Annotated in this window: 44 protein-coding genes and 1 other RNA gene (1 of these 45 cut by a window edge); 29 read left to right on the top strand and 16 right to left on the bottom strand. The window is 67.9% G+C overall.

From position 1 onward, the window contains the following. The first annotated feature begins 73 nt into the window (after window positions 1-73). A complete protein-coding gene (locus tag FN976_RS08395) occupies window positions 74-1,207 on the top strand; it encodes a glycerophosphodiester phosphodiesterase (protein ID WP_145892554.1) in 1,134 nt (377 codons plus the stop codon). A gap of 3 nt (window positions 1,208-1,210) precedes the next feature. On the opposite strand, the gene trhA is transcribed toward FN976_RS08395, so the two are convergent. Then, a complete protein-coding gene (gene trhA / locus FN976_RS08390) occupies window positions 1,211-1,888 on the bottom strand; it encodes a PAQR family membrane homeostasis protein TrhA (protein ID WP_255440234.1) in 678 nt (225 codons plus the stop codon). Between the two features lie 51 nt (window positions 1,889-1,939). Between trhA and FN976_RS08385 the strand changes: the two genes are divergently transcribed. The 12 genes from FN976_RS08385 (at window position 1,940) to FN976_RS08330 (ending at window position 10,843) form a co-directional block, all read left to right on the top strand. Then, window positions 1,940-2,761: a GNAT family N-acetyltransferase gene (locus tag FN976_RS08385; RefSeq protein ID WP_145892552.1), complete on the top strand. Its 822-nt coding sequence runs from the start codon at window positions 1,940-1,942 to the stop codon at window positions 2,759-2,761. Between the two features lie 2 nt (window positions 2,762-2,763). Further along, window positions 2,764-3,630, top strand: coding sequence for a UDP-2,3-diacylglucosamine diphosphatase (locus FN976_RS08380; protein ID WP_145892551.1), 867 nt, complete (start codon window positions 2,764-2,766; stop codon window positions 3,628-3,630). Next, a complete protein-coding gene (locus FN976_RS08375) occupies window positions 3,627-4,721 on the top strand; it encodes a glycosyltransferase family 4 protein (RefSeq protein ID WP_145892550.1) in 1,095 nt (364 codons plus the stop codon). The genes FN976_RS08380 and FN976_RS08375 overlap by 4 nt, the downstream gene beginning before the upstream one ends. A gap of 36 nt (window positions 4,722-4,757) precedes the next feature. After that, window positions 4,758-6,851: a polyphosphate kinase 1 gene (gene ppk1, locus FN976_RS08370; RefSeq protein WP_145892549.1), complete on the top strand. Its 2,094-nt coding sequence runs from the start codon at window positions 4,758-4,760 to the stop codon at window positions 6,849-6,851. Further along, window positions 6,842-7,303 (top strand): SixA phosphatase family protein, encoded by a 462-nt coding sequence (locus FN976_RS08365; RefSeq protein WP_145892548.1) that lies wholly within the window; start codon window positions 6,842-6,844, stop codon window positions 7,301-7,303. The genes ppk1 and FN976_RS08365 overlap by 10 nt, the downstream gene beginning before the upstream one ends. Window positions 7,304-7,373: 70 nt before the next feature. Continuing rightward, window positions 7,374-7,703, top strand: a complete 330-nt coding sequence (locus FN976_RS08360; RefSeq protein ID WP_145892547.1) for an ArsR/SmtB family transcription factor — start codon at window positions 7,374-7,376, stop codon at window positions 7,701-7,703. 26 nt (window positions 7,704-7,729) lie between these two features. Beyond that, window positions 7,730-8,206, top strand: coding sequence for an ArsI/CadI family heavy metal resistance metalloenzyme (locus FN976_RS08355; RefSeq protein ID WP_145892546.1), 477 nt, complete (start codon window positions 7,730-7,732; stop codon window positions 8,204-8,206). A gap of 16 nt (window positions 8,207-8,222) precedes the next feature. After that, window positions 8,223-8,717 (top strand): arsenate reductase ArsC, encoded by a 495-nt coding sequence (locus FN976_RS08350; RefSeq protein ID WP_145892545.1) that lies wholly within the window; start codon window positions 8,223-8,225, stop codon window positions 8,715-8,717. 2 nt (window positions 8,718-8,719) lie between these two features. Further along, the gene (locus FN976_RS08345; protein ID WP_145892544.1) at window positions 8,720-9,406 is read left to right on the top strand and encodes an aquaporin; all 687 of its coding nucleotides are present in this window, start codon (window positions 8,720-8,722) and stop codon (window positions 9,404-9,406) included. A gap of 10 nt (window positions 9,407-9,416) precedes the next feature. Beyond that, window positions 9,417-9,887 (top strand): GNAT family N-acetyltransferase, encoded by a 471-nt coding sequence (locus FN976_RS08340; RefSeq protein ID WP_145892543.1) that lies wholly within the window; start codon window positions 9,417-9,419, stop codon window positions 9,885-9,887. 57 nt (window positions 9,888-9,944) lie between these two features. Then, complete coding sequence (locus FN976_RS08335; RefSeq protein WP_145892542.1) at window positions 9,945-10,388, top strand: hypothetical protein; 444 nt, start codon at window positions 9,945-9,947, stop codon at window positions 10,386-10,388. 50 nt (window positions 10,389-10,438) lie between these two features. Further along, window positions 10,439-10,843, top strand: a complete 405-nt coding sequence (locus tag FN976_RS08330) for a diacylglycerol kinase (protein WP_145892541.1) — start codon at window positions 10,439-10,441, stop codon at window positions 10,841-10,843. A gap of 7 nt (window positions 10,844-10,850) precedes the next feature. Here FN976_RS08330 and FN976_RS08325 read toward each other — a convergent pair whose 3' ends face one another. The 4 genes from FN976_RS08325 to FN976_RS08310 form a co-directional block, all read right to left on the bottom strand. Continuing rightward, on the bottom strand, window positions 10,851-11,267 hold the full coding sequence (locus FN976_RS08325) for a hypothetical protein (RefSeq protein ID WP_145892540.1): 417 nt from the start codon (window positions 11,265-11,267) through the stop codon (window positions 10,851-10,853). Between the two features lie 63 nt (window positions 11,268-11,330). Continuing rightward, a complete protein-coding gene (gene ppx, locus FN976_RS08320) occupies window positions 11,331-12,815 on the bottom strand; it encodes an exopolyphosphatase (protein WP_145892539.1) in 1,485 nt (494 codons plus the stop codon). 36 nt (window positions 12,816-12,851) lie between these two features. Further along, window positions 12,852-13,988: an ABC transporter substrate-binding protein gene (locus tag FN976_RS08315; protein WP_145892538.1), complete on the bottom strand. Its 1,137-nt coding sequence runs from the start codon at window positions 13,986-13,988 to the stop codon at window positions 12,852-12,854. Further along, window positions 13,985-14,467: a fasciclin domain-containing protein gene (locus FN976_RS08310; protein ID WP_145892537.1), complete on the bottom strand. Its 483-nt coding sequence runs from the start codon at window positions 14,465-14,467 to the stop codon at window positions 13,985-13,987. Before FN976_RS08310 ends, FN976_RS08315 begins: the two co-directional genes overlap by 4 nt. A 152-nt stretch (window positions 14,468-14,619) precedes the next feature. Between FN976_RS08310 and pstS the strand changes: the two genes are divergently transcribed. The 7 genes from pstS to phoR all read left to right on the top strand — a co-directional run bounded on the left by pstS (window position 14,620) and on the right by phoR (window position 21,288). Then, a complete protein-coding gene (gene pstS, locus FN976_RS08305; RefSeq protein WP_145892536.1) occupies window positions 14,620-15,651 on the top strand; it encodes a phosphate ABC transporter substrate-binding protein PstS in 1,032 nt (343 codons plus the stop codon). A gap of 25 nt (window positions 15,652-15,676) precedes the next feature. Further along, window positions 15,677-16,714 (top strand): phosphate ABC transporter permease PstC, encoded by a 1,038-nt coding sequence (gene pstC, locus FN976_RS08300; protein ID WP_432417856.1) that lies wholly within the window; start codon window positions 15,677-15,679, stop codon window positions 16,712-16,714. Further along, complete coding sequence (pstA, locus tag FN976_RS08295; RefSeq protein ID WP_145892534.1) at window positions 16,711-17,595, top strand: phosphate ABC transporter permease PstA; 885 nt, start codon at window positions 16,711-16,713, stop codon at window positions 17,593-17,595. The genes pstC and pstA overlap by 4 nt, the downstream gene beginning before the upstream one ends. 97 nt (window positions 17,596-17,692) lie before the next feature. Next, window positions 17,693-18,469, top strand: a complete 777-nt coding sequence (pstB, locus tag FN976_RS08290; RefSeq protein WP_145892533.1) for a phosphate ABC transporter ATP-binding protein PstB — start codon at window positions 17,693-17,695, stop codon at window positions 18,467-18,469. 11 nt (window positions 18,470-18,480) lie between these two features. After that, window positions 18,481-19,185, top strand: coding sequence for a phosphate signaling complex protein PhoU (gene phoU / locus FN976_RS08285; RefSeq protein WP_145892532.1), 705 nt, complete (start codon window positions 18,481-18,483; stop codon window positions 19,183-19,185). Further along, a complete protein-coding gene (gene phoB, locus FN976_RS08280) occupies window positions 19,182-19,895 on the top strand; it encodes a phosphate regulon transcriptional regulator PhoB (RefSeq protein ID WP_145892531.1) in 714 nt (237 codons plus the stop codon). Before phoU ends, phoB begins: the two co-directional genes overlap by 4 nt. Before the next feature lie 28 nt (window positions 19,896-19,923). After that, window positions 19,924-21,288: a phosphate regulon sensor histidine kinase PhoR gene (gene phoR, locus FN976_RS08275; protein WP_145892530.1), complete on the top strand. Its 1,365-nt coding sequence runs from the start codon at window positions 19,924-19,926 to the stop codon at window positions 21,286-21,288. Here phoR and FN976_RS08270 read toward each other — a convergent pair. From FN976_RS08270 to FN976_RS08230, 9 genes are all read right to left on the bottom strand, one after another. Beyond that, a complete protein-coding gene (locus FN976_RS08270; RefSeq protein ID WP_145892529.1) occupies window positions 21,236-22,582 on the bottom strand; it encodes an MATE family efflux transporter in 1,347 nt (448 codons plus the stop codon). The genes phoR and FN976_RS08270 overlap by 53 nt on opposite strands. After that, complete coding sequence (locus FN976_RS08265) at window positions 22,582-24,264, bottom strand: hypothetical protein (RefSeq protein ID WP_145892528.1); 1,683 nt, start codon at window positions 24,262-24,264, stop codon at window positions 22,582-22,584. Before FN976_RS08265 ends, FN976_RS08270 begins: the two co-directional genes overlap by 1 nt. An 82-nt stretch (window positions 24,265-24,346) precedes the next feature. After that, complete coding sequence (locus FN976_RS08260; protein WP_145892527.1) at window positions 24,347-24,604, bottom strand: type B 50S ribosomal protein L31; 258 nt, start codon at window positions 24,602-24,604, stop codon at window positions 24,347-24,349. Between the two features lie 139 nt (window positions 24,605-24,743). Beyond that, entirely contained in the window at window positions 24,744-27,119 is a 2,376-nt protein-coding gene (locus FN976_RS08255; protein ID WP_145892526.1) for a PAS domain-containing hybrid sensor histidine kinase/response regulator, read from the bottom strand. 101 nt (window positions 27,120-27,220) lie between these two features. Beyond that, on the bottom strand, window positions 27,221-28,486 hold the full coding sequence (rho, locus tag FN976_RS08250; protein ID WP_145892525.1) for a transcription termination factor Rho: 1,266 nt from the start codon (window positions 28,484-28,486) through the stop codon (window positions 27,221-27,223). Between the two features lie 171 nt (window positions 28,487-28,657). Then, window positions 28,658-28,990 carry a thioredoxin TrxA gene (gene trxA, locus FN976_RS08245; protein ID WP_145892524.1) on the bottom strand — a complete coding sequence of 111 codons (333 nt, stop codon included), beginning with the start codon at window positions 28,988-28,990 and terminating at the stop codon, window positions 28,658-28,660. 290 nt (window positions 28,991-29,280) lie between these two features. Beyond that, window positions 29,281-29,910, bottom strand: coding sequence for a hypothetical protein (locus FN976_RS08240; RefSeq protein WP_145892523.1), 630 nt, complete (start codon window positions 29,908-29,910; stop codon window positions 29,281-29,283). A gap of 176 nt (window positions 29,911-30,086) precedes the next feature. After that, window positions 30,087-30,183: signal recognition particle sRNA small type (gene ffs / locus FN976_RS08235), an RNA gene on the bottom strand. Between the two features lie 45 nt (window positions 30,184-30,228). Further along, the gene (locus FN976_RS08230; RefSeq protein ID WP_145892522.1) at window positions 30,229-31,347 is read right to left on the bottom strand and encodes an AIR synthase related protein; all 1,119 of its coding nucleotides are present in this window, start codon (window positions 31,345-31,347) and stop codon (window positions 30,229-30,231) included. A 58-nt stretch (window positions 31,348-31,405) separates the two neighbouring features. Here FN976_RS08230 and dnaX point away from each other — a divergent pair, with 58 nt between their 5' ends. The 8 genes from dnaX to FN976_RS08190 all read left to right on the top strand — a co-directional run bounded on the left by dnaX (window position 31,406) and on the right by FN976_RS08190 (window position 37,610). Beyond that, window positions 31,406-33,169 carry a DNA polymerase III subunit gamma/tau gene (gene dnaX, locus FN976_RS08225; RefSeq protein WP_145892521.1) on the top strand — a complete coding sequence of 588 codons (1,764 nt, stop codon included), beginning with the start codon at window positions 31,406-31,408 and terminating at the stop codon, window positions 33,167-33,169. A gap of 11 nt (window positions 33,170-33,180) precedes the next feature. Continuing rightward, a complete protein-coding gene (locus FN976_RS08220) occupies window positions 33,181-33,513 on the top strand; it encodes a YbaB/EbfC family nucleoid-associated protein (RefSeq protein WP_145892520.1) in 333 nt (110 codons plus the stop codon). A gap of 7 nt (window positions 33,514-33,520) precedes the next feature. Beyond that, the gene (recR, locus tag FN976_RS08215; RefSeq protein WP_145892519.1) at window positions 33,521-34,114 is read left to right on the top strand and encodes a recombination mediator RecR; all 594 of its coding nucleotides are present in this window, start codon (window positions 33,521-33,523) and stop codon (window positions 34,112-34,114) included. 2 nt (window positions 34,115-34,116) lie between these two features. Beyond that, a complete protein-coding gene (locus FN976_RS08210) occupies window positions 34,117-34,530 on the top strand; it encodes an MAPEG family protein (RefSeq protein ID WP_186510791.1) in 414 nt (137 codons plus the stop codon). A 9-nt stretch (window positions 34,531-34,539) separates the two neighbouring features. After that, complete coding sequence (locus FN976_RS08205) at window positions 34,540-34,836, top strand: hypothetical protein (RefSeq protein ID WP_145892518.1); 297 nt, start codon at window positions 34,540-34,542, stop codon at window positions 34,834-34,836. A 67-nt stretch (window positions 34,837-34,903) separates the two neighbouring features. Continuing rightward, on the top strand, window positions 34,904-35,941 hold the full coding sequence (locus tag FN976_RS08200) for an ABC transporter substrate-binding protein (RefSeq protein ID WP_145892517.1): 1,038 nt from the start codon (window positions 34,904-34,906) through the stop codon (window positions 35,939-35,941). Beyond that, window positions 35,938-36,768 carry an ABC transporter ATP-binding protein gene (locus tag FN976_RS08195; RefSeq protein WP_145892516.1) on the top strand — a complete coding sequence of 277 codons (831 nt, stop codon included), beginning with the start codon at window positions 35,938-35,940 and terminating at the stop codon, window positions 36,766-36,768. Before FN976_RS08200 ends, FN976_RS08195 begins: the two co-directional genes overlap by 4 nt. Further along, on the top strand, window positions 36,765-37,610 hold the full coding sequence (locus FN976_RS08190; RefSeq protein ID WP_432417855.1) for an ABC transporter permease: 846 nt from the start codon (window positions 36,765-36,767) through the stop codon (window positions 37,608-37,610). The genes FN976_RS08195 and FN976_RS08190 overlap by 4 nt, the downstream gene beginning before the upstream one ends. Before the next feature lie 37 nt (window positions 37,611-37,647). Here the strand turns inward: FN976_RS08190 and FN976_RS08185 are convergent, their stop codons facing one another. Together FN976_RS08185 and FN976_RS08180 are read right to left on the bottom strand one after the other, a co-directional pair. Continuing rightward, on the bottom strand, window positions 37,648-38,166 hold the full coding sequence (locus tag FN976_RS08185) for a YXWGXW repeat-containing protein (RefSeq protein WP_145892515.1): 519 nt from the start codon (window positions 38,164-38,166) through the stop codon (window positions 37,648-37,650). Window positions 38,167-38,323: 157 nt separating this feature from the next. Further along, on the bottom strand, window positions 38,324-39,877 hold the full coding sequence (locus FN976_RS08180; protein WP_145892514.1) for a transglycosylase SLT domain-containing protein: 1,554 nt from the start codon (window positions 39,875-39,877) through the stop codon (window positions 38,324-38,326). A 264-nt stretch (window positions 39,878-40,141) separates the two neighbouring features. Between FN976_RS08180 and FN976_RS08175 the strand changes: the two genes are divergently transcribed. Beyond that, on the top strand, window positions 40,142-40,421 hold the start of the coding sequence (locus FN976_RS08175; RefSeq protein ID WP_145892564.1) for a class I SAM-dependent methyltransferase. 491 nt of this gene lie beyond the right edge of the window; 280 of the gene's 771 nt are visible here — the first part of the coding sequence; the start codon lies at window positions 40,142-40,144; the stop codon falls past the right edge of the window.

The following is a 40,421-nucleotide window of genomic DNA, read 5'->3' as shown; positions in this document are numbered from 1 at the left end:
GTGTCATAGCACCTTCCCCCACTGCCGCCTGTGGGGGGCGCCCGCAGCGCGCGGGCGCCACAACTCCAACAGCATGAACATCCGGATCCTCTTCGTCACGGCAGCCCTCGCGCTGCTCCAGGCCTGCGGCGGCAGCGACAACGGCTACAAAACCCTGGACGGCGCCCGGCCGCTCGTCATCGGCCATCGCGGCGCCTCGGGCGAGCGGCCCGAGCACACCCTGGAAGCCTATGCCCTCGCGATCAGCCAGGGTGCCGACTACATCGAACCTGACCTGGTCCTCACCAAGGACGGCGTGCTGATCGCGCGGCATGAGCCGATGCTGGATGGCACGACCGACGTCGCCGCGAAGTTCCCGGCCAGCCGGAAGACCACCCGGACCATGGACGGCGTGGCCACCACCGCCTACTTCGCCAGCGACTTCACTTTGGCCGAGATCAAGACGCTGCGTGCCGTCCAGTCGAACGCCGCACGCTCCAAGGCGTTCGACGGCCAGTTCGCGATCCCCACGCTCGATGAAGTCATCCAGCTCGCCAAGACCGAGAGCGCCAAGGGCCGCGCCATCGGCATCTACCCCGAGATCAAGCATTCGACATTCCATGCGGCCGGCCTGGGCTTCGGCGCCAACGTGTTCGAGGACAAGCTGGTCGCGGCGCTGCACGCCGCCTACGGCAACTCCGCCGACGCACCGGTCTTCATCCAGTCCTTCGAGGTCTCCAACCTGCAGTACCTGAACACGAAGACCAACATCAAGCTGGTGCAACTGATCGATGCGGACGACGTCAACAACGACGGCAGCATGTCCCTGGTGGCGCCGTACCGCCAGCCCTACGACTTCGTGGTCAAGGGTGACCCGCGCACTTTCGCCGACCTGCTCACGTCCACCGGCCTCGACTTCGTCAAGACCTACGCGGACGCCGTGGGCCCTTGGAAGCCGTACCTGGTCAAGACCGTGAACGACGGTGTCGAGCGCACCGGCAACACCACGCTGACGATCAACGACCGGCGGGTCGACGGCAGCACCGGCGTGATCGAGCTGGCGCACCAGAAGGGCCTGCGCGTCCACACCTGGACCTTCCGCAACGATGCCAGCGGCTATGGCTTCGCCGATCCGCAGAAGGAAATGGAGTACTACCTGCGCCTGGGCGTGGATGGTGTCTTCACGGATTTCCCGGCCACCGGCGTGGCGGCGCGCTCGGCGATGTGAGGCTCAGGCGAGGTGGCACACGGCGGCGTAGTGGCTGCTGGTGCCTGCCACCACAAAGAGATGCCAGACGCCGTGCGCATGCGCCCAGCCGCGGGGGTTGCGGTAGAACACCGTTCCCACGCTGTAGAAAGCGGCACCTGCCAGCAACCAGTCCAGGGCCGGACCGCTCAGGCGCATCGCGACCGGCGCAGCCGCGAGCACGGCGCACCAGCCCAGCAAGAGGTAGTGCGGGACCGCCGGGGATGCGGCCGGCGCGCGAAGCTGCCGCATGAATGCGATGCCGGCGAGGGCCCACACCAGCCCCATGGCGACGAGATTTTCGGCTTGCCGCGGCGCGCTGAGCGCGAATGGCGTGAGGCTGCCCGCGATCAACAGGAAGATCGCGCAGTGGTCCAGTTTCACCCACCGGCGCTGTGCTTCTCCGCGCGTGCTGTGCGCGAGGATGGACGCGAAATACGCGGCGCCCGCCGTCGCGAGGAACACCAGGACCCCGAGTGCCGAAACCCGGTCGGCCTGGCTTGCCGCCGCGCCCGCATGGACGAGGAAGCCCAGGGTCAGGAGCAGGCCCACCAGGTGGGCCCATGCGTTGAATCTCTCGCCTTTGTACATCCGGTCATTCGACAGCCGCACCGAGTCAGGCGTGTGGCAGCGGCGGTCACGGAACCGCCACGAAAGTTTCACAACCGCGTCACTGTGGTTTTCCACACTCCCTCCCATGTCGAAGGAGCCTGCATGAACGAACTGCCGAACCCGACCTTTCCGCTCTCGCCCGTGTCTCTCCCTCGGGGGTCGGTTCATCGACCTTCTTCGCCAATGGTGGAGGGCGCAAGCGGCATCACGGTCGGCTGGGCGGGCGATGCGGGCGAAGTCCGCGAAGCGCAGCGCCTGAGGCACGACGTCTTCGTCGGCGAGATGGGCGCGCGCATCGATACGCCGCTGGCCGGCCACGACATCGACCTGTTCGATGACTACTGTGAACACCTGCTCGTTCGTGACAGCGCCACGCGCCAGGTCATCGGCACCTACCGCGTGCTGACACCCACGCAGGCCCGGCGCGCCGGCAGCTTCTACAGCGACACGGAGTTCGACCTGGTGCGCCTGCGCGGCCTGCGGGAACGCATGGTCGAACTCGGGCGCAGCTGCGTGCATCCGGGGCATCGCCACGGCGGCGTCATCCTCGCGTTGTGGGGTGCGCTCGCGGAGTTCATGGTGCGCAACAACCTGGACACGATGATCGGCTGCGCGAGCATCCCGATGCTGCACAACGGCGTGGTGAGCGGCGACGTTGCCGCGAGCATCTGGCAACAGGTCGCGCGGACGCACCTGGCCGCGATCGAGCACCAGGTGATGCCGCGCCTGCCGCTGCCCGTGGCTGAACTCGCCAGTGACTTGCCCGTGGAGCCGCCGGCGCTGATCAAGGGCTACCTGCGGCTGGGTGCCAAGGTGCTGGGGCCGCCGTCCTGGGACCCCGACTTCAACACGGCGGACCTGCCGATGATGATGCGGATCCAGGACATGCCGCCCCGCTATCGCAAGCACTTCCTGGGATCTTGAGGATGCGCACCGCGTTCGACGCCTTCGGGCCCATGCTCCCCAGCTGGACCGCCCCCCCGGCAAACGAACGCGACGACGACGCGCCGGGCCGCCGCTACCGCAGCATCTTCATCTCCGACCTGCACCTGGGCACGCCGGGCTGCCAGGCGGAGCCGCTACTCGACTTCCTGAAGACGCACCCGAGCGACCACCTCTACCTGGTGGGGGACATCGTGGACGGCTGGCAGCTGCGCAAGCGCTGGTACTGGCCGCAGTCGCACAACGACGTGGTGCAAAAGCTGCTGCGCCGGGCCCGCAAGGGCTGCCGCGTGATCTTCGTCCCGGGCAACCACGACGAATTCGCGCGCCAGTTCGTGAACCAGCATTTCGGTGGCATCGAGGTGCTGGAGGAAGCCGTGCACGTGACCGCGTCGGGCCAGAAACTCTGGGTCGTGCATGGCGACTATTTCGACGCGGTCGTGCAGTGCGCCAAATGGCTGGCCTACGTGGGCGACAACCTCTATGAATTCACCCTGCGGCTGAACCGCCACCTGAACCACCTGCGCGGCCGGCTCGGCCTGCCTTACTGGTCGCTTTCGGCCTACCTGAAGCACAAGGTCAAGAAGGCGCTGAACTACGTGACGGACTTCGAGGCGGCCGTCGCGAAGGAGGCGAAGCGCAGGGGGCACGATGGCGTCGTCTGCGGCCACATCCATCGCGCCGAGATGCGGATGATCGACGGCGTCCTGTATTGCAACGACGGCGACTGGGTGGAGAGCCGCACTGCGCTGGTCGAACACTTCGACGGCCGGCTCGAACTGCTGCACTGGGCCGGCGCGCAGCCTGGCCAGCGCGCGGAGCACGAACACATCACGACGGAGACTGCATGAAGATCGCATTGGTGACCGACGCCTGGCTGCCCCAGGTCAATGGCGTCGTGACGACGCTGGTGGAACTGGTGCGCCATCTGGGCGCCGGCGGACACACGGTCGAAGTGATCCAGCCGGGCCAGTTCCGCACGCGGCCCTGCCCGGGCTACAAGGGCATCGACCTGGCCGTCGCCCCGAGACGCGGTGTGACCGAACGGCTGGACGCCTTCCGGCCGGACGCCATCCACATCGCCACCGAAGGTCCCCTCGGCTGGGCCGCGCGCCGCTACTGCCTGCGCAACCGGCTGGCGTTCACGACGGCGTTCCACACCAAGTTTCCCGAGATCGCGCACGCGGCGATCCGCGTTCCGGTCAACTGGGGCTATGCCTTGTTCCGCCACTTCCACGCGCCGTCGTCCGGCGTCATGGTGCCCACACCCAGCGTGCTGGCCATGCTGGAAGCGCGCGGCTTCCGCAATCTGCGCCCCTGGACCCATGGCGTGGACACGGATCTCTTCAAGTACCAGCCGGTGCCGATCGACTACGCCGGGCTGGCGGGGCTGCCGCGGCCGCTGGCCTTGTTCGTCGGACGGGTGTCTTACGAGAAGAACATCGAGACCTTCCTGAAGATGCCTTTTCCCGGCAGCAAGGTCGTTTGCGGCGTCGGGCCGGTGGAGGCGGACCTGAAGCAGCGCTATCCGCACATCCGCTGGGTGGGCCTGCTGCCGCGCGACGAACTCGCCAAGCTCTACGGTTCGGCCGACCTGCTGGTGTTTCCCAGCCATGCCGACACGTTCGGCCTGGTCATGGTCGAAGCGCTGGCCTGCGGCACACCCGTGGCCGCGTTTCCGGTGGATGGGCCCCTGGAAGTGCTGGGCCGTGAGCGGCGCAGCGGCCCGGGCCGGCTGGGCGGCGCGATGGACCACGATTTGCAAAAGGCCTGTTTCGAGGCCTTGACCACGCCGCGGCACGACGCGCGCGAACGGGCGCTGGATTTCAGCTGGGAGCACGCGACGGCGCTCTTCGCCCGGCATCTGGTGCCGGCGCGGGGTGCGCTGCTGGGCGACGCCGTTGCGCCCGGGCCTGTCACGAAACTGTCATCCTCGCGGTGAACACTGTCACGCTACAGTCACTGTTCTGACATCTTGATGTGCGATGCCGCCACGCCAGTGGTTCCTTTTCTCGACCGTGACCACAGCATCCTCGCCTTCAACGAAAGGGTGCTCGACTGGGCGCACCGCCCGGGGGTGCCCCTGCTCGAGCGGTTGCGGTTCCTGACGATCGTCTCGTCGAATCTCGACGAATTCTTCGAGGTGCGGTCGGTCAACCACCTGATCGCCGCGGCCGCCGGCGACCACAAGGGCGCGTACTCCGTGCGAAGCCACGAGGCGATTTCCACCGCCGCCCACCGCCTGGTGGAGCGGCAATACGCGCTCTACAACGACGAGCTGATGCCGGCTTTCGCGAAGCAGGGCATCGAGATCGTCTCCCATGGCGACCGCAATGCCGAGCAGAAGGCCTGGGTGCACGAGTACTTCGAGCGCGAGGTGCGGCCCTTGCTGATCCCGGTGGGGCTGGATCCCGCGCATCCGTTTCCGCAGGTGGCCAACAAGTCGCTCAACTTCATCGTGCGTCTCTCGGGCAAGGACGCGTTTGGCCGCGAGAACGAGATTGCCATCGTCAAGGTCCCGCGCGTGCTGCCACGGCTGATCCCGATGCCGGCCAGGGTGTCGGGCAAGCGGACGCTGCTCGTTTCGCTCTCCAGCGTGATCCGCGCGCACCTGGACCTGCTGTTTCCAGGGCGCGAGGTCGGGCAGTTCTCGCAGTTCCGCGTCACCCGCCATTCGGACCTGGCGGTGGACGAGGAGGACGTGCGCAACCTGCGAACGGCGTTGCGGCTGGGCCTGCAGCAGCGGCACTACGGCCAGGCCGTGCGGCTGGAAGTCTCGGCCGGTTGCTCGGAGTTCCTGTCGGCTTTCCTGCTCAAGCAGTTTGCGCTGCCGGAGGCGGCGTTGTACCGGGTGCATGGCCCGGTGAACCTGGTGCGGCTGCAGCAGATGATCGACCTCGTCGACGCGCCCAAGCTGCTGTTCCCGGCCCACCGGCCCTGCTACCCGCGGCAGCTGGTGCCTGGACGGTCGATCTTCGAGCAGCTCCAGCATGGCGACGTGCTGATCCACCAGCCCTTCGAAAGCTTCGACGGCGTGCTGGCCTTCCTGCGCGAGGCCGTGCGGGATCCCCAGGTGCTGGCCATCAAGCAGACCATCTACCGCGCGGGCGCCGATTCCGAAATGATGGACCTGCTGCGGGAGGCCGTGCGCCGCGGCAAGGAAGTCACGGTGGTGGTGGAGCTGAAGGCGCGCTTCGACGAGGAAGCCAACATCAACTGGGCGGAGATGCTCGAGTCGGTCGGCGCCCAGGTGGTCTATGGCGTGGTGGGCCTGAAGACGCATGCGAAGATGCTGCTCATCACCCGCCGCGAGGGCGAGCGGCTGGTGCGCTATGCGCACCTTTCCACCGGCAACTACAACCCGCGCACGGCACGCCTCTACACCGACATCAGCCACCTGACCGCCAATGCGCAGCTGACGGCCGACATCGAGCAGGTGTTCGTGCACCTGGCCAGCCAGAGCAAGCTGCCGCGCCTGAACCACGTCTGGCTGGCGCCTTTCCAACTGCACCGTCGGCTGGTCGAGCAGATCGACCTGGTGGGCAGCGCGGCCGCCTCGGGGCTCGACGCCCGCATCGTCCTGAAGATGAACGCGCTCACCGATGAAAACCTGATGCAGGCGCTGGTGCGCGCCGGCCGGCAGGGCGCGCGCGTCGACCTCATCATCCGGGGGGCCTGCATGCTGCCCGCGCATGTGCCCGGGCTGACCGACAACATCCGCGTGCGGTCCATCATCGGCCGCTTTCTCGAGCATTCGCGCGTGTTCTATTTCCGCGCGGGGGCCCAGGAGCACCTTTACCTGTCGAGTGCCGACTGGATGAACCGCAACATGCTGCGCCGGGTCGAGCTGGCCTGGCCGGTGACGGACCCGCACTTGCGGCAGCGGCTGATCGACGAATGCCTGGTCGCGTACCTGCACGACAACCGGGATGCCTGGGACCTGCAACCGGACGGCCACTACAAGCGTGTGAAGGGTGCGGACGAGCCCAGGGGCCACGGCGCGCAAGCCGCGCTGATGGAACGCTACACCGCCCCCGCGGGCGAGGAAACGGAAGGGCAGACATGGACCTGATCATCTGGCGGCATGCCGAAGCGGAAGAGGAGCGCGATGGCCTGGACGACCTCGAACGCGCCTTGACGTCCCGCGGCGAAAAGCAGGCGGTGCGTGTCGCCGGCTGGCTGGACCGCAACCTGCCGGAAGGTACCCGCATTCTCTCCAGCCCCGCGCGGCGCTGCGAACAGACGGCGTTGGCACTGGGCCGCAAATACAAGATCCGCGAGGAGCTCGCGCCGGGCGCCACGCCCGACGACGTGTTGCGGGCCGCGCAATGGCCGTCGGCGAAGCACGCCGTCCTCGTCGTGGGACACCAGCCCGTGCTGGGCGAGACGCTCGCGCAACTGCTTCGGATCGAAGGCGGTAGCGTCGCCATCCGCAAAGGGGCCGTCTGGTGGCTGCGCACGCGCGAGCGCGATGGCCTGGAGCAGACCTTGCTGTGGGCGGTGCAGGGGGCGGAAACGGCCTGAGGCGGGTTGCACCGCTGGCCCGCGCCGGGCGGGTCTTGCGTTGTCTCCATAGTTCATGTATTCTTGAAATATGGAAGAATCCCTTGTCATCAAGGCATTGGCGGCATTGGCCCAGCCAATCCGCCTGCAGGTGTTCCGGGCGCTGGTCGTCGCCGGGCCGCGGGGCATGACTCCCAGCACCATGGCGGAAGGCCTGGGCATCTCGTCGAGCGCACTTTCCTTCCACCTGAAGGAGCTCACGAATGCCGGGCTGGTCACCCAGGAGCGGGCCAGCCGCAACCTGATCTACCGGGCGGCTTTCGACCGGATGGACGCCGTCCTGCGCTACCTCACCGACAACTGCTGCCAGGGCGAGGCGTGCGCGGTCGATGCCGCCGCCTCGTCCTGCGGCACCTGCTAGTCCCCCTTGCACGAAATGGAGCACACATGAAGCGCTTTCACATCCACACCCACGTCGAAGACCTCGCGGCGAGCATCGCCTTCTACAGCAAGCTGTTCGGGGCGACTCCCGCGCGGGCCGAGTCCGATTACGCCAAGTGGATGCTGGAGGATCCTCGCATCAACTTCGCGATCTCGACGCGTGGCGGCAAGCCGGGCATTGACCACCTCGGTTTCCAGACCGACTCGCCGGAGGAGCTCGCCGAGCTCAAGGCTCGCGCCGAGGCGGCGGAGCTCGGACTGCGCGACGATGGCGCCACGTCCTGCTGCTACGCCCGGAGCGACAAGCACTGGATCACCGATCCGCAGGGCATCGCATGGGAACACTTCCATACGCTGGCGGACATTCCGCTGTTCAGCGAGCCGGTGACGGTGACGGTGGCGCAGGAGCCGGCGGGCGCTTGTTGTGCTCCGCGGGGCAGGGCGGTCGCCATTCCGGTCAAGCCGGCATCGTCGTGCTGCTGACGGGGAACCGGCGGGCATGATGACCAACGTCCTGATCCTCTGCACGCACAACTCGGCCCGCAGCGTGCTCGCCGAGAGCATGCTCAATCACTGGGCCGGCCGGCTGGACCAGCCGGTGCGCGCCTTCAGCGCGGGCAGCGCACCGAGCGGCCGCATTAACCCAATGGCCCTCGAGGCCCTGCAAGGCGCCGGCATCTCCACCGAAGGAACGCGCAGCAAGAGCTGGGACGAGTTCGTGGGCGCGGGCGCGCCACGGATGCGGATCGTCATCACCGTGTGCGACAGCGCCGCGGCGGAACAGTGCCCATATTGGCCGGGCAGCCCGGTGAAGGTGCATTGGGGGTACGCCGATCCATCGAACGCGGCCGGCGGCGAGGAGGGGAAGCGCCTGGCTTTCGAGCTGACCCGGCAGGCCATCGGCTACCGCATGCTCCAGCTGCTCCAGCTTCCGCTGGCCACCATGACCGACGGCGACCTGCAGCAGGCGCTGGCTGCCATTTCGGCGGGCTGAGGATGGACGACCTTCCACGAAGACTTGGCGCCGAAGCGCTGGGAACGGCGCTCCTGCTGGCGGTGGTGATCGGCTCCGGCATCATGGCGCAGCGCCTGTCCGCCGGCAACGACGCGGTTGCACTGCTGGCCAATGCGTTGGCGACCGTGGGGGGCTTGTACATCCTGATCGAGGTGTTCGGCCCCATCAGCGGCGCCCATTTCAATCCCGCGGTGAGTGCCGTGATGGTGGTCCGGGGCAAACTGCCTTCGGCCTCCCTGATGCCCTATGTCGCGGCCCAATTGCTGGGCGCCGTGCTCGGCGCCTGGCTGGCCCATGCGATGTTCGACCTGCCCATCCTCCAGTGGTCGGCCAAGGTGCGCAGCGGCAGCGGGCAATGGATCGCGGAAGCGGTGGCCACGGCCGGCTTGCTGCTGGTGATCCTGCGCGCACCGGCGGGGCGCGTGGCTGCCATGGTGGCCAGCTACATCGGCGCGGCGTACTGGTTCACCGCGTCGACGTCTTTCGCGAATCCGGCGGCGGCCTTTGGCAGGATGTTCAGCGACAGCTTCGCCGGCATCGCGCCGGCCAGCGTGCCCGGGTTCGTGCTGGCGCAGCTGGCCGGTGCGGGCGTGGGCCTAGGGCTGCACCTGGCATTCGGACTGCGGGCGCAGCCAACGGCGACCGGTGCCGTGCGGGAGCCAGAATAGACTTGCCGGCATGCGCATCGAGCTTGACGACCTGACGCGCCCGGCGGTGCTGGACCTGCTGCGGGAGCATCTGGCGAACATGTACGAGCTTTCGCCCCCCGAGAGCGTGCATGCCCTGGACGTGGCCAAACTGCGCGGGCCCGACATCACGTTCTGGACGGTCTGGGATGGCGATCTGCTGCTGGCCTGCGGTGCGCTGAAGGAACTCTCCGCCAGCCACGGAGAGGTGAAGTCGATGCGGACGCCCCAGGCGGCACGTGGCCGCGGTGCTGCGCGTGCGGTGCTGGCGCACATCCTCCGGGTGGCCCGGGAGCGCGGCTACGCCGAGGTGAGCCTGGAGACGGGGACGCATCCCGCCTTCCTGCCGGCGCAGAAGCTCTATGAAAGTTTCGGGTTCCGCCAGTGCGGGCCATTTGGCGCCTATCCCGAGGATCCGCATAGCCTCTTCATGACGCTGGCGCTGGCACCCGCCAACGACTGAGCGGCGAATCCTGACGCGCGTCATGCGCGCGTCGCAATGGCGCGTGACAGTCGCCGGATGGCCCTGTCCACCCTCCGTGCCGCTCTCGGCGCCTGCGCCGTCGCGGCGCTCGCCAATCCTGCCCACGGCTGCGCAACCAGCATCGCGCAGCTGCGTGCCCTGCTGGGCGATGCCGGCTTCGCGCTGCATTGGCGCGAAGTGTCGATGCGCGATGGCATGCCGCTCGTGGTCCGCGTCAGCGAGGAGGAGGGCCGGCTGGTCCTGCGCTTCGTCAAGACGGCTGCCGGCCTCTGGGCCGAGGGCCCGGCGGAGTTCTGCCTGGCCGGTGAGCACCTGGAAGCGCGGATCGCGCGGGAGCGGATTCGCGTCGGGCCAGCGGCGCCGTGGCTGCTGCGGCAGTCTCTGGGAGGCGGTGCGCGGTTCGTCCTGGCGCGGCTGCCGCAGGGGCAGCTGCGGATCGGCGCGACCGGCTGGAGCGGCGTGTTCGAGGCAGGCGAATGACTCGCGCGGCGCCTTGGCGGACTGTCACCCGCAGCTGTCATGATCCCGCCATGAACTCACGCGAACTCGATGCGGCCCAGGCGGAGGCCAATCCCCAGAAGCTGCGCACCGGCCTCAGCCGGATCTGGCATGCCGCAGGCTACTCGCTGGCCGGCCTGCGCGCCGGCTGGGGCGAGCCGGCGTTCCGCCAGGAGGCGCTGGCCTCCGTCGTGCTGCTGCCGCTTGCCTTCTGGGTCGGGCGCAGCTGGGTCGAAGTCGCGCTCCTTGCGGGCTCGGTGCTGCTGGTGATGATCGTGGAGCTGCTGAACACCGGCATCGAGACGGCCATCGACCGCATCGGGCCCGAGTGGAACCAGCTCTCCAAGCGCGCCAAGGACATGGGGAGCGCGGCGGTGCTCCTGAGCCTGCTGCTGTGCGCCGGCATCTGGGCCGGCGCCATCGCGGCGCGCCTGTAGCCGGCGGTCAGTCCGCCTTCGCGGGCCGCCCGGTTTTCACGGCCGGAACCGCGCGCAATGCCGCGCCGAAGGCCTCGTCGGCCATCGCGGCGAGCGCCTTGACGCCGGCGCGCAGCACTTCGCTCTTCTTGGCCGGCTGGCCCAGCTTCGCCGCCCGCTGCTTGAGCTCTTCGAGGACGACGTACTCCGCCTTCGGGATGGTGAAGCTGTCACGCACCAGCTTCGGCTTCTTGGGCTTATCGGCCTTGGGCACGGCGGCGGTCTTGACCACGGGTGCAGGCTTGGCCGGCGCCTTGGCCGGGACCTTGTCCGTGGCGGCCTTGCCGCGTACCGGAGTCTTGGTGGCCGCGGGCTTCGTGGCCGGCTTCCTCGTGGTGTTCTTCTTGGCCGGGGCCCGGGGCGCGGGCTTCTTCGCTGTTGCCATGTTCAGGAGTCCTCTCGTGCGATAAAACGGTATATACAGTATATGCCGTTGTCCAGCGCGCTTCTATGACAGCGCGAGTCCCCAGGGCGTTTTCTGCCAGGCCACCACTTCCTCCCGCAGCAGGTGGGCGGACTGCGGGTAGGCCTCGCCCCATTCCGGTTTCAGCGAGAGCTGCAACTGGTGGTCGGCGCCGCGCAGCTGCAGGCCCTGGATGCGCGGGTCCCGGCGGGCGTGGCACAGGATGACGGCCAGCCGCAGGCAGAGGAGCTGGTGCACGAACAGCGTGTCCTCGAAGTCGGCCTCCAACTTGCGCAGCTTGCCGCGGTGACCCAGCACCAGCAGGCTCAGGCGGTGCAATTCGGGCTGCGAGAAGCCGGCGGCGTCCGCGTTGTCGAGCATGTAGGCGCCGTGCTTGTGGTAGTCGCTGTGCGAAATCAGGCTGCCGATCTCGTGCAACCGCGCCGCCCAGCCCAGCTTGCGTTCGTTGCGCTGCAGGTCCGCCGGCGCGTCCTGCGTACGCAGCTGGCGCAGCAGCTGGCAGGCCACCCGGCCGACGCGCTCGGCTTGCGTGCTGTCCACTCCAAATTTCACGGCGAGCCGCTGCACCGTCATGTCGCGCACATCGGAGTTGGCGTTCTGGCGGTCCAGCAGGTCGTACAGCACGCCGTGCCGGAGCGCGCCTTGCGCCGGTTGCATGCGCTCGATGCCCAGGAGACCGAAGACGGCGCGCAGCACGCTCAGGCCGCCGCCGATGACGGGCCGCCGGTCCTCCTTCAGGCCATCGAGCTTGACGCGATCCGCGGTGCGTGCGGCGAGCAACTGCGCATGCAGCCAGTCGAGTCCCTCGCGCGTGACCCACCCCGGGTCGTGACCGGCGGCCGCCAGCACATCGCCCACGGCGCCGATCGTGCCGGACGAGCCATAGGCGACGTCCCACGAGCCCGGCGCATAGGCGCCGAGCGCCTCGTCCAGAACCGCTTGCGCCGCGATCTCGGCGCGTTCGAAGGCGGCGGCCGTGAAGTTGCCGTCGGGGAAGTACTTCATCGACCAGGCGACGCTGCCCACCCGGTAGCTTTCCATGACCTTGGCGTCGAACTGCTGGCCGAGGATCAGCTCGGTCGAGCGGCCTCCAATGTCGACGACCAGCCGCTTCTCGTCCGATTGCGGCAGCAGGTGAGCCACGCCCTGGTAAATGAGGCGGGCTTCCTCGCGGCCGGAGATCACGTCGATCGGGAAGCCCAGGATCTCGTGCGCGCGGGCGAGGAAGACGTCGCGGTTGCGCGCCTCGCGCAGCGTCTGCGTGGCGACGGCCCGGACTTGCCGGGGCTTGAAGCCCGCCAGGCGTTCGGCGAAGCGGCCGAGGCAGTTCCAGCCGCGGTCCAGCGCTTCGGCCGTGAGGTTGCGCGCCTCGTCCAGGCCATTGCCCTGGCGCACCGTTTCCTTCAGGTATTCGACCCGCTGAATCTGGCCGTGGTCGAGGCGGCCGATTTCCAGGCGGAAGCTGTTGGAGCCGAGATCGACGGCGGCGAGGAGGGTTCCGTTTTGCATGCGGGCGCGGGCGTTGCGGCCAGCATAGCATCGCCACTACCCAACGACGCGCCCATCCGCTGTCAGCATGCTCTGCGTGACGAAGGTTGCGCTGCGCCGTTGAGCGTTGAAGCTGACGCGGTAGCCGCCGACATCCACGTCCGAGCGGCGCTGGAAGGCGGCGAGCGCCGACGCACGGGTGATCGGGCCGTCGATGCCGGCCAGCACCTCGTACGTGTAGCGCGCGGCGATGAAGCCGGCCAGGCTCAACGCCACCGGCGGTTCGTCGAACAGCCGCGCCATGACCTCGCGGTACCTGCGTACCACCGGCAGCGAGGCGGTGACCATCGGGACGGCCTGCGTCGCGATGATGGGCGTCGACTTGCCGCCGCCCATCTGCTGAACCGTCTGCAGGTTGACGTCCGCCAGGGCGATCACGTAGCGCTGGCGCGCCTGCTTCTCCAACCCCTGCGTGAACTGCACCAGCTCGGGCGTGCCGCCCACGAACAGCAGCAGCGCGGGCGAGGCCGGCCCGAGGCGCTGACCCAGGGCCGTCAGGTCGCCGCTGCCGCGGAAGGTGGCCAGCTTCAGCTTCAACCCGGCCGCTGTCCGCGCAACGTCCTCCCGGTACAAGTCGTGTTCGCGCGCCGACGCGAAGATCGCGCCGACCTCGTTCACGCCCATGACGGTGAGCGATTTGAGCGCGTGGCCGATCTGCTCCTGGCGCGCCGCGAAGATGGGAAAGGCACGGTCGTCGACCTCGGCGCTGGAGTTCTGGAGCCAGGGCGCCACGTGGGCCAGGCCCTGGCCGTCGGCCCGCATCAAGGCGTTCAGCTGGCTGGCCAGCGGATCGCTCACCGTACCTGAAAGCGCCACGCACGCGGGATGGTCGCGCAGGGCGAGCCAGGCCTGCCGCACCGCATCAGGCGACGAGCCATCGACCTCGATGGTCACATGCTGCACGGGCCGGCCGCGCAGGCCGCCCTGGCTGCCGATGTCCTGCCAGGCGGCGCGCGAGCCGATCACGAAGTCCTTGGCGACGTCCTGTTCATGCTGCGACGTGTCGAACAGCTGGGCCACCATGGGAATGCGGGCGTTGCCTCGCCCCTGGCCCAGGGACACGGCCGGGGCGAATGCAGCGGCCGCGGCCGCGGCCAACAGGCCGCGCCGCTGGAAGGTCGGTGGCGCGGTCACCGGCGGGGCGGCATCAGGACGCGGTCGACCTTGTGCACCACGCCGTTCGTCGCGGCGATGTCGGCCTTCTCGACCATGGCTTCCTCGACCGTCACGAATTCGCCGGCGCGGGCCAGGGCGACGTTGGCGCCCTCGGCCGTCTTGGCGTTGCCGGGCTTCACCTCGGCGGCCATCACCTTCATCGGCAGGACGTGATAGCTCAGCACGGCCTTCAGGCGGGCCGGGTCCTTGCCCAGGTCTTCCAGCGTCTTGGCCGGCACGGCGCTGAACGCGGCATTGGTGGGGGCGAAGACGGTGTAGGGACCGGCGGCCTTCAGGGTGTCGGTGAGGCCCGCCTTGACGACCAGGCTGTTCAGGGTGCTCAGTTGCGGGTCGTGGGCGATGGTGTCGGCGACGGAAACCGGCGTGGCGGCCGGCTGGGTGGCACAGGCCGCGAGCAGGGCGGCTACGGGAACGAGCAGGAGCAAGCGGTGTTGCATGTTGGTACCTCCGTGTTGGTTGCAACGGGAGGTTAGGGGGGGTGCGTGACAGAACAGTGACGGTTTCGTGTCGGCTGGGGGCGTCACGGAGCTGTCACATAACCGTCTTAGAGTCCGCTCAACTCGTTGACCAACCTCCAAAGGTGACCCGCATGATTCGAAAGTTTTCCCTGACCGCCGGCATCGTTGCCCTCTCGTTCACCGGCTTCGCCCTGGCCCAGGACGTGACCGGCGCCGGCGCCAGTTTCCCGGCCCCCCTGTACTCCAAGTGGGCTGCCGACTACAACAAGGCCACCGGCGCCAAGATCAACTACCAATCGGTCGGCTCGGGCGCCGGGCTCCGCCAGATCGAGGCCAAGACCGTCGACTTCGGCGCTTCCGACGCGCCCCTGAAAGACGATGAACTGGCCAAGAAGGGCCTGGTGCAGTTCCCCACGGTCATCGGCGGCGTGATTCCCGTGGTCAACATCCAGGGCGTGGCCCCGGGCCAGCTGCGCCTGAACGGCCAGGTGCTGGGCGACATCTACCTGGGCAAGATCACCAAGTGGAACGACGCCGCCGTCAAGGCGCTGAACCCCAGCCTCAACCTCCCGGATGCCGCCATCGCCCCGGTGCGCCGTGCTGATGGCTCGGGCACCAGTTTCCTGTTCACGAACTACCTGTCGAAGGTGAATGCCGAATGGAAGGCGAAGGTCGGCGAAGGCACCGCCGTCAACTGGCCCACCGGCGCCGGCGGCAAGGGCAATGAAGGCGTCGCCGCTTTTGTCGGCCGCCTGCCCAATTCGATCGGCTACGTCGAGTACGCGTACGTCAAGCAGAACAAGATGAACTACGCCCTGATGCAGAACGCCGCCGGCCAGTTCGTGGCCCCCGACGACAACGCGTTCAAGGCAGCGGCCGCGGGCGCCGAATGGTCCAAGACCTTCTACCAGGTGCTGACCAACCAGCCCGGCGCCCAGTCCTGGCCGATCACCGGCGCCACCTTCATCCTGATGCAGAAGCAGCAGGACAAGCCGGCCCAGGCCGCGGCCGCGCTGAAGTTCTTCAACTGGGCCTACAAGAACGGCGACAAGACCGCCGACGACCTGGACTACGTGCCGATGCCCGCGGCCGTGAAGACCCAGATCGAGAAGCTGTGGGCAGCCGAGATCAAGGACGCTTCCGGCAAGAACCTGGCTTTCTGAACTTCCAACTTCGGGGCGGCCTCACGTGTCCTCTACACTTCCGGCCCATGAGGCCTCCCTCGAAATTTCGGCGCTCTCCCAGGCGCGCCGCGGCGAGATGAACTCCCCGCCGCCGGCGGGCCGGGCCCGCACCGGCGCGGTGATCGACCGGCTGTTCGGCTGGACGGCCCGCATCGCGGCGCTGATCACGCTCAGCCTGCTGATCGGCATCCTGGTTTCGCTCACCATCGGTGCCTGGCCCGCCATCGAGAAGTACGGCCTCGGCTTCCTCACCAACAGCACCTGGGATCCGGTCAAGAACGAGTACGGCGGCCTGGTGATGATCTACGGCACGGTGGCGACGTCCATCATTGCCCTCGTGATCGCCGTCCCGGTGAGCTTCGGCATCGCGCTCTTCCTGACCGAGCTTTCGCCGGCCTGGCTCAAGCGCCCGCTCGGCACCGCGATCGAACTGCTCGCCGCCGTGCCCTCCATCGTCTACGGCATGTGGGGCCTGCTGGTGTTCGGTCCCATCCTCGCCACGTTCGTGCAGCAGCCGTTGCAGGCCGTGTTCGGCGGCGTGCCCTTCCTGGGCGCCCTGTTTTCGGGCCCGCCGGTGGGCATCGGCATCCTGGCGGCCGGCATCATCCTGGCCATCATGATCATTCCCTTCATCGCATCGGTGATGCGTGACGTGTTCGACGTCACGCCGCCCATGCTGAAGGAATCGGCGTACGCGCTCGGTTCCACCACCTGGGAAGTCGTCTACAAGGTCGTGCTGCCCTATACCAAGGGCGGCGTCATCGGCGGCATCATGCTCGGGCTCGGCCGTGCCCTCGGCGAGACCATGGCCGTCACCTTCGTCATCGGCAACTTCAACCAGCTCGATTCGCTCTCGCTGTTCCAGGCGGCCAACAGCATCACCTCGGCGCTCGCGAACGAGTTCGCGGAAGCCGGTGACGGCCTGCACCAGGCGGCACTGATTTACCTGGGACTGGTGCTGTTCTTCATCACGTTCGTGGTGCTCTCGCTGTCCAAGATCCTGCTGGCGCAGCTGCGCAAGAACGAGGGAACACGCGCATGACCACGGGCGAGCAACTCATCCAGGCGTCGGAAGCGCAGGCGGGGCGGGAGCGCAAGTTCATGGCGCGCAAGCGCGTCAACAAGGTGGCGCTGGCCCTGTCCCTGGCGGCCATGGTGTTCGGCGTCTTCTGGCTGGTCTGGATCCTGTGGGAGACGGTTCGACTGGGTGTCGGCGGGCTCGCATGGGCCACGTTCAGCCAGATGACGCCACCCCCCAACGAGGTCGGCGGCCTCGCCAATGCGTTGTGGGGTTCGTTCCTCATGGTCATGCTCGCCACGTTCATCGGCACCCCCATCGGCATCATGGCCGGCATCTACCTGGCGGAATACGACGTGAAGGGCTGGCTCGGCACGGTCACGCGCTTCGTCAACGACATCCTGCTGTCCGCGCCTTCGATCGTGATCGGCCTGTTCGTCTACGCCGTCATCGTCGCGCGCTACAAGCACTTCTCCGGCTGGGCCGGCGTGATCGCGCTGGCGCTCATCGTCATCCCCGTGGTGATCCGCACCACCGAAAACATGCTGCTGCTGGTGCCCCCCGCGCTGCGCGAGGCCGCCTATGCGCTCGGCGCGCCCAAGTGGAAAGTCATCATGAGCATCACCTTGCGCGCCGCCCGCGCCGGCGTGGTCACCGGCATCCTGCTGGCCGTCGCGCGCATCTCCGGCGAGACGGCGCCGCTGCTCTTCACCGCGCTCAACAACCAGTTCTTCACGACGAACCTCAACGAGCCGATGGCCAGCCTGCCGGTGACGATCTTCAAGTTCGCCATGAGCCCCTACGAGAACTGGCAGCAGCTCGCCTGGGCCGGCGTCTTCCTCATCACCTTGGCTGTGCTGGGCCTGAACATCCTGGCCCGTGTGCTCACACGCAGCAAGATATGACCCACCCCCGAAGCGCCTTCGGCGCCTCCCCCTCAAGGGGGCGCCACCAGCGGCCCGGCAAAGCCGGTTCCGCGGTGGCCCTCGAATGGACATCCAAATGAACACCCCGACGACTGCATCGGCGAAACTGGCCGTGCGCGACCTGAACTTCTACTACGGCAAGTTCCACGCGCTGAAGGGCATCAACCTCGACATCCCCGAGAAGAAGGTCACCGCCTTCATCGGCCCGTCGGGCTGCGGCAAGTCCACCCTGCTGCGCACCTTCAACCGCATGTACGAGCTGTACCCCGAGCAACGCGCCGAAGGCCAGATCGTGCTGGATGGCGGCGAGAACCTGCTGACTTCGAAGAAGGACGTCGCCCTGATCCGCGCCAAGGTGGGCATGGTGTTCCAGAAGCCGACGCCGTTCCCCATGTCGATCTACGACAACATCGCCTTCGGCGTGCGCCTGTTCGAATCGCTGGGCGACGCGGACATGGACGACCGGGTCGAATGGGCGCTGCGCAAGGCCGCGCTGTGGGACGAGGTCAAGGACAAGCTGCAGCAAAGCGGCTCCGGCCTCTCGGGCGGCCAGCAGCAGCGGCTGTGCATCGCGCGCGGCATCGCCATCAAGCCCGAGGTGCTGCTGCTCGACGAGCCGTGCTCCGCCCTGGACCCGATCTCCACCGGCAAGATCGAGGAACTGATCGCCGAGCTGAAGAATGACTACACCGTGGTGATCGTCACCCACAACATGCAGCAGGCCGCGCGTGTCTCCGACTACACGGCCTACATGTACCTCGGTGACCTGATCGAGGTCGGCGAGACCGAACAGATCTTCTTCAAGCCCAAAAGGCAAGAGACGGAAGACTACATCACCGGCCGGTTCGGCTGAACGGAGTCCCCATGCCTGAGAAGCACCTTTCCACGCAGTTCGACAGCGAACTCGGTTCCCTGTCCTCGCGCGTGATGGAACTCGGCGGGCTCGTCGAGTCGCAGATCCGCCAGGCCGTCTATGCGCTGTCGCAATTCAACGGCGACGCGGCGCAGCAGGTCCTGGAGAACGAGGTCCGCGTCAACAACATGGAAGTCGAGATCGACCGCGAGCTGTCGTCCGTGATCGCGCGGCGTCAGCCGACCGCGCGCGACCTGCGCCTGCTGATGGCGATCTCCAAGACCACGGCCAACCTCGAGCGCGTGGGCGATGAAGCAGAGAAGATCGCCCGCATGGTGAAGTCCATCATCGGCAAGAGCGGGGCGATGCGGTCGCTGCCCGCCACCGAGCTGCGCGTGGCCGCCGACCTCGCGTCCGGCCAGCTGCGCAAGGCGCTGGACGCGTTCGCCCGGCTCGACACGGCGGCCGCGGTCGCGATCCTGAAGGAAGACGACGCGCTGGACAAGGAGTTCGACGGCTTCGTGCGCAAGCTCATCACCTACATGATGGAAGACCCGCGCACCATCTCCAGCAGCCTCGACCTGCTGTTCATCGCCAAGGCGATCGAACGCATCGGCGACCACGCGAAGAACATCGCCGAGTTCATCATCTATGTGGTGAAGGGCGCCGACGTGCGCCATGCCCCCATGGAAACCATCGAATCCGCCGTCAAGTGAAGCACCAGCCCCGCATCCTGATCGTCGAGGACGAGCCGGCCATCGCCGAGCTGATCGCCGTCAACCTGCGCCACAACGGCCTGGCTCCCGTATGGGCCGAAGATGGCGATGCGGCGCAACGCGAGATCGACGCCGTGCTGCCGGACGCCATCCTGCTCGACTGGATGCTGCCGGGGCAGAGTGGTCTGGCGCTGGCGCGCCGCTGGCGCGCCGACGCGCGGACCAAGCCCGTCCCCATCCTGATGCTGACCGCCCGTGGCGATGAACCCGACAAGGTGGCCGGCCTCGACGCGGGCGCCGACGACTACATCACCAAGCCGTTCTCCACGCAGGAACTGCTGGCGCGCATCCGCGCGGTGCTGCGCCGCCGTGCGCCGGAGCAGGTGGAGGACACCGTGACGATCGGCGCGCTCGCACTGGATGCCGCCGCGCACCGTGTCAGCTGGAACAACCGTCCGGTCAAGCTCGGGCCAACCGAATTCAAGCTGCTGCACTACCTGATGAAGCACCCCGAGCGCGTGCACAGCCGGCAGCAGTTGCTGGACAAGGTGTGGGGCGACCACGTCTTCATCGAAGAGCGCACGGTGGACGTCCACGTGAAGCGGCTGCGTGAAGCCCTCGGCCCAGCCGGCGCGCTGGTTGAAACCGTGCGCGGCGCCGGCTACCGCATCACCGCGCAGCCGGTGGGCGCTTCGCGCGCCGCCGCCTGATCACTCCGGCGCCGCGCGCCCAGCAACCATGCTCGCCCGGCTCGCCACCTTCCTCATCTGCCTCGTGGCCGGTGGCGGGACCGGATGGTGGCTGGGGGGTGACCGCGGCGCCGAGCTCGGCCTGGTGGCCGGTGCGGTCGGCTGGTTCACGCTGGAGACATTGCGTGCGATGCGGGTGCTGCGCTGGTTGCGGGCCGGGCAGTTCCAGTCGGCGCCGCGCGTCGGCGGGTTGTGGGGTGATGCCGCGGACCGCGTGCGGCGCGCGGTGACGCTGCGCGAGCGCGACGTCACCGAGGCGCGCGATCGGCTGGAAGAGTTCCTGGGCGCCATCCGGGGGTCGCCCAATGGCGTCGTGCTGCTGGACGCGCGTGGCCGCATCGAGTGGTGCAACGAGACGGCGGCAGAGCAGTTCGGCCTGGACCCCGAGCGTGACTTGCAGCAGAACATCATCAACCTGGTGCGCGACCCCGACTTCAGCGCCTACCACCAGGGCCGCGACTTCAGCAGCGACCTGATCGTTGCCGCGCCCGGGAGCACACCGGCGCGACCCGTCAAGCTGTCGCTGCGCCTGCATCCCTACGGCGAAGGCCGTCTCCTGCTGCTGTCGCGCGACGTCACGGCGATGGAGCAGGCGGAGATCATGCGGCGCGATTTCGTGGCCAACGTGTCGCACGAGATCCGCACGCCGCTCACCGTGCTGGCGGGGTTCGTCGAGACGCTGCAGACCCTCGACCTGCCCGGCGACGAACGCAGCCGCTACCTGCGGCTGATGGCGCAGCAGGCCCAGCGCATGCAGACGCTGGTGAGCGACCTGCTGACGCTCTCGCGGCTGGAAGGCAGCCCGCTGCCGGGCGGCGGCGAATGGACGCACGCCACGGTGCTGAGCGCCCAGTGCGAGGAAGAGGCGCGCGCCCTCCTGGCGACGCTGGGCAAGTCGCTCACGCTGCGCTTCGAGGCCGACCGCACGCTGGAGATCGCCGGCGTGCCCAGCGAATGGCAGAGCGCCATGTCGAACCTGGTCACCAATGCCGTGCGCTACACACCCGATGGTGGCAGCGTGGCGGTTCGGTGCGGCCTCGTTGCCGATGGACGTGCCGAATTCTCTGTGCGAGACACCGGGCCGGGCATCGCGCCCGAACACGTGCCGCGCCTGACCGAACGCTTCTACCGCATCGACCGCAGCCGCTCGCGCGAAACCGGCGGCACGGGCCTCGGGTTGGCCATCGTCAAGCATGTGGTGCAGCGCCATGGCGCGGAGCTCCGCATCGACAGCCGGGTCGGCACCGGCTCCACGTTCAGCATCCTCTACCCGCCGGCGCGCGTGCGTGGCGGCGCGCCGTTCAGGCCGGCCGATACGCCCGCACGGCCCGCCACAGAATCAACGGCAGGATGATAGCCAGCAGGCCGAGCGCGAAGGCCGCGGCAATCCAGAACGCGGCCGGCGATTGCTGCGCGGGCCAGGGTCCGAGGCCCTGGTAGGCCAGGACGAAGCCCCCCGCCAGTCCCACGCCCCACAGCAGCACGCAGTACGCGACCAGCGGCGCGACGGCAACGCGGTAGCAGCGCAGCACGAAGACGCAAAGCGCCTGGATGGCATCGCCGACATGGTAGACGGCCAGCCACGCCAGCAGCCCCGCCGCCAGTGCCGCCACTTGGGCGTCGCTGCTGTAGATGCGTGCGATCAGGTCGTTCGCCAGCCACACGACAAGGCCGGCGCCCAGCGCCAGCGACAGGCCCAGCTTGAAGCCCGTGCGGATGCAGGCGCGCGCCCGCTTGGGATCGCCCGCGCCCAGCCAGTAGCTCACGCGCGAACTGGTCGAGATGGCGGTCGACAGCGGCATCATGTACAGCACCGCCGCGAGGTTGGACGCGATCTGGTGGGCGGCGGCGGCCAACGTGCCCTGACGGGCGATGAACAGCGCCATCAGCGTGAACGAGGTCACCTCCACCATGATCGCGAGCCCGGCCGGGATGCCCATGCGCGCGAAGTGCGCGATCGCGGGCCAGTCCGGCGGCTCCATGCGACGCCAGATCGCGTAGGGCGCGTACATCGCATCGGTGCGCAGCAGCCAGATCGCCAGCCCGAGGAACACATAGTTGACGACCACGCTGGCCCAGGCGCAGCCGACCACCCCCATCGCCGGCAGGCCGGCGCCGCCGAACGCGAACCAGATCGTTAGCGGGATTTTGGCCGTGAGCGACGCCGTCTGCAGCCAGGTCACCAGTTGCGGCTTGCCCAGGCTCTGGTTCAGCGTGCCGTACATGCGGAACAGCAGGGCCGGCGGCAGCGCGAGCGCGAGCACGGCCAGGTAGCGCCGCACCTCGCCTTGCAATTCCTCGGGCACGCCGGTGGCGTCCAGCAGGAAGCCGGGGAACAGCAGGCCAGCGATGCCGACGATGGTCGCCAGGGCGGCCAGGTAGAGCGCCTGGCGCACGGAGCGGCCCAGCTCGTGGCGCCGGCCGGCGCCATGCAGCTCCGCCCAGACCGGCAGCAGGACCTGCAACACGCCCATGGTGGCGACGAAGATGCTGATGAAGACCGCGGATCCCACGGACAGCGCGGCCAGCGCCTCCTGGGAATAGCGGCCCGCGACGATGGTGTCGGTGATCCCGAAGGCCATCACCGCGATCTGCCCGATCCAGATCGTGCCCGCGTGCCGGGCGATCGTTCGCAGCTCGCTGGCCATCAGCCCCCGCTCTTGCGGAAAAGGAGCAGGTTGTCGCGCGCATCCGTCGGCCGGCGCACGGTCGCGACCAGCTGCCACTGGCGCGCGTCCAGCACCATGGGCAGCGCCACCTGCACGTCCGGCGCCGCCACCAGCCAGGGGCAGGCGCTGGGAATGCTGGCGGCGCGCAAGTCGAGCCTGGCGTGATAACGCAGCGCGGCGATCTGCGCGCGCGTGAGGCCAAAGACCTCGACGCAGCTGGGCCGGTCCATGTGGCGCACGATGCCGTTGACCACGGGCACATAGCTGCGCCCGTAATCGAGCACCGGCAGCCACAAGGTCATCACCAGCAGCCAGCCCAACGCGGCGCCACCGGCGGGCAGGACGAGGCTCTTCCAGATCGCTTGCCGGCTGCGGCTGGTCCGCCAGTGGACGAGCCAGAACCAGGCCAGCGTCGCAGCCAGCGCCAGCAGGAAGGGCAGCAGGGCGAACTGCGGCACGAAGCCGGGTGCGAGTTTGGCGACGTTGGCGGCGGGCTTGGCGGGCACGCCCGTCATCATCGCCACCCAGATCACCCAGATGACGATGGTGCAGAGGCTGAAAAAGAGGAGCGTGAACCAGTCGATCAGTGCCGAAACGCTGCGGCGGAAGGTAGGCAGGGCGAAGGCCGCCAATGTGGCCAGCGCGGGAAGCGCCAGCAGCAAGGCGCGGTCGGAGGGCGAGGAAAGCAGGGCGGTGATCACCGACACGGCCGCGAACCAGGCCGGCAACGCCACGTGCCGGCTGGCGAGCTGGCGGCGCCACTGCCAGAGCGTCCAGAGGGCGAGCGGCCAGGCGGGCCAAGTGAACCAGAGCAGCAGGCGTCCGACCGACTTCCAGTCGCGGTCCACACCGGGTGCCGAACCCAGGCGCCAGTGCCAGGTATCGAAGGCCGCAGCAACTGCCGCTGCCGCCACAGCCAGGCCGATCGCCACCAAGGCCGCGCGTTGCCGGGCCGGTGCATCCGCGGTTTCGCGATCCATCACCGTCACCAGTGCCCCGCCCAGCGCGAACAGCACGGCCATGGCCGGCGCGCCGCTCAGGGCCAGCCCCAGCAGGCCCACGGCGAGGCTCAGCGCTGGCAGGGCCAGCCGGTAGGGCAGTGCGGCCAGCCCGTAGAAGGTGAGGGAGGCAAAGCCCAGTTGGGCCAGCGACGGCGTGGTTTCGTGCGACAGCTGGGCCAGCCCGAAGCAGGCGATCAGCGCCAGCAGGCCGCCATCGGCCACCGCCCGGGCGTAGTCCTGCGGCTGCGCCTCGCCCCCGAACGCAAACGCCACCGGCTGCGCGCGCGGGCTGCGGGCCAGCGAAAAAACGCCGTACCAGGTGGCGAACAGCGTCAGCACGAGCAGGGCAACGAACGGCAGGCGCGCAGCGAAATCGGGGGAGACCCAGCCGGGCGCCAGCTGCATCGCCCAGGCGCCCAGCCAGTAGGGCAGCAGGGCATCGAACTCCGGCGGCTGCCCCAGCAGCGTGGGGCTGAGCCAGCTCGCGCGGCCCTCGGCGAGTTCCACCATGTAGCCCAGCGCCATGATGTCCGCGTTCTTCCAGGGCTCGCGGCCCACGAACCCGGGGATCACGTAGGCGGCGCAGAACAGCAGCAGGGCCAGCCGCGGCAGCCGGCGCACGGCGCTCTGGGTGACGATGGCGGGGGTGGGCTGGTTCAAGCGCGCGAGTTTGTCATACGCGCCGCCAACAAAAAAGGCAGCCGGGGAGGGCTGCCTTCGCTGGTGACCGGCGCGCGATTCTTTACTTGGCGGGGGTCTTGCCGAACTTCTTGAAGAACTTGTCGACGCGGCCGCCCATGTCGTTGACCGACTTCTGGGTGCCCGTGTAGAAGGGATGCGACTCGCTGGAGGTGTCCAGCTTGAACAGCGGCAGCTCGCGGCCGTCGTCCGTCTTGCCCATTTCCTTGGTGTTCACGCAGGAACGCGTGACGAACTTGAAACCGTTGGACAGGTCCACGAAGAGCACTTCGCGGTAGTTGGGGTGAATGCCTTCTCTCATGGGATCCTCGTCAGTGGCGGCAGCCGCACCGGGCCGGCGCAACCCTTGCGCCTCAGAATTCCCGGCGTACTTTCCGCGAAAAGCCTTGGATTATAACCCGGCTGGCAAGCTGGGGTTCGGCTGCGCGCTCACCTCCAGCCTACGCCCCGCCGCGGCGGACCGCGAGGCCCGTGGCGGCGCTGCGCAGGGCCTCCACCAGCAGAGGCGCCCGGATGGGCTTGCTGAGGTAGTCGTCCATGCCGGCGGCCAGGCAGGTTTCGCGGTCGCCCTCCATGGCATTGGCGGTCATGGCGACGATCCAGGGCCGGTCGCCCGTGCCGAAACGCTCGCACAGGGCGCGGGTGGCCTGCAGCCCATCCATCTCGGGCATCTGCACGTCCATCAGCACCACGTCGAAGCCCTGGCCCGCGGCGGCGGCGCTCGCGACCGCTTCCAGCACCGCCAGGCCGTTGCCGGCCAGCTCGCGCTGGTAGCCCAGCCCGGTGAGCATCAGCGTCGCCACGCGCTGGTTGACCTCGTTGTCCTCGGCCAGCAGCACCCTGAGCGGCACGAGTTCGCCGAGCTTGGGCACCTTGGGCTTGTCGCCGCCGGCAGGCGCAGCGGCCGGCGGCGGCAGGCGGTCGAACAGTTCGCAGATGGCGTCGAACAGCACCGTGGCCTTGGTGGGCTTCATCAGCGTCTGGGCGACGTCCAGGCCGGCGAAGCGCTGGCCCGTGTCGCCCAATGACGTCAGCGCCAGCATGGGGAGCTCGCGCGCGTTGCGGCGCTTGCGGACTTCGGCAGCCAGCATGTAGCCGTCCATGAACGGCATCTGCACGTCGATGATGGCCGCGTCGAAGGTCTTGCCGGCGTCGAGCCAGGCCAGCGCTTCGGCGCCCGACGAGGCCGCCTCCGGCAGCATGCCCCAGCGCTGCGTCTGCAGCGTGAGGATGCGCCGGTTGGTGGCGTTGTCGTCCACGATCAGCAGCTTGCGCGCGGCCAGGCCCACGGTCTTGCGGGCCGGCGCGGCGGCATGCGGCGCGGCTTCCAGCGGGATCTCGAACTGGAAGTTGGAGCCCTTGCCGTCTTCCGATTCGACCCAGATCCGGCCACCCATCAGCGTGACGATGCGGCGGCAGATGGCCAGCCCCAGTCCGGTTCCGCCATATTGGCGGGTGGTGGACGCGTCGACCTGGCTGAACACCTGGAACAGGCGGTCCATGGCTTCCCGCGGGATGCCGATGCCGCTGTCGCGCACGCTGGCGTGCAGCAGCACCTTGCCGTCATCGGCGAGGCGCCGTGAGATGCGCACGAAAACCTCGCCCTCCGGCGTGAACTTGACGGCGTTGTTGACCAGGTTGATGAACACCTGGCGCAGCCGCGTCACGTCCGAGAAGATCGTGCGGGGCACCTCGTCCTCGATCCAGTACAGCAGGTCGAGTCCCTTGGCCGTGGCGGCCCGGCCGGTGAGGTCGAAGGCACCCTCGATGCAGTCGGAGAGGTTGACCGGGACGCGTTCCAGCTGCATGAAGCCGGACTCGATCTTGGAGAAGTCCAGGATGTCGTTGATCAGCGCGAGCAGCTGGTCGCCGCTGGTGCGGATGGTGTCCGCGAATTCCTTCTGCGTGTCGTCCAGCCGGGTGTCCAGCAGCAGGTCGCTCATGCCGATCACCGCGTTCATGGGCGTGCGGATCTCATGGCTCATGTTGGCCAGGAACTCCGCCTTGGCCCGCCCGCCGGCCTCGGCGGCGTCCCGCGCCGCGATCAGGTCCGCCTCGGCGCGCTTGCGTGCCGTGATGTCACGGGCGATGCCGACCAGCCCCACGCTGCGGCCCTCCGTGTCGCGCACCGCGGCCTTGACGATCTCGAACAGGCGGGTTTCGCCTTCGGCCGCGGACACCAACTCGTTCTCGTACACGAGCGGGACCGGCGAAGCCATGGCTTTCAGGTCGGAGGCGCGCACGCGCTCGGCCGTCGCGGCATCGAACAGGTCCTTGGCGGTCCGGCCGAGAATCCGGTCCGCTGCCAGCCCATGGTGGCGCTGGTGCGCTGGGTTGGACAGGACATAGACGCCTTCGGCATCCTGCAGCCAGACGCGGTCGGGGATGGTGTCGATGAGCGCGGCGAACTGGGCCTGCCGGCTCGCGAGTGTCAAGTCGGTCCGGCGCTGCTCGGTGATGTCCTCGACCGTGCCTTCGTAGTAAAGGGTCCGGCCTTCGGCGTCACGCACCACGTGCGCGTTCTCGGCCACCCAGATCCGCTCGCCCGAACCGTGACGGAACACCTCCGAGACGAAATGGCGGACCACGCCTTCCTTTTCGAGCAATGCGCGAAACGCTTCGCGACGGCCGGGTTCCACATACCAGCGGGTGGCGGGGTCGTTGAACGCCGCGAGCGCTTCGGCTTCACCCGCGAAGCCGTAGATGCGCGCCAGCGCCGCATTCACGCGCCACTGCCGGCCTTCGGCCCCGGCGCGGTAGGCGCCGATGGGCAGAAGGTCGAAAAGCGTGGAGAAGTCTTGGGTGCTGCTGGACATCGCGGAAAACCTGAGTTGTAACCATGAGTATCGCGCCCATCCAGCGCGTCCGCAATGAAAAAAGCCCGGGCGGCCCGGGCTTTTTCGAGGCACGCGTGGCGTCAGCCGCCGCGGCGCATCATGTCGAAGAATTCGACGTTGGACTTGGTGGCCTTCATGGACTTCAGCACCATCTCCATGGCCTCGATCTCGTCCATGTTGTACATGAACTGGCGCAGGATGCGGGTCTTCTGCAGGATCTCGGGGGCCAGCAGCAATTCCTCGCGGCGGGTGCCGCTGCGATTGAGCTGGATCGAGGGGAACACGCGCTTCTCGTAGAGGCGGCGGTCCAGGTGCAGTTCGCAATTGCCGGTGCCCTTGAACTCCTCGAAGATCACTTCGTCCATCCGGCTGCCGGTTTCGACCAGCGCGGTGGCGATGATGGTGAGGGAGCCGCCTTCTTCCACGTTGCGGGCCGCGCCCAGGAAGCGCTTGGGACGCTGCAGCGCGTTGGAGTCGACGCCGCCCGTCAGCACCTTGCCGGAGGAGGGCACGACGTTGTTGTAGGCGCGGGCGAGCCGGGTGATCGAGTCGAGCAGGATCACGACGTCCTTCTTCAGTTCGACCAGCCGCTTGGCGCGTTCGATCACCATCTCGGCCACGTGCACGTGGCGCGCGGCCGGCTCGTCGAAGGTGGAGGCGATGACTTCGGCCTTCACCGAGCGCTGCATGTCGGTCACTTCTTCCGGCCGCTCGTCGACCAGCAGCACCATCATGTAGCTGTCGGGGTAGTTGGCCGCGATGGCGTGCGCCATGTGCTGCATCATCACCGTCTTGCCGCTCTTGGGTGGCGCGACGATCAGGGCGCGCTGGCCCTTGCCGATCGGCGCGATGATGTCGATGACGCGGCCGGTGATGTTCTCTTCGTTCTTGATGCCGTCGCGTTCGAGGCGCATCTGTTCCCGGGGGAACAGCGGCGTCAGGTTCTCGAACATGATCTTGTGCTTGTTGTCCTCCGGCAGGCCGCCGTTGACCTTGTCGAGCTTGGTGAGCGCGAAGTACCGTTCGCCGTCCTTCGGCGTCCTGACTTCCCCTTCGATCATGTCGCCGGTATGCAGGTTGAAGCGCCGCACCTGGCTGGGCGAGATGTAGATGTCGTCGGTGCTGGCCGTGTAGCTGGTGTCGGGGCTGCGCAGGAAGCCGAACCCGTCCGGCAGGATCTCCAGCACGCCATCCGCGAAGACCTGTTCACCGGCGCGGGCGCGCTTCTTGATGATGGCGAACATCAGCTCCTGCTTGCGCATGCGGCCGGTGTTCTCGATCTCGAGCTCGTCGGCTTGCTTCAGGACTTCGGAGACGTGCAACGCCTTGAGTTCGTTCAGATGCATGGAATGACCCCGGGAAGGGTTTCTTGATGTCTTGGGGGAGGGTGGAAGCGGGGCGAGGAGGCCCTGCGAACCGGAACTCGAACTGCCCGCTTGGCTTGGCGGTGCAGTGAACTGGAAAGGAGTATAGAGCAAAACAAAGGGCCCCGAGGGGCCCTTCGCGCGGGCGGTGCCCTACGCCAATTGCTGGTCGATGAAAGCCGTGAGTTGCGCCTTGCTCATCGCGCCCACCTTGGTGGCCGCCAGCTGGCCGTCCTTGAACAGCATCAGCGTGGGGATGCCGCGGATGCCGAACTTGGCGGGGATGTCGCGGTTCTCGTCGACGTTCATCTTCGCGATCTGCAGCTTGTCCTTGTAGGCCTCGGACACTTCGTCGAGGATGGGCGCGATCATCTTGCAGGGGCCGCACCATTCGGCCCAGTAATCGACCAGCACCGGTTTTTGCGCTTGCAGGACATCGGATTCGAAGGAATCGTCGGAGACGTGCTTGATCAGGTCGCTTGCCATGGGGATTCCTCTTCGCGAGAGAGTGTTGTGTGGATGGATGCCCGCTACAGTGAGGCCATTGTGACAGAAACAAAGTCCCCCCGCAGGCTGGGGACGGCCCCACGAATGCTATGGATGCGATAGCGAGTGGCCATCGTTCCATGCGGCCTGCGGGATGATGGCCATGCGCGTGCGGCCGGCCTTCGGGGCTTGCCTGGCCGTCGCCATCTCGACGCTCGGTGGTGCTCGCCGTGTTGCTCGCTTCGCGCCGCGTCGTGCGAGCTGAACTGCGGTCTGCTGCCGTTGAACCTTCAGAACGAGGTGCGGTAATACACCATCGGCTTGCCGTCCTTGCGCTTGATCGAGATCCGCGCGCCGCTCTGCAGCTGCATGCCGATGAATCCGCGGTCGGCCAGCAGCGGGGTTTTCCGCGCCGGGGAGAGCTTCATCTCCACCCGCGCGCCGTAGACAGGCTGCCGCTGCTGGATCAGCGTGTAGGCGTCCGGCTGTTCCGCGTCCACCCGTTTCCAGGCCGTCAGGTCGAACTGTCGGCTGCTCTCGGTGGTGTGCCGGAAATGGAGGCCGAGATCGAGGCTGCGCCGGTTCGCCCCCGTGGCCGATGGTTGCAACCCCGTGGAAGTGGAGAAGCCGTTCATCCCGACCATGGGCCCGACTGCCGTGCCGCCGGCGGGCAACAGCGAGAGGTCGACCCGGGGTGACTGGCCGGCTTCAACATTCTCGAAGCGCGGCAGCGTGAGGGTGTTGAGCTCCAGACGGACCGGCTGTTCGGAGCGCGTCGCTTCAGCCACCATGTCGAGCGGCGCGACGCTGTCCTGCGCCAGCGCGGCAAGAGGAGCGACGCAACAGCCCAGCGCGACGGCCAGGCAGTAGCGGAAAGAACCTGGGCTGGTCTGGGCGAGTTCGGCAGCGGCGGTTTGCATGCTCATCTCCACGATGGTCCATCGATGGAGTGAACTCTAGGTCTGCCTTGTGTAAAGGTTTGTGGGAAGGTGGTTGCGGGCGCTGTCAGCAGACGCGCCGGGGTGAAGCGCGGCAAACACGTACCAGGAAGCCAGGAAGGGAAGGGTTCGTGAAGTCGGTCACGGCCGAAGAGGGGGTTGACGAGCCTTACCCCCGGCACTGGCTCCACAGTTAGGGCTGCTTGGTTCCCCACCTGACCCGGTTGGCCGCTTCACCATGCGGGGAGGCCCGTCAGGCGCGATTGTAGGCGACCGGGAGAGCCACTTCGGCCCGTCCGGTCAACGCAGTTGCAGTTCGTCGCCGCCGAATTCGACACCCAGGGGTTCGATCCGCAGTTTCTTCGCACCGGCTTCGACCACGCCGGCCACCAGGGCCTCGACGCCTTGCGCGCGCGCGACTTCGACGGTGCGCTGTGCGTCGCCCGCCGCCACGAACAGCGCGAAGCCCGCGCCCATGTTGAGGGTGCCGTAAGCCTCCTGGTCGTCCTGTTGCGCGTGCTGCTGGATGAACTTCAGGACCGGCGTGACTGGCGGCACCGCATGGATGCGGTAGCTGAAGGCGCCAGGATGCCGCAGCAGCTTGCGCCAGCCGTGGCCGGTGATGTTGGCGCAGTAGTGGGGGACGATGCCGGCCTTCGCCAGGGCTTCCGTCACCGGCGAATACAGCACGGTGGGCGCCAGCAGGGCGTCGCCGTAGCTCAAGCCCGGTGCCACCTCCGTGCGATAGCCGTCCGGCAGGCGTTCGACCAGCTTGCGTGCCAGCGAGAGGCCATTGGCGTGGATCCCGCTGGACGCCAGCAGCACGATGGCATCGCCCGCCGCCAGCTTGTCGCCCAGCGAGAGCCGGCTCTTCGGGTTGACGATGCCGGTGCAGGACGCCGCCAGGTCGATCCGGCCGCTCTCGACGATGCCGGCCAGCGCCGGCGTCTCGCCGCCGCCCCAGGCCACGCCGCAGGCGTCGCAGGCGCGCTTCCAGCCGGCCACCAGCGCTTGCGCGCGCTGCGCGTCGCCGAACCAGTCGGAGCCGCCCGCCGCCCAGTACGCCTGCACCACCAGCGGGGTCGCGCCCACCGTGATCAGGTCGTTCACCGCCATCGCGATGGTGTCCTGCGCGATGCCGTCGTAGTAGCTGCGGCCCGTGAGTTTCGCCATCTCGTCGGCCACCAGCGTCTTGGAACCCAGGCATTCGACGATGGAAGCCAGGTAGAACGGCCCGACATCGACCACATACGCCGATTCGCCGCGCGAGGCCTCGACCTCGCCGAAGCCATGCGCGCCCAGGTTGGTTGCGGTGGCCTTGGCGGCGCGCTGCGCGGCCACCTTCAGCGGGTCGATCAGGTCATAGTTGACGCCGGCCTGTTCGTAGCTGAGCGTGCCGGTCGCTGGGGAGGAACTCATGGGTGCGGATTATCGCGCCTCGTGAATCGTCACCTGGGGGCCTCGTAGAATCGAGCCAATGAGTTACCTCGTGCTTGCCCGGAAATACCGGCCGCGGACCTTCGCCCAGATGGTCGGGCAGGAGCACGTGGTGCAGGCGCTGTCCAATGCGCTGCAGCAGCAGCGGTTGCACCACGCCTACCTCTTCACGGGCACGCGCGGCGTCGGGAAGACGACCGTGTCGCGCATCCTCGCCAAGTCGCTGAATTGCCAGGGCGCGGACGGGCAGGGCGGCATCACGTCGGAGCCCTGCGGCGTCTGCTCCGCCTGCACGGACATCGACTCGGGCCGCTTCGTGGACTACACCGAGCTGGATGCGGCGTCGAACCGGGGCGTGGACGAAGTGCAGTCGCTCCTGGAGCAGGCCGTGTACAAGCCGGTCCAGGGCCGGTTCAAGGTCTTCATGATCGACGAAGTGCACATGCTCACGGGCCATGCCTTCAACGCGATGCTGAAGACGCTGGAGGAGCCGCCGGAATACCTCAAGTTCGTGCTGGCCACGACCGATCCGCAGAAGGTGCCGGTGACGGTGCTCTCGCGCTGCCTGCAGTTCAACCTGCGGCCGATGGCGCCGGAGACCGTGCAGGAGCATCTCGCCCACGTGCTGGGTGCCGAGAACGTGCCGGCCGACCCACCCGCGCTGCGCCAGCTGGCCCGGGCGGCGCGCGGTTCCATGCGCGATGCACTGTCGCTCACCGACCAGGCGATCGCCTTCGGCGGCGGCCGCATCGAGGACGCCCAGGTGCGACAGATGCTGGGCAGCGTGGACCGCAGCCACGTGTTCCGCCTGATCGATGCGTTGGCGCAGGGCGACGGCAAGACGGTCGTGGAGACGTCGGACGAACTGCGCCTGCACGGGCTGAGCGCGGCCGCGGCGCTGGAGGACATGAGCATGGTGCTGCAGCGCATGGCGGTGCACCAGGCCGTGCCGTCGGAGCCGGACGCGTCGGATGAAGAAGCCGTGACCATCGCCGCCCTGGCCCAGCGCATGCCGGCGGACGAAACGCAGCTGCTTTACAGCATCTGCCTGCATGGCCGGGCCGAACTGGGCTTGGCGCCCGACGAGTACGCCGGGCTCACGATGGTGTTGCTGCGCTTGCTGGCGTTCAAGCCGGCTGCCGGCGTTTCGCAGGAAAAAAAAACTCTGATTGAGCCGCACCGGCCAGTGGCGGCTCCGGTACGCCCGCCTGCCGCAGCGGTGATGGCGAAGCCGGCCAGCGCGCCACCGGGGCGCGTCCTGCCCGTGGTCGAGCCCCGGCAGGCGCCGCCCAGGCCCATGACCGCCCAGCCGACGCGCCCCGGCGGAAGCGACGTGGTCGGTGTGCCCGTGCGCGTGCAGCCGGAGCCGCTGCGCGAAGCCGCGCCGGCCGCGGCGGCGCCCGTGGTCGCCACCGAAGATGGCGACTTCTGGCAAGCCACGGTGCAGGACCTCGTGGCGCGCGAAGCCGTGACTGCGCTGGTGCGGGAACTCGCATTACAGGCCCAGCTGGTCGCGCGCGACGTCGGCCACTGGATGTTGCGGGTGGAGCGCGAATCGCTGAACCAGCCGGCCAGCCGCGAGCGCCTGCGCGCGGCGTTGCACGCGGCCGGACACGTGGTCGACCTGTCGGTGGAAGTGGGCCCCATCCAGGACAGCCCGGCGCGCCGGCAGGCCCAGGTCGCGCGCGAAAAACAGGCCGCGGCCGAGCAGATCATCCTGAACGATCCGTTCGTTCAGCAGATGGTGCGTGACTTTGGCGCGAAAATCGTGCCTGGCAGCATCAAACCCGTCGAGAAACACTAGGAAACCGCATCATGTTCAACAAGGGACAGCTGGCCGGCCTGATGAAACAGGCCCAGGCCATGCAGGACAACATCAAGAAGGCCCAGGACGAGCTCGCGCTGATGGAAGTCAGCGCCGAGTCCGGCGCCGGTCTGGTCAAGGTCACGATGACCTGCACCCACGACGTCAAGCGCGTGACCATCGACCCCAGCCTGCTGGGCGAGGACAAGGACATGCTCGAGGACCTCGTGGCGGCCGCGTTCAACGCCGCCGTGCGCAAGGCCGAGGACACCAAGAACGAGAAGATGGGCAAGCTCACCGCCGGCATGCCGGGGCTGCCGGGCGGGATGAAGCTTCCGTTCTGACCGGGCTTTGGCAGAACCGTCGCTCCAGGCGCTCACCGAAGCGCTGCGCCGCCTCCCCGGGGTCGGGCAGAAGTCGGCTTCACGCATGGCATTCCACCTGCTGCAGCACGATCGCGAGGGCGCGCGCTTGCTGGCGCGCGCGCTCGAACAGGCGGCCACCCAAGTGCGGCACTGCAGCCTGTGCCACACCTTCACCGAGGACGAGGTCTGCGCCACCTGCCGCAGCCCGCAGCGGGACCGCGCCAAGCTGTGCGTGGTGGAGACGCCGGCCGACCAGGCGGCGGTGGAGCGGACGCAGGCCTTCAACGGCCTCTACTTCGTCTTGATGGGCAAGCTGAGCCCGCTGGACGGCATCGGCCCCAAGGACATCGGCCTGGCCAAGCTGTTCGACCGGGCCACCGCGGGCGAGTTGCAGGAGGTGATCCTGGCGACCAACTTCACGGCCGAAGGCGAGGCCACCGCCCACGTGATCGGCGAGGCGCTGAAGCAGCGCGGCCTGAAAGTGTCCCGGCTGGCGCGCGGCGTGCCGGCCGGCAGTGAACTCGAATATGTGGATCTGGGGACCATCGCGCATGCGCTGGTGGACAGGAGGATGAAATGACGATGGAGATGGCGCGCTTCACGGTCGCGCACTGGTGCGTGTTGCTGGCGGCGCTGCTGCCCTTCGGCTGCGCGGCGCTGGCCAAGTGGCCAGGGGTCGGCAAGCGGCGCAGCGAAGGCGGTTTCGACAACGCCGAGCCCCGCGCCTGGCTGGCGCGCCAGCAGGGCTGGCAGGCGCGCGCCAACGCCGCGCAGGCGAACAGTTTCGAGGCGTTGCCGTTCTTCATCGGGGCGGTGGTCATCGCGCACCAGCTCGGCGCGCACCGGACCATCGTGGACATCCTGGCGGTCGTCTTCATCACGCTGCGCATCATCTACGTGGCGATGTACGTGGCGGACATGCCGCGCACGCGCAGTGCCATCTGGTTCCTTGCCCTGCTGGTCAACGTGGCCATTCTCTTCAGCGGCTGGCGCTAAAGACTTCACTTGAAAAAGTCGCTGCGCGACTATTTCAAGTGGTTTGATCAGTGTGGGAAGGCCCGGCAAAGCCGGATCCTTCCCACAGGAGGAACCGCGCTGCATGCTATTCCGCGCGGTTCTCGCCGGGCGGGCAGGTTGCAAATGACGGCTTCGAAGACTGCGCGGAGCATCGCGCAGCGCAGTCTCCTTTGTGGTCAGGATCCGGCTTTGCCGGGCCTGACCACACCGATCAGATCACCGGAAAATTGCGTAAGCAATTTCCCGGTGCACGGTTACGTGGAAACCCGCACGGGATGGTCCTGATGCGGTGCGGCAAGCCTCTGACTACCCTCGTTCCAATCCAGAAGAACAGACAGAGAGAGGTCCGCCCATGTCACGCATCCTCTTCACCCGGCGAAGTTTCTCGGCGCTGGCGGCGGCCTGCGTCGCGGCGCCTGCACTGCGGGCCCAGCCCAAGGTCGAGAAGGCCAAAGTCTCGATCGCCGTCGGCGGCAAGGCCGCGTTCTACTACCTGCCGCTCACCATCTCGGAGCAGTTGGGCTACTTCAAGGCCGAAGGGCTGGACGTCGAGATCTCCGACTTCGCCGGCGGCTCGCGCGCGCTGCAGGCCGTCGTCGGCGGCTCGGCCGACATCGTGAGCGGTGCCTACGAGCACACGATCAACCTGCAAAGCAAGAACCAGATGTTCCAGGCGTTCGTGCTGCAGGGCCGCGCCCCGCAGATCGCCATGGGCGTCTCCACCAAGGCGATGCCGGGCTACAAGTCGGTCCCCGAGCTGCGCGGCAAGAAGATCGGCGTCTCCGCGCCCGGCTCCTCCACCAACATGGTCGCCAACCTCGTGCTGTCGCGCGCCGGGGTGAAGGCCAGCGAGGTCAGCTACATCGGCGTCGGCACCTCGGCGGGCGCGCTGGCCGCGCTGCGCTCGGGCCAGATCGATGCGATGAGCAACACCGATCCGGTGATGACGATGCTGGAGCAGAAGGGCGAGGTCCGCATCATCAGCGACACCCGGACGCTGAAGGGCACGAACGACGTGTTCGGCGGACCGATGCCCGCGGCCTGCCTGTATGCCCCGCTGGAATTCGTGCAGAAGCATCCGAACACCTGCCAGGCGCTCACCAACGCCATCGTCCACGGCCTCAAGTGGCTCCAGACGGCCGGGCCCAGCGACATCATCAAGACCGTCCCCGAAACCTACCTGCTCGGTGACCGCGCGCTGTACCTGGCGTCGTTCAACAAGGTCCGTGAGGCCATCGCGCTGGACGGCCTGCTGCCCGAAGAGGGTGCCAGGACGGCGTTGAAGGCGCTCGCCAGCTTCGAACCCAGCGTCAAGCCCGACAAGATCGACCTGGGCAAGACCTACACCAACGAGTTCGCCCGCCGCGCCAAGGACCGCTTCAAAGCGTGAGCGACGGCACGCCGTCCGCCGCTGCGCTCGAGTTCGACCGCATCACGGTTGCGTTCCGGTCGCGCGATGCCGAGGGGCAGCGGTACACCGCGGTGGCGGACACCACGCTACGCGTCGAGGCCGGCGAGTTCGTCTCCGTGGTGGGGCCCACCGGTTGCGGCAAATCCACCTTGCTGAACGTCGCCGCGGGCCTGCTGGAACCCTCCGCCGGCCAAGTGCGGGTGTTCGGCGAACCGCTCGCAGGCATCAACAGGCGCGCCGGCTACATGTTCCAGACCGATGCGCTGATGCCATGGCGCAGCGCGCTCGACAACGTGATGGTGGGCCTGCAGTACCGTGGCGTGCCGGACGCCGGCGCGCGGGCGCAGGCCCAGGCGTGGCTGTCGCGTGTGGGCCTTGGGGAGTTCGGCGACCGCTACCCGCACCAGCTCTCCGGCGGCATGCGCAAGCGCACGGCGCTGGCACAGACGCTGGTGCTGGACCCCGACATCATCCTGATGGACGAGCCCTTCAGCGCGCTCGACATCCAGACCCGGCAGCTGATGGAGAACGAGGTGCTGGAGATCTGGGCCGCGCGGAAAAAGGCGGTGCTGTTCATCACGCATGACCTGGACGAGGCCATCGCGATGAGCGACCGCGTGGTGGTGCTTTCGGCCGGGCCGGCCACCCGGCCCATCGGTGAATTCGTGGTGGACCTTCCGCGGCCGCGTGATGTCGCCGAGGTGCGCAGCCAGCCGCGCTTCATCGAACTGCACAGCCGGATCTGGGCGGTGCTGCGCGATGAGGTGCTCAAGGGCTATGCCCAGCAGCTGAAGAAAGCGGCATGACGATCCTCGCCGCCCTCAAGCCATCCGAAAGGAACCTGCGCGCCTGGCAGATTGGCGTGCTGCTGGTCGTGCTGGTGGGTTGGCATGTCGCCTCCCGCAACGAACAGACCGCCTTTTTCCTGGGGGAGCCGATCAAGGTGGCGGGGCGCATCTGGTCCTGGTTCCTGCCGTTCGGGCTCGAGGCGAACGCACTCTTTCCCGAGGGGCTGCCGGGGCGCGCCGACATCTACCGCCACCTGGGCGTGACGCTGCTGGAGACCGTGCTGGCGTTCGGCATCGGCACGGTGCTGGGCCTGGTCTGCGGGCTCTGGCTGGCCCTCGCGCCGACGGCGTCGGCCATCCTCGACCCTTACATCAAGGCGATGAATTCGATGCCGCGGGTGATCCTCGCGCCGATCTTCGCCATGTGGTTCGGCCTCGGCATCTGGAGCAAGGTCGCGCTGGCCGTCACGCTGGTGTTCTTCATCGTGTTCTTCAACGTCTACCAGGGCGTGCGCGAGGTGAGCCCCGCGGTGCTCGCCAACGCACGCATGCTGGGCGCGAACCAGAAGCAATTGCTGCGCACCGTCTACCTGCCGAGCGCCACCAGCTGGGTGTTCTCCAGCCTGCACACGTCGGTGGGCCTGGCCTTCGTCGGCGCGGTGGTGGGGGAATACCTGGGTTCGGCGCGCGGCGTCGGCTACCTGATCCTGCAGGCCGAAGGCACCTTCGACGTCAATACGGTATTCGCCGGCATCGTCGTCCTCACCGCGTTTGCGTTGGTTCTAGACGGCGTGGTCGGCCGCATCGAGCGCCACTTGATGAAGTGGCAGCCAAGACAGGGCGAAACGGAAAAACTATAGAAGGACGAGGCGCCATAGGCGCCTCGTTATCCTCCGTTTAGCTACGGCGCCGATCGTCCGGATAATTGTCCCGGCTGTTCCGGATCCCGTCGCCGTCACGGTCCCGGTCATCCTGGTTGCGGATGCCGTCGCGGTCCAGGTCACCGTAGGGGCCGAAGCGGCGGTTGTTGTCGTAGCGGTTCGGCACGCCGTCGCCGTCGCGGTCGCGGTCGTAGCGGTTGGCGATGCCGTCGCGGTCACGGTCGCCATTCGGGCCACGGCGTTCCCAGTTGCCGCCCACCAGCATCCACTCGCCGTTGCCGCGCTGCACCCAGCGATGCTCCTGGTAGTCGTAGCCGTTGCGGGCGGTCACCCAGTGGCCGGGCACCCACACGTAGTTGCCGTTGCGCCATTCATGGTGGCCGGCGGCCCAGACGTAGCCGGCGCGCGGCGCGGGCACGACCTCGTACTGCGGCGCGGGCGGTGCGATGGAAACCACGAACTGCGCCTGGGCGGCAGCACCGAAGCCCATCAGGGAGGCGGCCAGGACGGCGCCGAGGACGGTCTTGCTATGCATGTGAAACTCCTGTTGGAAGCAATGCACCCACTTTGAACCTAAGTCCGCGCTTCCAGCATCGGACCGGGGCCGTTGTGGTCGTGGGAGTCGTCCTGCGCGAAGGCAGCGTGGTTACAGGCAGACGCGCGGGCGATACACAGCTCGCCCGAAAACTGGCTCAGCGGCGCTTGGTGGCCTGCACCGGGGCCTTGCGGACGGGCGCCTTGGCCGCCGGCTTGCCGCGCAGGGGCTGCCTGGCGATGGCCCGCACAGGCGCGCGGGCCGCGGCACGAACAGGCAGATGCAGCACCACCTGCTGGCCCAGCTTGAAGACGGACGCCGCGCCGACGCTGTTCCACTCCGCGACCTGGTCCGCGCTCACCTTGTAGCGCCGCGCAATGCTCGCCACGGACTCGTTCCGGCCGGCTTTCACGACGGTGCGCCGCAGCGTGACCTCCGGGGCCAGGCTCAGCTGGCCATGGTCGGCCATGTGGCTGGTCACGTCGTTTTGCGTCGGGCTCTTGCGCGGGACGATCAGCACCGACCCCGACTTGATCAGCATCCGCGGCGGAATGGTGTTCGCCGTGCGCAAGTCCGCCTCGGTCATGCCGACGCGGCGCGCGGCCTCCGCCACGCTCATGGTGGCCGGCGCGCTCCAGGCCGTCCAGCTGGCGAACTTGCCCTCGCTGTAGGCCTCGAAGTTGCGTTTGAAGACCGTGGCGTTGTCCCAAGGCAGCAGGATCTGCGGCGTCCCGGCGGCGAGGATGACAGGGCGGTTCAGCGAAGGATTGAGGGCCTTGAAGTCGTCGAGCTCGACGTCGGCCAGGCGCGCGGCCAGGGCGACGTCCATGTCGCGCGTGAGCGTGACGCTCTGGAAGTAGGGATGGTTCTCGATCAGCGGCAATTCAGTGCGGAACTGCTCCGGCTTCGCGACGATGTTCTTCACGGCCTGCAGCTTCGGCACGTAATTGCGCGTCTCGTTGGGCATGTTCAGGTCGGTGTAGGCGGTGGCGAAGCCCTTGGCCTGGTTGACCTTGATCGCCCGCCCGACGCTGCCTTCGCCCCAGTTGTAGGCGGCCAGCGCGAGGTGCCAGTCGCCGAACATACCGTGCAGCTTCTGCAGGTAATCGAGCGCCGCGCGGGTGGATGCCAGCACGTCGCGCCGGTCGTCGCGGAAGACGTTCTGCTTCAGGTCGAAGTCCTTGCCGGTGGCCGGCATGAACTGCCACATGCCGGCGGCGCGCGCGCTCGAGACGGCCTGCGGGTTGAACGCGCTTTCGATGAAGGGCAGCAGGGCCAGCTCGGTGGGCATGTTGCGGCGCTCGAGTTCCTCGACGATGTGGAAGAGGTACTTGCGCGAGCGGTCCGTCATGCGCTGGATGTAGTCCGGCCGGGTGGAGTACCACTGCTCCTGCTGGCGGACCAGGTCGGTCTGCAGGTTGGGCATGGCAAAGCCGCGGCGGATGCGTTCCCACAGGTCCGCGGGGGGCAGCAGGTGCGCCACCGCCTGCGAGCTGAGCTGACCGGAGCTGAGGTCGCTGAGAGGCCCGCTCGGGATCACCGGCGCCGGCGGTGCCGGCGTCACGGCGGCCACCGCGGGTTTGTCTTCCGCGGAGGTGGCCGGCGCTGCGGGGGCATCGGCCACCTGCGGCATCATCGTGGCGCAACCCGCGAGGAGCATGGCCAATGCCAGCGCGAGGGAAAGGCCGAGGCGGGGATACAGCTTCTTCATGGGGTCTCGTTCTTCTTCCATTGGCGGATCCCTCGCGAGGAGCCTGGGGCCGCAGAGCCCCGCATTGTTGCCGGGAATGGATCAGCCCGGCACCGCCGGGTTCCGTCCGCGTGCCAAATTCCTGGGTTTCGAGGCGGTTTCAGGGATCGCGTGACTAGAATCGCGTCGGTGAGCAGGGGGCTCTTGCCGTCGTGCCGCAGCCACAAGCCGTTGTGGTGGTGGGTGGGCAGCGGGATCAAACACATGAGCGACCGGATTATAGGAATGCAGCAGTGGTTCGAAACCCCGCCCGGCCGGTATCTGCTGGCCTGGGAGCAGGCGGAGTTCGACCGCGCGGTCAGCGACATCTTCGGCTACCACGCGCTGCAGCTCGGCTTGCCCGAACTCGATACGCTGCAGGCCAACCGGATGCCGCACAAGTGGCTGGCCCTCAGCGAGCCGGCACCCGAGGGAACCTCCGTGAAGCCGGCGCTGCTGACCGAGTACGGCGCGCTGCCCTTCGAGGAGAACAGCGTCGACCTGGTGGTCCTGCCGCACTCGCTCG

This window comes from Caenimonas sedimenti, assembly GCF_007833165.1.
Classification (GTDB): Bacteria; Pseudomonadota; Gammaproteobacteria; order Burkholderiales; family Burkholderiaceae_C; genus Ramlibacter; species Ramlibacter sedimenti.
The sequence above is the reverse complement of the archived record's forward strand: the minus strand, read 5'-3'. Positions and strand labels throughout refer to the sequence as shown.

Coding starts and splice junctions, on each gene's coding strand:
- FN976_RS08395 (WP_145892554.1), top strand. CDS start 74: ATGAACATCCGGATCCTCTTCGTCACGGCAGCCCTCGCGCTGCTCCAG.
- FN976_RS08385 (WP_145892552.1), top strand. CDS start 1,940: ATGAACGAACTGCCGAACCCGACCTTTCCGCTCTCGCCCGTGTCTCTC.
- FN976_RS08380 (WP_145892551.1), top strand. CDS start 2,764: ATGCGCACCGCGTTCGACGCCTTCGGGCCCATGCTCCCCAGCTGGACC.
- FN976_RS08375 (WP_145892550.1), top strand. CDS start 3,627: ATGAAGATCGCATTGGTGACCGACGCCTGGCTGCCCCAGGTCAATGGC.
- ppk1 (WP_145892549.1), top strand. CDS start 4,758: ATGTGCGATGCCGCCACGCCAGTGGTTCCTTTTCTCGACCGTGACCAC.
- FN976_RS08365 (WP_145892548.1), top strand. CDS start 6,842: ATGGACCTGATCATCTGGCGGCATGCCGAAGCGGAAGAGGAGCGCGAT.
- FN976_RS08360 (WP_145892547.1), top strand. CDS start 7,374: ATGGAAGAATCCCTTGTCATCAAGGCATTGGCGGCATTGGCCCAGCCA.
- FN976_RS08355 (WP_145892546.1), top strand. CDS start 7,730: ATGAAGCGCTTTCACATCCACACCCACGTCGAAGACCTCGCGGCGAGC.
- FN976_RS08350 (WP_145892545.1), top strand. CDS start 8,223: ATGATGACCAACGTCCTGATCCTCTGCACGCACAACTCGGCCCGCAGC.
- FN976_RS08345 (WP_145892544.1), top strand. CDS start 8,720: ATGGACGACCTTCCACGAAGACTTGGCGCCGAAGCGCTGGGAACGGCG.
- FN976_RS08340 (WP_145892543.1), top strand. CDS start 9,417: ATGCGCATCGAGCTTGACGACCTGACGCGCCCGGCGGTGCTGGACCTG.
- FN976_RS08335 (WP_145892542.1), top strand. CDS start 9,945: ATGGCCCTGTCCACCCTCCGTGCCGCTCTCGGCGCCTGCGCCGTCGCG.
- FN976_RS08330 (WP_145892541.1), top strand. CDS start 10,439: ATGAACTCACGCGAACTCGATGCGGCCCAGGCGGAGGCCAATCCCCAG.
- FN976_RS08325 (WP_145892540.1), bottom strand. CDS start 11,267: ATGGCAACAGCGAAGAAGCCCGCGCCCCGGGCCCCGGCCAAGAAGAAC.
- ppx (WP_145892539.1), bottom strand. CDS start 12,815: ATGCAAAACGGAACCCTCCTCGCCGCCGTCGATCTCGGCTCCAACAGC.
- FN976_RS08310 (WP_145892537.1), bottom strand. CDS start 14,467: ATGCAACACCGCTTGCTCCTGCTCGTTCCCGTAGCCGCCCTGCTCGCG.
- pstS (WP_145892536.1), top strand. CDS start 14,620: ATGATTCGAAAGTTTTCCCTGACCGCCGGCATCGTTGCCCTCTCGTTC.
- pstA (WP_145892534.1), top strand. CDS start 16,711: ATGACCACGGGCGAGCAACTCATCCAGGCGTCGGAAGCGCAGGCGGGG.
- pstB (WP_145892533.1), top strand. CDS start 17,693: ATGAACACCCCGACGACTGCATCGGCGAAACTGGCCGTGCGCGACCTG.
- phoU (WP_145892532.1), top strand. CDS start 18,481: ATGCCTGAGAAGCACCTTTCCACGCAGTTCGACAGCGAACTCGGTTCC.
- phoR (WP_145892530.1), top strand. CDS start 19,924: ATGCTCGCCCGGCTCGCCACCTTCCTCATCTGCCTCGTGGCCGGTGGC.
- FN976_RS08270 (WP_145892529.1), bottom strand. CDS start 22,582: ATGGCCAGCGAGCTGCGAACGATCGCCCGGCACGCGGGCACGATCTGG.
- FN976_RS08260 (WP_145892527.1), bottom strand. CDS start 24,604: ATGAGAGAAGGCATTCACCCCAACTACCGCGAAGTGCTCTTCGTGGAC.
- FN976_RS08255 (WP_145892526.1), bottom strand. CDS start 27,119: ATGTCCAGCAGCACCCAAGACTTCTCCACGCTTTTCGACCTTCTGCCC.
- rho (WP_145892525.1), bottom strand. CDS start 28,486: ATGCATCTGAACGAACTCAAGGCGTTGCACGTCTCCGAAGTCCTGAAG.
- trxA (WP_145892524.1), bottom strand. CDS start 28,990: ATGGCAAGCGACCTGATCAAGCACGTCTCCGACGATTCCTTCGAATCC.
- FN976_RS08240 (WP_145892523.1), bottom strand. CDS start 29,910: ATGCAAACCGCCGCTGCCGAACTCGCCCAGACCAGCCCAGGTTCTTTC.
- FN976_RS08230 (WP_145892522.1), bottom strand. CDS start 31,347: ATGAGTTCCTCCCCAGCGACCGGCACGCTCAGCTACGAACAGGCCGGC.
- dnaX (WP_145892521.1), top strand. CDS start 31,406: ATGAGTTACCTCGTGCTTGCCCGGAAATACCGGCCGCGGACCTTCGCC.
- FN976_RS08220 (WP_145892520.1), top strand. CDS start 33,181: ATGTTCAACAAGGGACAGCTGGCCGGCCTGATGAAACAGGCCCAGGCC.
- FN976_RS08210 (WP_186510791.1), top strand. CDS start 34,117: ATGGAGATGGCGCGCTTCACGGTCGCGCACTGGTGCGTGTTGCTGGCG.
- FN976_RS08200 (WP_145892517.1), top strand. CDS start 34,904: ATGTCACGCATCCTCTTCACCCGGCGAAGTTTCTCGGCGCTGGCGGCG.
- FN976_RS08190 (WP_432417855.1), top strand. CDS start 36,765: ATGACGATCCTCGCCGCCCTCAAGCCATCCGAAAGGAACCTGCGCGCC.
- FN976_RS08185 (WP_145892515.1), bottom strand. CDS start 38,166: ATGCATAGCAAGACCGTCCTCGGCGCCGTCCTGGCCGCCTCCCTGATG.
- FN976_RS08180 (WP_145892514.1), bottom strand. CDS start 39,877: ATGAAGAAGCTGTATCCCCGCCTCGGCCTTTCCCTCGCGCTGGCATTG.